Here is a 57,671-nt window from a genome sequence, read left to right as displayed (position 1 = left end):
GTGCCAAAAGGCCAAGCGCGTATTCGTACACAAATTTCTGCTGCGCACAGCATTGAGCAATTAGATACCGCAATTGACGCCTTTACCCGTATTGGTAAAGAAATGGGCATTATCTAATTAATTTATTTTAAACCGTTGCCTTCGCAGCGGTTTTTTTATTGAGTGTGATTCATGAAAGCATTATCTAAATTAAAAGCAGAACCAGGTATTTGGATGACGGATGCGCCAAAACCTGAAGTTGGGCATAACGATTTATTAATCAAAATTCGTAAAACCGCTATTTGTGGTACTGACGTACATATTTATAAGTGGGATGAGTGGGCGCAAAACACCATTCCTACGCCTATGGTAGTAGGTCATGAATATGTCGGTGAAGTGGTTGATATGGGTCAAGAAGTTCGCGGTTTTAGTGTTGGTGACCGAGTATCGGGCGAAGGGCATATTACCTGTGGCCATTGTCGTAACTGTCGCGCTGGGCGTGTTCATTTATGCCGTAACACCACTGGTGTAGGTGTTAACCGCGAGGGGGCTTTTGCCGAGTATTTAGTGATCCCAGCGTTTAATGCATTTAAAATTCCAGACAATATCAGTGATGAGTTAGCTTCTATTTTTGACCCATTCGGTAATGCAGTACACACAGCACTGTCATTCGATTTAGTGGGTGAAGATGTGTTGATCACAGGTGCAGGCCCAATTGGTATTATGGCTGCTGCAGTTGCAAAACATGTTGGCGCACGTCATGTAGTGATCACCGATGTCAATGAATACCGATTAGACCTTGCACGTAAAATGGGCGCAACGCGTGCAGTTAATGTGGCTAATGAAAAGCTTGAAGATATTATTAAAGAGCTTGGTATGACAGAAGGCTTTGATATTGGTCTAGAAATGTCAGGCGTACCGGTTGCATTTAATAGCATGTTAAATAACATGAATCACGGTGGTAAAATTGCCATGCTAGGTATTCCACCATCTGATATGGCGGTTGATTGGAACCAAGTGATTTTTAAAGGCTTAGTGATCAAAGGGATTTATGGCCGTGAAATGTTTGAGACCTGGTACAAAATGGCCAGTCTTATTCAGTCAGGGCTCGATCTAAATCCAATCATCACTCATCAATATTCAATAGATGACTTCCAAGCTGGCTTTGATATGATGATTTCAGGCCAATCGGGGAAAGTAATTCTTAACTGGAATTAATTATCCACTTGTTAAGAGAATTAAAGGCGGCATTTGTCGCCTTTTTTGTAATTATAAGAGAGTACTATGGCATTTAAGCATATTTCAATTACCGAAACTCAAGCACTACTTAATAAAGATGATGTCGTGATTGCTGATATTCGCGATCCTAATTCGTATCAAGCAGGGCATATTCCGGGTTCAGAGCATTTATCAAATGCCAATATTGGCGAATTTATGATGAACAAAGAGTTTGATCAGCCAATTATTATTGTTTGTTATCATGGTATGAGCTCACAAGGCGCAGCCAACTACTTAGCTGAGCAAGGCTTTGAAGATGTATACAGTATGGATGGTGGTTTTACCCAGTGGGAAACCCAATTTCCGGAGCAAGTGGAACGATGATCGAACTGGGTAGTATAAATAATCCACGTGCAGCACAAGGCTTTATTGATTATATAAAAAGCCAAGGCTTACAGGGCGAGCTTCGATCGCAAGATGGAAAAACGGTAATTATTTGTGTTGCCCCAGAGCATTTCCATCAAGCTCAGCCATTATGGCAAGCGTTTGTAGAAAACCCCAATCATGCCCGTTATCAAGAGGCATCTTGGCAAGTAGGAAGTACGCAATCACCGTTGAGCTATCAAGGCCATGACTTAAATTTAAAAGCACGCTTTAAAGCATTGAGCTGGTTAAACCAAACGGTCACTTTATTATGTGTAGGTATTTACATTGCCTTCTTACTCGGTGGCTTTGAGTCAATTTATAGCGTATTACAGTTTAAACCCAATCAACCATTAACTTGGCTTACACCTGCAATTGTGCATTTTACTGCTGTGCACTTAGTGTTTAATATTATGTGGTGGATCATGCTAGGCGATGGTATTGAAAAGCTCAGTGGTAAAAGTACTTTAGTAGGTCTTTTTTTAGTGACCGCGCTATTTAGTAATTGGGCTGAGTTTATTATGGTTGGCCCTAACTTTGGCGGCTTAAGTGGCGTTGTTTATGGTTTACTTGGGTTTTGTTGGATCCATCGGGCATTGAACCCGCAACAACCGGCTTTAGTAACTAATGGTATTATTGGTTTTATGCTGATTTGGCTGGTACTAGGCTTTGCTGACATGTTGTTTGTAAGTATGGCTAACTGGGCGCACTTAGGTGGGCTATTAAGCGGTATGGCTTACGCGTTTACCGCTCAATTGTTTACTAAAAAAACAGCTTAAGATACTCAGTTATATAAGTACTTAGTGATATAAATATTTAGTAAATAATACTTCGCGAATGATCTCTTGCCCTGTTTCTTGTTTTAACAGGGTTTTGAGTTTTTCGGCACAACGCTTTCTGATCTCTTCACGGCCGGTGAGTGATTTAATTTTTTCTTCAGGCTCTTTTGATAAAATTTCTACCAATGCATCTCTAAGTAACGGGGTGTGATGCTCAACAATAGCAATGTTTGACATATCACTGAGCATTAAATCTACAGTAATACGCACATAACCTAACTTTTTATTACTCTGACCAATATAGTTGGTAATGATATCGGGTTCGAAACCAAAGTAGCCCACAGTTGATTCAGCTTTGCTTGCAAAGCTGCTAAACAAGCTAATAAAGAAAGTGCTAATTAATATGCCAGCGTAAAGCGTTTTTTTCATATTCAGTAGAGAGCCCTGTAATTAATTGTTATTAGTCTATACGTAATAATGGCTAAGATACAGGCTGATGCAGCTATTATATTCATTAATCATCACTTTTTCCCCGAGGCGGGCAGTGGTATCATTTAAAGGGTTATTATTAAATAGAGTTATCGTGATCACATTTCCTGTTTCTGTAACTGCGGATTGGCAGTTAGGTACATCAATCAATTATTTGTCTTGTAACGAGCAAGACTGGCTACTTGAGCCCAACTCACTGACGGCGAAATTAAAAACACAGTGTGGTGAATTCTCTGTAAAAGTGCTTAGTGAGAAAGAGTTTGAACTGAGTATTTCACAACAACAATTATTAGATTGTTCAAAGCGTATTGGTATTAATCGTGAAGTTTTGCTGCTTTGTGATGGCATCCCTATGGTATACGCACAAAGCTGGCTACCTGCCACCGATGATATGCAACAACAGCAATTATTGGCACTGGGTAATCGGCCTTTAGGTGATGTTATTTTTCAACATCCGGACTTAAAACGTACCGAAATTGAAATAGCACGTTTTGATTGTCAGCACCCAGTACAGCAGCTTGTTAGCCAATACTCTGCAGCTACAAAACCCTTGTGGGGGCGACGCAGTATTTTTTCGTTGGCGCAAAGCCGTTTTTTAGTAGCTGAAATATTTTTACCAGAGGCTTATCTATATTTATGAAATTTGCTGCCTTACACATTGCTCATATACCGTATTATAAGCAGTTAATGCGCACCGATAAGCCTATCGGTACTTTATTGCTGTTATGGCCTACATATTGGGCATTGTGGCTTGCAAGTGATGGTATGCCAAGCCTACTTAATTTTGTGGTATTTAGCTTTGGTGTATTTGTTATGCGCAGCGCAGGTTGTGTTATTAATGATTACGCAGATCGTAAAATTGATGGCGCGGTAAAACGCACAGCACAAAGACCCTTAGCTTCTGGCTTGGTGAGTAGTGGCGAAGCATTAAGCTTATTTTTGTTGCTTATCATAATTGCTTTCATACTGGTGTTGTTACTCAGTTGGCAAACCATATTATTGTCAGTCGGGGCATTGCTATTGGCATTTAGCTACCCATTTATGAAACGTTACACTAATTTACCGCAAATAGTGCTAGGTGCAGCTTTTGGTTGGGCTATTCCGATGGCTTTTATGGCTGCAACAGGTACTATCCCACTGCTTGGCTGGTTGTTATTTATCGCTAATATTGCGTGGACTACGGCATACGATACTATGTATGCCATGGTAGACAGAGATGATGATTTGAAAATTGGCGTAAAGTCTACAGCGATATTGTTTGGTAGTGCCGATCGAATCATTATTTTTGCGCTAAATGGTGTATTTATAGGTTTGTTGGCTTTAATTGGTTATACGAGTCAATTAGCAATGCCGTATTGGCTTGGTCTATGTGTGGCATGTGGCTTTTTGGTTTACCAACAATTTCTAATTCATAGTCGTAATAGAGAGCATTGTTTTAAAGCTTTTTTAAATAATCATTATGTCGGTATGGTCGTTTTTATTGGCTTAGTGGCGTCCTTGCCATTTAATCTATAGTGTTAGCGAGGTGGATCAATAACGCCACTGATTGAAGTGTTTTTCCTAAACCAACCCGCAACTGAATAGCGATTATCAATTGTCGGCAGTACTTCATGCATAAAGCGTTCGCTTTCAAACATCACGAACGTGCCAGCTTTGGGCTGAATAGTGATTTCAACGTCTTTACTTTTAGGTTTGTAAATCACTAACTCACCACCAGATTGCACTGTATTTAAGTAAAATACAGTAGTAAATACACGGTTCGAACGCCCTTTAAATGCGTCGTAATGCTTTTTATAAAAGTCGCCATGCTGGTATTTCGCATAGTGACACTCATAATCAAATAAACCCAAAAAGAAATAACGATTCAAGTTTACTCTGATATCTTCAAGCGCATTTTGATAATCAATTTGAGCTTGGCTACTACCATCAAACCAAAAGGTCTTGTCGGTGCGTATGCTCTTGTCTATTTGTAAATCCTGCTGACGGCCAATACCTGCTGATTTGAAATTGGGGTTGATACGATAACAATCTTCTATCAACGCGTTAGTCAGTGTTTCAGCAAACATATTTTCGATCACGGCGTAGCCATGAGTTTCTATGTCAGTTAAATAACGTCCAGGGATCAGGTTAAGGCTCATTAATTGTACTATATAGCAGGGAAGGCGCGTAGTTTAGCTTAAAATGATGCAAAGGTACTACTGAAGATTTAGAAACCAAGCCTGAGTTCTGCTTTAGGCTTGGTTTTCATGCTGTTACTTAAGAATTAATTGATAACGCTGTCTTTTCTATTAATGACAGGAGCTGGTTTATTGGGTCGTCAGCAGTAACTTGCTGGCTGGTTTGTACAATCAATTGCTCATGAGCTAAGTTCTTATTGGTTTTTAACTGGAGCAGATTATTATTCTCTGCGACCGAACTTGCATGTTCAATACTGCTAATTGCAACATGGTTTGATTTACACAACCCGTCCATTACTTGCTCAATACTGCCAACTTTTATACTGCTGGTCTTGTTTAAGCTATCGACAGCCTCATTCAACATAGTTTGAATTTGTTTTGATTGTGAAAAACAACTATACATAGGGTAATCATTTAAATCTTGTTTGCAAAGATTGTTCTTATTCGCAAGAGGATGGCTTTTTGCAACGAATAAAATAAGTTGATCAGGTAAGTGTATGTCATTGCCAATACTATTAACTGCTTGCGAACAAACGCTAATATCAATTTCACCTAATTGCAGTTTACGAACCAACTCACTTTGTTCTTGTAGTTGCATTTCGATTTTTACATGAGGGTATTGTGCTAAAAATTGGCCACATGAAATAGGCACTATGGCACTAGCATTATTGGTATAGCCAATCACCAGCTTTTCACTTGCACAGCCATTAACGGATTTAAATAAACGCTTTTTAGTTTCTTCGAGCTTGCTTAGAGTGTCTTGTGCGTACTCTAAAAAAAGCTCACCTTCAGTTGTTAGCTTCACGGAGCGAGTCGAGCGTTTGACTAATTCATAGCCAACTTCATCTTCTAAAGTCTGAATACTGCGCGTCAATGCTGAGGTACTAATTTTTGTTGTTTCGGCCGCTTGGCGAAAATGTCGTAGCTGGCCTAAAGCTACAAATTGCTCTAATTGTTCAAATCTCACTTTTATAGTCCTTTGTATAAGTAAGCCGCACTACTGGCGAACATAATTGATATTATTTTAATAGATAGTAATCCATTGTACCCAATTTGAAAAGCGCATTTCACACAATTGTTACAAGTATCAGTTAGGGTAACGCTCTTTTATCTCCAAAAAAAGTGTTAAATTGTTAATAAATATGTCCACAAGTTTTGGCTCAAACTGTTTGCCACTCTGTTTCTTGAGCAAATCGAGTACTTCTTCAAGTGGCCAAGCTTTTTTATAGCAACGATCACTGCCAAGGGCATCAAAAACATCCGCTAGAGCTGTAATACGACCAACAATGTGAATATCTTTACCTGCAAGTTGATTAGGATAGCCTGAGCCGTCCCATTTCTCATGATGTGTATGTGCAATGATTGAACCACATTTTAATATTTCGTTATTCGAATTCTTTAGAATATCATAACCAACTTCGGCGTGAGTTTGCATAATCGCCCACTCTTGATCATCAAGCTTACCGGGTTTATTGAGAATATGATCTGGAATACTTATTTTTCCAATATCGTGCAAGGGGGAGGCGAGTTTTATTACTTCACACTCAAAGTTATTTAAGCCATATAACTTACCTAACAGTTCACTATAGTGTGCAACTCTTTTGACATGTGAACCGGTTTCTTTTGAGCGTTTTTCAACGGCTTCACCGAGAATATACGATAGCTCTTTTTGCGAATCTTTCATCATGTCGCGTAATTTCAAGTTATCGTAAGCCAGAGCAATATTGTTGGCAAAAAACTCCAAAAGCTGATAATCGGTGGTTCCTAATAACGAGCCTTTGCGCACATACAGCATTGTTTCGAGGCCTGCCTGAGTTGGAAAGTAGCCAATGTAGTCATGCATGGTTTTTTGAGATGATTTGCGATTGTGTGCTTCAACAAATAATTGCTTTACATCTTCGGGGATCATATCGGCATTAGGTTCAGGCTCAACACCTGAAGCTGCCAGTAGCTTAAAATCAGTGGCTGGGGATGTTTGTTGGTTAACAGCTGCGGCACAATAAATTTCAGTGTCATCTAAGCCCATAACATTGGTTACATGGGATAAAATTGTTGATGCAAATTCATGGACACTATCACATTTTAAAAATGAGCTAGAAGCGTTGATTATTTTTTCAAGGCCTTTTCTATGACGCTCAATAATTTGAATATCACGATGTGAACGCAGAGCTGAATACAATAATGTTTTCATTTTTATTGCCGTCAGCTCGGTTTTATTTTTGTAATCGTTAATATCGTATTCACGGATCACCGCTTCTTCAGGGGCTTCGCCAGGTTGACCCGTTCGAAGAATAAGGCGGATGTCGTGGTTATTGATATCATCACGGATAAATTTTATTAAGTCTAAACCTGCATGGCTAGTTTCCATTACCACGTCGATTAAACCAACCGAAAAATCGAGATTTTGTTGCAATAATTCTTTTGCGGCTTTCGCTGAATAGGCATGATGTAAACACAAAGCTTTATCTTCAAAGGTAAAGCCAGATAGTACAAGTTTAGTGACTTGGTGAATATCATCCTCATCATCAACCACAAGGATATTCCAGAACGCTTGTGGTGACTGAGCTTCTGACTCTTCAATGACATTTTCTGAAAATAAAAAGTCGTTCACGTTTACACCTTTAGTTTAATCATCCTGCTAAAGAGTATAGTGCTTGTTTTTTAGTCTGCCTTGTTGCTCAGTGGTTTTTTTTCAATGTTTTTAAGCTCAATTTCAATCGCATCACATGAAATATGTATTTCATATAAAGAGGTTAGCAACGATAGCGCAAGGCTGGCTAAGCTAATACCAAATAAAATTACGCCAGTGGTTTTAAACTCAATAAATAATGCAAACATTGAGAATGTACACATTAAAAAAGAAGCAACGCCATAGACTTGCATAGTTCGAATGAGTCTAATACGTTTCCTTAGGTTAGTAATTTGTGCAACGACTAATGGTCGAATAGTGTCACCTTCACGGGCATTAAGTTCACGAATTAATTGTGCTAGCACTAAAAAACGATTGGTATATGCTAATAACAATAAAGAAATTGCAGGGAACAGCAGTCCAGGTGTCGTGAGGGTCATGATTATTTCCTATATAACAATTACTTCGCTTAGAGTAGCTTAGGGTAATTTAATCGCAAAGTAAAAGAGGTTGTCATTGCAAAATAAAATAAATAACAACAGTACAGAGCAACCCCCATTTCAATGGTTAACAATCTATTGCGCTGCAAATGCGGTAGAGGCAAACATTGTCAAAGGGTTATTACTTAACAGCAATATTGAGTGTCAGTTACTCGGTGAGTCCTTACAAGGAGCCGTTGGCGAAATACCTTTAGATCAAACCCAAGTGAGAGTACAGGTTTTTGTGATTAAAGAGCGCCAGGCGCGGCAAATATTGGTAAACTACACTCAAGTACAACAATCCGCTCCTGATTGGGTATGCCCCAACTGTAACGAGCATAATGGGCCAACATTTGAAATTTGTTGGTCTTGCAGGACACCAAATAATGACTAAAGCGAATAATTTTCAGCGTATAAGAGAGCTTAACTATTTGCAACAAGCGGTACTGGCAGCAGCATTAATTGAACGCATGCTACCTAATTATGGTTTATTTAGTGAAGCAACAGGATTTGGTGACGAAGCTATTTTGCGTAGTGCACTTAATTTGTGTTGGGAAAAAATCTTACTGCCGAAAAGTAAGATAAGTCTTGAAAAGCAAATTGAGAAAATAGAGCCTAATGTTCCAGAACTCGCTGATTTTGATATGTTCGGTACTTATCCAGCGATAGATGCCGCCACTGCCTTATTAGGTTTAATGCATGGTTTAATTGCCAAAGATGAGCAAGAATTTATCAGCATTAGTAAAATCTCTCAGGCGACTGTTGCGCGTTTTATTGAATATCAATTAACGGTTGAAGGTGAACTGGCTGATAATACAGCGGTACGTGAACATCCGTTAATGCAATACGAAATTGAAGTGTTAGGCGAGTTAATTGATTTTGTTGAGCAGATGGGCAGAGTAACAGCTGAAAATGTTAAAGCGTTAAAGCAACACGCTATAGCTGATGGACAAACAAACATTGGTATTACACTTTAAGTAACCAAAACTCTGATTAAGAGATTTATTTTAAGAATTTAAAAGTGCCAAAGGGCATGGGAGAAAACTGCAGTGCGAATTTTAGGCATTGAATCGTCGTGTGATGAAACGGGAATTGCAATCTATGATGATGAACAAGGTCTACTTGCTCATCAACTCTATAGCCAAGTAAAAGTGCATGCAGATTATGGCGGTGTAGTGCCTGAACTTGCATCTCGAGATCATGTTCGTAAAACCTTGCCATTAATCGATGCTGCTTTTGCACAGGCCGGTTGCGGACCTGAAGATATCGATGGTATTGCTTACACTGCAGGCCCAGGACTGGTGGGAGCATTATTAGTGGGTACTTCAATTGGACGCTCACTTGCCTATGGGTGGAATATTCCAGCAGTGGCTGTTCATCATATGGAGGGCCATCTACTGGCGCCAATGCTTGAAGAAAACGTGCCTGAATTTCCGTTTATTGCTTTACTCGTATCAGGTGGACACACCATGATGGTTAAAGTCGCTGGGATTGGTCAGTATGAAGTATTGGGTGAATCGGTAGATGATGCCGCAGGTGAAGCATTTGATAAAACAGCTAAGTTACTTGGTTTAGATTACCCTGGTGGGCCACGGTTAGCTAAACTTGCTGAGCAAGGTGTTCCTAAGCGCTTTATTTTCCCACGACCAATGACAGATAAACCGGGCCTTGACTTTAGTTTTAGCGGCTTGAAAACGGCGGCTGCAATTACTATTCGTAATAATGACGATGATCAGCAAACCAAAGCAGATATCGCTCATGCGTTTCAAACCGCAGTTATTGATACATTAGTTATTAAATGTAAGCGTGCTTTAAAGCAAACGGGTATAAATCGCTTAGTAATTGCCGGTGGTGTAAGCGCCAATATACAGCTACGTGCGCAACTAGAGCGTGTAATGCAAGGCATGAAAGGACAGGTTTATTATCCGCGCACAGAGTTTTGTACTGACAATGGTGCCATGATCGCCTATGCGGGTATGCAGCGCTTAAAGGCTGGGCAGTTTGCCAGCCTTGATATGAAAACGAAACCACGTTGGCCGATAGATAGTTTAGAGGCTATTTAAATTTAAGTATTGTTATCATCTTTAGTTGGTGGCGTTTTTTTGTCACCAATTTTAGGTTCTTTGCCACTAAATAAACGTTTAATATTGGCGTGGTGGCGAAAGATAATCAAAATAGTTAAAAATGTTACTGGTAAGGTATAAAGCGGTTTGATCCACCAAGTGTATAATGGCGCTAAAGAAACGGCAACTAATGCCCCAAGTGACGAATAGCGTGTAATAGCAACAACAGCCACCCAGGTTGAAATTAATAACCCGCCTAACAACAAGCCAATGGGAAGCAATGTTCCAAATGCAGTTGCAACTGCTTTACCGCCTTTAAAGTGAAAGAATACCGGAAACATATGTCCTAAACACGCAGCAACCCCTATCAATCCCAGCATTAGTGGTTCAAGTTGTAAAAAATAAGCGCCCCAGACAGGAATAGTCCCTTTGAGAATATCAAACACTAAGACTAAGCAGGCTGGAACAGCGCCACCAAGACGATAAACATTAGTTGCGCCAGGGTTGTTTGAGCCATTGCTGCGAGGATCGGGTAGTTTAAACAGCCGAGACACTAGAATGGCTGATGAAATCGACCCGAGTAAATAGGCTAAAACTAACATTAAAACGGCTATCACGCGCTTCCTTATTTTTTAATCGCAGTTTTTCGGCTATCATTGGCCGCAAAAATTGCATTCATACTTTTCGTGGTTCAAATAGCAGATACATAATGTATCTATACGCTTATATCATATGGGTAATTTTTACATGATGTACCTATAGGCTATTGTATGGGTAATTTTTACATAATAAAACACAGTTAAAGTGTATAAAGGCTATAAATGCAAATTATAGCCGATGTAGACTCAAGTCAATGAGTTTTAAGTTTTTGCCAGTTGGAGCAGTTATGGATAAGGTTTTTATATCGCAACTACATGTTGACACTATCATAGGCGTGTACGATTTTGAAAAAGAAACTAAACAGAGTTTGTATTTTGATATCGAGATGCTGTGTGATATTAAACCCGCAGCAAAAACCGATGACATTGCCTTAGCACTTGATTACGCAAAGGTAAGTGAGAGAGTAATCGCGCACACGACAGCAAAGCCTGTTGAGTTATTGGAGACCTTAGTAGAGCAACTAGCGGCTATCATTTTAACCGAGTTTGCTACAACACAAGTTACCATTCGAGTTAGTAAACCCGCAGCCGTCGCGCAAGCACGCACTGTAGGTGTTGAAATTACCCGACTCAAGGCACGTTAAGATGGCGCAAATTTATATTAGCCTTGGCTCTAATGTTGATAAAGAACATTATATCCGCCAAGCGTTAATCGCCCTAAAAGCACACCTTGTAGAATTCGAGCATTCCAGTGTCTTTGAAAGCGAAGCAGTTGGCTTTGCAGGTAATAACTTTTACAACTCAGTCATTGGTGCACAAACACAGATACCGCTTCCCCAGTTATGTCAGTTACTCAAACAGATTGAACGAGATAATGGTCGTACAAATAACGATAAAAAATTTAGCCCGCGTACACTCGATCTAGATTTACTGTTTTACGATGATGTAGTGTGTGATTCTCCTGCACAGTTACCCCGTGATGAAATCACCAAAAATGCCTTTGTCCTGCAGCCATTGGCAGAAATAGCTCCCGATTTTTATCATCCTACAGCAAAGCAAACAATCGCTCAGTTGTGGGATACTTACAACAACCCCAAGCAAAAACTATGGAAGGTGGAGTTTACTAACCCATGAGTATTATCGAAATTATTGTTTTAGCCCTGATCCAGGGATTAACTGAGTTTTTACCTATTTCAAGCTCAGCTCACCTCATTCTCCCTTCACAAATTCTTGGCTGGCAAGATCAAGGCCTTGCCTTTGATGTTGCTGTGCATGTAGGCACGCTGATTGCCGTAATAATTTACTTCAGAAAAGAAGTTGTCGAAATACTTGCTGCATGGTTTAAATCATTTGGTGCACAAGGTACAACAGATGATAGTAAACTTGGCTGGTGGATTATTTTAGGCACTATACCAGCCGCTGTACTGGGTTTAATTTTTAAAGACTTAATCGAGCTCTATTTACGCAGTGCGTGGGTAATTGCAATCACCACTATTTTGTTTGGTTTATTACTTTGGTATGCCGACGTAAAAGGTAAGCAAACTAAAACAATTTATCAATTAACTTGGAAATCAGCACTGATGATCGGTATGGCGCAAGCGATGGCGATGATCCCAGGTACATCACGCTCGGGTATTACGATGACCGCCGGTTTAATGCTGGGGATGAATAAACAAAGCGCTGCGCGTTTTTCATTTTTACTCGCAATTCCAGTGATCTCAATGATGGGCTTGTATTACACCATTGAGCTGGCATTAGGGGATCATATAGTTGATTGGACAACATTAATTTTAGGCGCTGGTTTATCGTTTCTCTCTGCGTATGCGTGTATTTTCCTGTTCTTAAAAATAATCGAACGTATGGGGATGATGCCATTTGTTATCTATCGATTATTATTGGGTGTGGGTTTAATTGTTTTTTTGATGATGTAACGCTAGGTTTATAAAAGATCAATAAAAACGCCTTAACTCAATGAGCTAAGGCGTTTTTTTATAAGCCAAATGCACCTTAAATTAGAAAGTGTATTTTGCACCCATCGATAAGCGACCTTTCCAGCGAGGCTCTGCAATTACATCTACATTTGAGCGGTTAAGCATAAGTAAGGGAATTATTTAACTTATATACTTATTCGTTGTTATTTAGCACAAGTGTTGTGTTAGATGGCAATGGTAACTGAGCGCTATTTTTGGCATTATGGCATCTCATTTATTATCTATTTTTTAGCGCTGCGTAAGCTATGTGTGGCGGCAAAGGAATAATATGCATATTCATATTTTAGGCATTTGCGGCACCTTTATGGGTGGTATTGCAGCGATAGCTAAGTCGCTAGGTCATACAGTCACGGGCTCTGATCTAAACGTATATCCGCCAATGAGCACGCAACTCGAAGAGCTTGGTATTAAATTAACCCAAGGCTATGATGTCTCTCAGTTAGAACCTGCACCAGATATGGTGATTATTGGCAATGCAATGAGTCGTGGTAACCCATGTGTTGAATATGTATTGGACAAGGGCTTAGCGTATACTTCTGGCCCTGAATGGTTAAAGCATAATTTATTGCAAAACTCCTGGGTACTGGCGGTTGCTGGAACTCATGGTAAAACTACCACTGCAAGCATGCTGGCATGGATTTTAGAATACGCGGGTTTAAAGCCAGGGTTTTTGATTGGCGGTATTGTGCAAAATTTTGGTTTGTCGGCACGGGTTGGCGAAACGCCATTTTTTGTAATTGAAGCTGATGAATACGACACTGCATTTTTTGATAAACGCAGTAAGTTTGTTCATTACTTACCGCGCACACTGATTTTAAACAATCTTGAGTTTGATCATGCTGATATTTTTGAAGATTTAAACGCTATTAAAAAACAATTTCATCATTTGATGCGTACACTACCAAGTAGCGGCAAAGTTATTTGGCCACAACAAGACGATGCTCTGCAAGATGTAATTAACCAAGGCTGTTGGAGCGAAAGTGAAACACTGGGCGCTGATTGGGGATATGAGCTGATTAATGCCGATGGCAGTGAATTTGCAGTGTTACTCAATGATGAATACCAAGGCTCAGTAAAATGGCAAGCGTTTGGTGGGCACAATGTTAAAAACGCTATTATGGCTATTGCTGCCGCGCGCCATGTCGGGATTGCAATTGAACATAGCATTGCAGGGTTAGGGGAATTTATTAGTCCTAAACGTAGGATGGAGCTAAAAGCCGATATTGCCAATATTAAAGTGTATGACGACTTTGCTCATCACCCAACAGCTATCACTACAACGCTTGCTGGGTTGCGTGCAAAAGTAGGCAATGAAAAAATTATTGCGATATTAGAGCCGCGCTCAAACACTATGAAAATGGGTGTACATCAACATACGTTATTGGCGTCATTAGCTGATGCTGATGATGTGTATTTATTCGAGCCAGATAATTTAACCTGGTCATTAAGTGAGCAGGCCAAACAGGCTGGTATGTTATGCTTGAGTAATACCGATGAGATCGTTGAACAAGTGGTCTCCCAAGCGCAACCGCAACAACATATTTTGATCATGAGTAATGGTGGCTTTAATGGTCTCCACAACACATTGATAACAGCTTTGCAGCATAAATTTATCCAGCAATAAACCGGAGCGACAGTGCAATATAAAGAAACCATAACGCTGGCCTTTAGTGGTGCGTCAGGCGCGCCATATGGCTTACGATTACTTGAAGTATTGCTCGCGCAGCAGTTTCGCGTGTATGTATTGATCTCAAGCGCGGCGCGTGTAGTGCTAGATACTGAATCAAACATTAAATTATCAGCCAATGAAGATAAAGCCACCGAACAATTAAGTAGCTTATTTAAATCACAGCCAGGGCAGTTACAAGTATTTGGTAAAGATAACTGGTTTAGCCCTGTGGCGTCTGGCTCTGCAGCGCCGAAAAAAATGGTCGTGTGCCCGTGTAGTGCAGGCTCGGTCTCTGCAATAGCGATGGGGGCCTCTGATAATTTATTAGAGCGCGCCGCTGATGTCGTGATTAAAGAGCGTGGTCAGTTAATTTTAGTGCCACGAGAAACGCCATTTAGTGAAATCCATCTAGAAAACATGCTAAAGCTCGCAAAGCTCGGGGTAACAATTATGCCAGCTGCACCGGGGTTTTATCATCAACCGCAAACCATTAACGACTTAGTTGATTTTATGGTTGCACGTATTTTAGATCATTTAAATATTGCACACACACTAACTAAACGTTGGGGTTATGGGGAGGGTAAATCATGAGTAAAGCATTGGCTTTGAATATTGAAGGCCTTACCAAAGTATATAAAAATGGTGTTGAAGCCGTTAAAGGCGTTGATCTAAAAGTATATGAAGGTGATTTTTTTGCCTTGTTAGGCCCAAATGGCGCGGGTAAGTCAACTACCATTGGGGTGATCTCATCATTGGTTAATAAAACCAAAGGCTTAGTAGAGGTGTTTGGTCACAACATAGATTCAGATTTAGAAGCCGCTAAATCACAACTAGGCTTAGTGCCACAAGAGTTTAACTTTAGCCAGTTTGAAACGTTGACGCAAATACTGGTAAATCAAGCGGGTTATTACGGAGTTCCCCGTAAGGTGGCGCATCAACGAGCGGATAAATATTTAGCGCAATTAGGCTTACTTGAAAAGAAAGACAAACAAGCACGAACACTATCAGGTGGCATGAAACGTCGTTTAATGATTGCTCGCGCGTTAATGCATGAACCAAAACTGCTAATTTTAGATGAGCCAACCGCCGGTGTAGATATTGAATTACGCCGTTCGATGTGGGATTTTTTAAGACAAATTAATGAGCAGGGGGTGACGATTATTCTCACCACCCATTACTTAGAAGAAGCCGAACTGCTGTGTAAAAATATCGCGATTATTGATTCCGGCATTATCGTTGAAAACACCACCATTAAAGCACTGCTTGCCAAACTAGATAAAGAAACCTTTATTCTTGATTTAAAACAGCCTGTCCAGCCGGTTACCGTTACGCTTGATGGTTATAAGTTTACTATGGCTGATGATCATACTATTGAGGTTGAAGTAGCCAAATCACAGGGCTTGAATGCAGTATTTACAGCATTAACCGAGCAGGGCAATACCGTGCTTAGCATGCGTAATAAAGCTAACCGATTAGAAGAGTTGTTTGTAGGTTTACTAGAGCAAGGGCGGGGCAAGTAGATGTTTAAATATGGCGTAGCCTTAAAGAGTTTATGGTTTAAAGAGTGCATTCGATTTTTGCGTATCTGGGTACAAACACTCGTACCACCGGCAATCACTATGAGTTTGTACTTTGTGATTTTCGGTAATCTTATAGGCTCTCGTATTGGTGATATGGGGGGCTTTAGTTATATGGAGTTTATTGTGCCGGGTCTTATCATGATGTCGGTGATCACTAATTCGTATTCTAATGTGGCATCAAGCTTTTATTCAACCAAGTTTCAAAAAAGTATTGAAGAGCTGTTAGTTGCACCCGTGCCTAATTATATCATTGTGCTTGGCTATATGGGCGGTGGTATGACCCGTGGCATGCTGGTGGGATTAATTGTTACGTGTGTGTCGTTATTATTTGTGGATATTCAAATCCATAATATTTTTGTGATCATCGCGACAGTAATTTTAACTTCTGCGGTATTTGCTTTAGGCGGTTTGATCAATGCTATTTATGCTAATAGCTTTGACGATATCAGTATAATTCCGACCTTTATTTTAACGCCATTGACCTATCTAGGTGGTGTGTTTTACTCAATCACTTTATTGCCAGAGTTTTGGCAAGGCGTATCGCAGGTTAATCCAATTATTTATATGGTTAATGCCTTTAGGTATGGTTTCTTAGGCGTGTCGGATGTTGATTTAACGGTCGCATTTGGCGTGTTGTTATTATTTATTACAGCCTTATTTATATTAGCTTTAACGTTAATTAAAAAAGGTGTGGGGTTAAGACACTAATGAGTGATGCAAATTCACGAAGTATTGTATCGAATCAACAAGGCTTACATGAAAAGCTGGATGATATAGTTAATAAGCATTTAGCTGCCCAGTTTAAAAAACCCATTGCAGCTCATACGCAAACGGCGTTTGATCAAGTAAATGAAAAAGTGCAGGCTTTTAATGGGCCCATTATTTTAGATTCGTGTTGTGGGGTAGGTGAAAGCACCGCTAATTTAGCGAAACGACATCCTGATGCGTTAGTTATAGGTATTGATAAGTCATCGCATCGTTTAGATAAGCATGACATTGAATATAAACAAACCGATTCAGGTCAGTACATTTTAGTGCAAGCCGATTTAAATGACTTTTGGCGACTCGCAGTGGCGGCTAATTGGCAACCCACACATCATTATTTGCTGTATCCAAATCCGTGGCCAAAAGCGAAGCATATTCAACGTCGCTGGCATGGCGCTGCTATTTTTCCATTTATCGTTAAATTAGGTGGGCTGTTAGAAGTTCGCAGCAATTGGGATATTTATGTGAAAGAGTTTGCTCAAGCACTCAAACTCACCGGACATGACTGCACAGTAGAGCTTTATCAAAATGATTTGGCAGTTACGCCATTTGAACGTAAATATTGGGCAAGTGGTCAACAAAGTCACCGTTTAGTAATTAATTTAGATCCTGGCTCGAAATAAAAATTAAGTATTTTATAACTTAATGTTTTCGTAAATCTCTTAACCTGAGTTTAGGTTAAGAGATTGGATACGGTTGGTTTTTATTTGCAGTAATATGTGGCACAGGCTCGGCAAAGTAATAGCCTTGCATTAGTGTCACATTAGCTTTTTTAAGCGCGTTGGCGATAGGCTTACTCTCTACATGCTCAGCAATTAGCTGTAAGTTGAGTTGCTTAGCAAAGCTGGCAATATGCTCAATATATAAATAAATATCTTTATCGTTGATAATTTGCTTGATCAAACTACCATCAAGCTTAATGCCATCTACTTCTAATTTTAGTACATTAGATATATTCGAATAACCTGTACCAAAATCATCAATTATTACCCGTACACCACGATTTTTAACCATGGTTATAAATGCTTTTACCTCAGAAAAATTTGCGATAGCTTCGGTTTCCAATAGTTCTAGGGTGATATTACTCGGTAGTGGATAGCGTTTAAATTCGTTTTCTAAAAATTCAGCAAGGCTTGGGTCAAGCATATCTTGGGCTGTGATATTGATGCTCCAGCACGTACTGGTTTTTCTAAATCGTGCAAAGCATTGTGTGAGCATTGTGCGGGTGAGCATTCCATCCATGCGAGAGCGATTAACGACATCTAAGAATGATTCTGGTTTTAGGACTTCCCCGTGACAGGTGATCATGCGAGCCAAACATTCATACTGAATAATGGCATTCGTTTCATTATCATAAATTGCCTGAAAATAAGGCACAATTCTATTGTTCTCAAATGCTTCACGCACTTCTTTTGCCATTGCTACATTGTACTGATATTGGTTTTTTACATCATGGAGTGCGCTTGAGTAATTAATCACAGTGCGGCGACCTTGTTTGGCTTGTAATGCGGCAATATGAGCATTTTCAAGTAACATTGATTTATTGCCACTGGCGATGCCTGCGCACAAGGTGATGTATATAAAAGGGTCGGTAAGTAATGGGGTACTGCAATTATAAGCTTGGATCACCTCGAGAAAACCTGCATTATCTTTACCAAAAGGAGCGATGAGGACTATTTTGTTGGTCGTTAGACGAAACATCTGGCTACCCGCAGGGCGGCGCTTTTTGAAGTGTTGCAACAAGTTTTTCATAACGCGGTCGCCTACTTCTGTACCATAAAAACTGCTTATATCTTCAACTTCATTTACCCAAATAACAGCAAGTTGCAGATGATGATTAGGGGAGTTTTTAATATAATATTCAAGTGCAATATGATTGGCAAAGCCACTACTGGTATCGGTTGAAATCGCACGTTTCAATAAATACACATAAATACCGGCAACCAACAGAGCAATAAAAAAGAAAAACATAGCCATGCCCGCAGCTTTAGATACACTTTGCGCTAATCGCTGATTGAGATCGTATATGGTGATATCGGCCCCAGTTAAATAGGTGACTCCATTGGCATCGACAAAAGGGACAAAAATTGTTTTAAAATGCCCCCATTGATCTTTTGAAATTTCAAACACTGGCTCTGTTGAATAAAACGCGCCAATATTAGCGGCAGTTGCTTCAGGGTATAGATCGAGTAATTGGGTGATTTTACCGGTATTTTGATCGTTCTGAGTGTAACTCGATGCACTAAAATGTACATTACCGTCTTTTAAAACCATGGCATATACATAAGCGATATTTAACGCATTAGCAAACTCTGAAAGTTGCCGGCTTTTTTGTTGGTATTCGGTTGATGATATATATTGGCCTGCATTGATTTTTTGATGGTATTCATCACCAAGCATATGCTTAACGCTTAATGCCGCATTGAGTAATCGAGTATCAACGCTGTGCATAATATCGTTACGAGTGCTGTTGTAGGTGTAATAGATGTAGCTCAATAAACTGATAAAAAACAGCATGAAACCCGCGATTATCCAATTTGTCCGTAAATTTGTATTTATCATGCTCTTCCTTGATTTATTAGCCCTTCTATTATACAAAAAAAGGCTGTATCGCCTATAAAAATATAGTTAGTTATTTGAATGATAAATATTAATCAAATTATCATTAATTTGTCATGCAATTGGCTACTTTTGTGGCTTTATACGAGACATTTCAACTCTATTACAGTAGAGTTAACGCATTTCGTGGAATCATTGTAGTTTTGGCGTTATTAGTAATGGAGTTCCTAGAGATGGATCTTCAGCTAAACAAAGCTACATTTACTGGGTATAAAGATGGATCAAAAGCGTTGTGCCGTCGCCTCTAAAGAAACTCTGATGCGTATATTTACTGTGCCTGAAGCACCAGACTCAACTTTGAGTAAAATCGAACTTGAGATCTCGAGCAATTTAGCAGGTTTTTTGAATGAGAACATAGCGGCAATTGAAAAGCCATTGCATGAGATTGAAAAAGATTTTCAATCGGCAGCAATCCCAGAAGATCCGACTTTTGTATCTGCTTATGCGCAAGATATTATGGAGCAACTTGTCGCTCATTCAGTGCATACCGCTGCGCCAAGCTTTATTGGGCACATGACGTCAGCATTACCGCATTTTGTATTGCCACTTTCTAAGTTGATGGTTGGTCTTAATCAAAACTTAGTAAAAATAGAAACCTCCAAAGCATTTACTCCACTTGAGCGCCAAGTGCTTGGTATGATGCATCATTTGGCATACGGGCAAGATGACAGTTTTTATAGCAAATGGATGCACAGTGCGAAAACGTCGCTAGGTGCGTTTTGTTCGGGTGGCACAATCGCCAATATTACCGCATTGTGGATTGCTCGTAATCGCTTACTGAAAGCGGACGGCGAATTTAAAGGGATTGGTTCACAAGGTTTGATCAGTGCCATGTTGCATTATGGATATAAAGGCCTTGCAGTACTTATTTCTGAACGTGGCCATTACTCGCTAGGAAAATCAGCTGATTTACTTGGCATTGGTCGTGATAACTTTATTGCCATTAAAACTGCAGATAACAATAAGGTTGATGTTGATGCAATGCGCGCCAAAGCCCATGAGCTAGCAGCGCAAGGTATAAAAGTGATGGCGATTGTTGGGGTAGCCGGCACGACTGAAACTGGCAATATTGATCCTCTTGATGCTATGGCTGATTTAAGCGCTGAACTCAACTGCCATTTTCATGTCGATGCAGCATGGGGAGGAGCTACGCTGCTTTCTAATACATATCGCTCGTTACTGAAAGGCATTGAGCGAGCAGATTCAATTACCATCGATGCTCATAAACAAATGTATGTGCCAATGGGCGCTGGGTTAGTGCTTTTTAAAGATCCTACAGCTACGGATGCTATAGAACATCATGCAGAATACATCTTACGTAAAGGATCAAAAGATTTAGGTAGTCATACGCTTGAAGGTAGTCGTCCTGGTATGGCGATGTTAGTGCATGCTTGCTTACGCGTTATTGGCCGTAAAGGCTACGAAATCTTAATAGATAAAGGGATTGAAAAAGCTCGCTACTTTGCTGATTTAGTGAAAGCAGATGACGACTTTGAGCTGATCTCAGAACCTGAGTTATGTTTACTGACATACCGTTATGTGCCAAAACAGATAAAACAAAAAATAGCTCAAGCAGATGAACAAACGCGTTTGGATATCTTTGCCTCGTTAAATCGTTTTACTGCCAGTATGCAAAAACGCCAACGTGAAGCCGGTCGTTCATTTGTATCCCGTACCCGTTTAACTCCCGCGCAGTATGATCATCAACCTACAGTGGTATTTCGAGTCGTACTTGCAAATCCGCTGACATCAGAGAGTATTTTAAAAGATATACTTGCTGAGCAAAAAGAGCTGGCTAAAACAGATCCTGTATTTAAGAAATACCTTAGTAAATACATGGACTGAGCAGTAACAGTTGCGTTATTCCCAGGTTGCGTGGGGATAACGCAAGCAGCACTTTCTTTGTTAGCTAAAACACGATGTTCTGATCATTTCAGTGATAATATGTTGAGATGGTTTAATTTTTTCCATCGCCAAAAATTCATCGGGTTGGTGAGCCTGATTAATTGAACCCGGTCCCATCACAATCGTTTCACAACCCAATTGTTGAATAAATGGTGCTTCAGTACAGTAGTTCACTGCAACTGCTTGCTCTCCTGATATTTTTTCTGCCAGTTTAACTAATGCCGAATCAGTACTGCCGGTAAACGCGGGGATGGGCTCGTGCATATCCATCACACTGACTGAATCGGGATATTGGTTGTTGATCTCTGTAGCTATTTTTAACAGCATCATTTGCAGTTCTTGCACACTTAGACCCGGTAATGGGCGCATATCAATATGCATTTCACAGCAGCCACATATGCGATTCGCATTATCGCCACCATGAATGTGTCCTAGATTTAAAGTAGGGTAAGGAATAACAAAATGCTCAACTGCATATTTATTCTTTAATTGCTCTTTTAAAGTTAACAGTTTTGCAATAACTTTATGCATCACTTCAATGGCATTTAAACCACGTTCAGGATCAGAGCTATGTCCGGAACGACCGACTACGCGAATCGCGCTGCTCATATGTCCTTTATGTGTGAAAACAGGCGTCATATCAGTAGGTTCACCAATAATACACCGAGCTGGCTTTAAGTTTTTATGCTGACAAACTTGCTGTGCACCGGCCATGGTGGTTTCTTCGTCGGCAGTAGCTAGAATCAAAATTGGCTGTGTTTGAATATTCTTATCTAGTTCACTGATTGCCTGTAATACAAAAGCGAAAAAACCTTTCATATCAATACTGCCTAGACCATATAATTTATTGTTATCTTCACTTAATTTAAACGGATTATAGTTCCAACGACTATCATCAAATGGGACTGTATCGGTATGACCGGCAAGCATTAAACCACCATCTCCCTGGCCACGTTTTGCGAGTAAGTTAAAACGACCTTTAGGGCCCGACAACTCAGTAATTTCACATTCAAATCCAAGACTTGTACACCAAGTAGCTAATAAATCGATCACCCCTTTATTGCTCATAGACAATGACTCATCCATGGCACTAATTGAAGGTGCAGCAATCAATTGCTGATACATAGATAAAAAAGACGGTAATGACATAAAAAAATCCAAAATAAGTATTCAATCTAATTGCATAACAATATAAAAGTATTTATGATGAATATCAATTCACTTTTTAAGCATAAATATATTAAAGCGACGCAATGAATATAAAACGACGATAACCAGATTTCATTCATAAAATAGTGTTTTATGCACTGTTAAACCCGATTTGAATATATATGTAGTAACAAAAAACCAAAAAGAGTAACGAATGAAAGTAGTGATTATTGGCGCAAGTGGCTATAGCGGCGCAGAATTAGCAAGTTTGGTAGTAAAACACCCGCAATTAACCTTAGCTGGTTGCTATGTATCTGAGCAAAGCTTAGATAAGGGTAAATTATTAAGTGACTTGTATCCTGAGCATTTAGGTTTGCTTGATTCTCCTTTATTGCCTCTTAGTGATAGCGCTTATAACGATATTGAAAAGTCGGCCGATTTTGTATGTTTGTGTACTGATCATAAAGTGAGTGTTGACTTAGCGCCACGTTTTTTAAGCATGGGCAAAAAAGTATTTGATTTATCGGGTGGCTACCGTTTAAGCAGTAATGAAGATTATCAAACCTATTATGGTTTTGCGCATCAACATACGGAATTACTAAGTGAAGCGGCTTACGGATTGGCTGAATGGAATAGTGAAGCAATCGCCAAGGCGCAGTTAGTCGCTGTGGCTGGTTGCTATCCAACAGCAGCGCTGAATGCGTTAAAACCATTGCAACAAGCCGGCTTATTAGCCGAGCAAACCATTATTATTAATGCTGTATCGGGTGTAACCGGTGCGGGGCGTAAAGCTAGTGTAGCCACGCATTTTTGTGAAGTGTCGTTAGCACCTTATGGATTGTTTAATCATAGACACAGTCCTGAGATTGAGCAGCATTTAGGTCACAAGGTGCTATTTACGCCGCATTTAGGTAATTTTCCACGCGGTATTTTAGAAACTATTTATGTGCAATTGAAACCTGGAGTTACACCAGAGCAAGTTACACAAGCTTATCAAGTGCTTGCTGATGAGCCACTGATCAGATTGCTTGGTAATAAAATGCCATCAATTAAAGGAGTTGCAAAGCAGCCTTACGTTGATATTGCATGGCAGCAGCAAGGTACGCAGCTAATTGTGATGGCAGCTATTGATAACTTATTAAAAGGTGCTGCAGGGCAAGCATTGCAGTGCATTAATTTAGCCATGGGTATTGCCCATAGTACAGGTTTAAAAGGGTAGTTAGTAATGCAAACATGGGTCATTAAACTCGGTGGTGCAGTACTCAATACAGAAGACGCGGCTAAAGCGTTATTTGAGGCGCTTGCATCGCAAACTCAAGCACAATTTGTCATCGTTCATGGTGGCGGTTCACTAGTTGATAATTGGTTGACTGAGGCTGGTTTTGCTAGTGCGAAACATCAAGGTTTACGCATCAGTCCAAAAGAGCAAATGCCTTATATTGTTGGCGCGCTTGCGGGGTGTGCTAATAAACAATTAATGAGCCAAGCAATTATCGCAGGTCATAAACCGGTCGGGCTTAGTTTATACGAAGCGGGCATTATTTCGTCACAAAAACTCAAAGCGCTTGGTCAAGTTGGTAATTGTGACGGCGGTGTGCAAAGTGTGATACCGGAGTTATTAAAACTTGGTCGTTTACCTCTGGTCAGCTCTATCGGTTTTGGTGAAGATGGCCTTTGGTATAACGTAAACGCTGATGAAGCGGCGGCGGCAATAGCTAAAGAGCTTAATGCGGAAATTATTTTTATGACTGATGTAGAAGCTGTACTTGATGCAAATAAACGGCCGTTACATCAACTTGACACAAACCAGATCAATACTTTAATTGCAGAAGGAGTAATTTTGGGTGGGATGGAGGTCAAAGTTAAGACCAGCCTTCTTGCTGCCCAGCACTTACGACGTGGCGTTTACATTTCGAGCTGGCAAAAGCCAGAAAACTTAATTGCTCTACTCGCGGGTGAGCACGTCGGAACAAAAATTACACCATAGGTTTTATATGTTTAATCATTTTTTATCGGGTCTAGAGTTAGACCAACAAGGCGCACTTAAATTACTTAACTTAGCGCAAAAAATTAAAGCTAACCCAGCTGATTTTAGTCAAGCACTGGCTGGCAAATCGGTGGTTACTTTATTTGAAAAACCAAGCTTACGTACGCGTTTATCATTTGATATAGGTATTAATAAGTTAGGTGGACATGCGGTGTATCTTGATTCACAAAATGGCGCCATGGGCGCACGTGAATCAGTAAAAGACTTTGCATTGAACATTGCCAGTTGGGCTGACGGTATTGTGGCGCGGGTATATCAGCATAAAACATTAACCACACTTGCTGAATTTTCAAGCGTACCTGTGGTCAACAGTTTGTGCGATTTATATCATCCATGCCAAGCACTTGCTGACTTTCTAACACTGCAAGAAGTATATGGCGATGTAAGCCAGCTAAAATTAGCTTATTTAGGTGAAGGCAACAACGTAACGCATTCACTGATGTTACTTGCGGCTACTTTAGGCACCGATTTTGTTGCCGTATGCCCTAAAGGCAGTTCACCAGACTCGCAAATTTTAAAGCAGGCTGAGCAAATTGCCGCAATGAATGGTGCATCAGTGATGGTGAGTGATCGTGTTGAAGCGGCTGTAGGCGCTAACGCAGTGTATGCCGATACATGGGTATCAATGGGCGATGATACGCCACTTGAACAAGTAAAAGAAAAGTACATGCCGTATCAATTAAATGCGGCGTTGCTTAAACAGACTGGGGCTGACACTGTACTGCATTGCCAGCCAGCACACCGTGAATTTGAAATTACTTCTGAGGTAATGGATGGTCCGGCGTCAAAAATTATACAACAAGCAGAAAACCGTATGCATGCGCAAAACGCATTGCTTGTTTCATTATTAAATCCAAATTTTGTGTAAGGTATCACCAATGAGTTCTATTAAAAAAGTTGTATTAGCCTATTCTGGTGGTTTAGATACGTCAGCCATCGTGCCATGGTTAAAAGAAAACTACGGTTGTGAAGTTATCGCGTTTGTGGCCGATGTAGGTCAAGGTGCTGAAGAACTTGAAGGCGTTGAAGCAAAAGCGATCGCATCTGGTGCTTCTGAATGTTATGTAGTTGACTTAAAAGACGAAATGGTAAGTGATTATATTTACCCAACGTTAAAAACCGGTTCAATTTACGAAGGTACTTATTTATTAGGTACGTCAATGGCACGTCCTATTATTGCTAAAGCGCAAGTTGAGATTGCTCGTAAAGTAGGCGCTGATGCACTTTCTCATGGTTGTACAGGTAAAGGTAATGACCAAGTGCGCTTTGAATCTTGTTTTGCGGCCCTTGCGCCTGATCTTCAAGTTATTGCGCCATGGCGTGAGTGGGACTTATCAAGCCGTGAGTCATTACTTGATTACTTGGCAGAGCGTAATATTCCATGTTCTGCATCGGCAACTAAAATCTACAGCCGTGATGCAAACGCATGGCATATTTCTCACGAAGGTGGCGAGCTTGAAGATCCGTGGTGTCAACCAAGTGAGCAAGTGTGGACTTGGACTAGCTCACCAGAGCAAGCACCCAATGAGCCTGAATTTGTTACCTTAAACGTGGTTGAAGGTGAAGTTGTTGCTGTCAATGGCGAGCAGCTTAAACCGTATGACTGTCTAGTTAAACTTAATGATATTGCATCCCCGCATGGTGTTGGTCGTGTTGATATCGTTGAAAACCGTTTAGTGGGCATGAAATCCCGTGGCTGTTATGAAACCCCTGGTGGCACAGTGATCATGGCGGCATTACAAGCGATTGATGAGTTAGTACTTGATAAAGCAAGCCGCAAATGGAAAGAAGTACTGGGCGGCGAGTTTTCACATTTAGTCTATGACGGTCGTTGGTTTACACCACTTAAAGATTCAATCTTAGCGGGCGCAGAAGCGTTATCAACAGTTGCTACTGGCGAAGTTATTCTTAAGCTTTATAAAGGCCAGGTAACAGCGGTTCAGAAAAAATCACCTAATAGCTTATACAGCGAAGATTTTGCAACGTTTGGTGCAGATGATGTTTACGACCAATCGCATGCTGAAGGCTTTATTCGTTTATTCTCGCTTTCAAGCAGAATTTCAGCACTAGCGAAGAAGTAATTTTACTACAGCCTCGTAACAATAAGGCGGGGCAATTTCAGGGTTTGGAGAGATTTCATGGTATTATGGGGCGGACGTTTTTCTACGGGTCCAGATGAGGCGTTTAAACAATTTAACGACTCACTTCCCTTCGATTATCAACTCGCAGAGCAAGATATAGTTGGCTCTGTAGCGTGGGCAGGTGCCCTTAAGCAGGTTGACGTATTAAGTAGTGACGAACACAAAAAGTTAGTCGCTGCATTATATGAATTACTCGACGAAGTAAAAGCTGATCCACAAGCTGTGGCAACGTCAGGAGCTGAAGATATTCACTCACATGTTGAAGCTGCATTGATCGAAAAAGTGGGTGACTTAGCTAAAAAATTACATACCGGACGTAGTCGTAACGATCAGGTCGCTACTGACTTTCGTTTATGGTGTCGTGATACCGCCGCTCACATACTTACGGCGCTTGGTCAGTTAAAAGGTGAGTTTATCGCTTTAGCTGAACGTGAGCTGGGCACTATCTTACCTGGTTATACCCATTTACAACGTGCTCAGCCATTGTTGTTTAGTCATTGGTGTATGGCTTACGTGGAAATGATCGAACGTGATGAAAGCCGTTTAGCAGATGCTAAAGCGCGAATGAATTTTTGCCCTTTGGGCAGTGGGGCACTTGCCGGTACTGCGTACCCAATTGATCGGCAAGCACTTGCCGTGGGGTTAGGTTTTACCGCTGCGACTAAAAATAGTTTAGATGCCGTATCAGATCGTGACTTTGTGGTTGAGCTATTAAGCTGTGCATCAATCTCTATGATCCATTTATCGCGTATGTCAGAAGATTTGATCTTTTATAATTCGGGTGAAGCAGGTTTCATTGAGTTAGCAGATAATGTTACTTCAGGCTCATCATTGATGCCACAAAAGAAGAACCCCGATGCGCTAGAGCTTATTCGCGGCAAAACAGGGCGTGTATTTGGTGCCTTTAGTGCCATGATGATGACGTTAAAAGCACTGCCACTTGCCTATAATAAAGATATGCAAGAAGATAAAGAAGGCTTATTTGATGCCATGCCAACGTGGCTTGCTTGTATTCATATGGCGCAAGCGTGTATCAAAGGTATAAAAGTAAATGGCGATCGTACTTTAGCCGCTGCTAAGGGCGGGCATTCAAATGCGACAGAGCTTGCTGACTATTTAGTCGCCAAAGGGATCCCTTTTAGGGAAGGTCATCATATTGTTGGTGTGTTGGTACAAATGGCTATCGCACAAGGGAATAACTTAGAAGATTTAAGTTTAGAACAATTCCAATCGGTGCATAGTATTTTTGCACAGGACGTATATGCTGTACTAGAGATAGACGCATGTATAAAAGCGCGCCAAGCACTTGGTGGTACATCTTTAGAGCAAGTTACAGTTGCAGTTAAAGATGCCAAAAAAAAACAGCAAATAACAGTTCGTGACGCTAATCTTGACGATGTAGAGTCAATTGCTAAATTGATCCAGCACTGGGCTACGGTAGGTGAAAATTTACCGCGTGCTAAAAGCGACATGGTACATTCAATCAATGAGTTTGCAGTTACCGAAGTTGCTGGAGAAGTCGCGGGCTGCGCATCACTGTATATTTATGATACTGGTCTTGCTGAAATTCGTTCTTTAGGGATAGATCCTGAAACCGGTATTACTGGGCAAGGTCGTCAGTTAGTTGAACATTTATTAGTTAAAGCCAAAAAATTGGCACTCAATCGCATCATTGTTTTGACGCGAGTACCTGATTTCTTTGAAAAACAAGGTTTCACATTCTGTACCAAAGACAGCTTACCGGAAAAGGTAATGAAAGATTGTGAACTGTGTTTACGCAGAGACAATTGTGACGAAGTCGCGATGGAATTTATTTTGAAGCAAAGTCGGAACGCGGAGATCCCGTGTAAAAATGTAGCTTAAAATCCCTGGATATAAAAAACGTACGGTTATCCCTGTGCGTTTTTTTATGCCTTATCATATCTGGTATGACCTGTTGTGTGGGATGCGCTGTAGCAAATAAAAGATCAAAAAAGATCGTTTTTTAAAATGTTGGATCAGTAATTGCTTATTACTAGATGTAAGATGGCTCAGCGTGAGTTCATCTTTAAAAGCGCCAAGCAGTTATCAGAGCGTTAAAAACAGTGGCTTATTTAATAAGTCATTTATTCAACATTTATTGAAAGGATTAATCTTATGCAAGTTACAGCTAACAGCCAATTACAAATGCAAGCATACAATAATATGCAACAATCAAAGCCAGCACTTGAACAAAGCGCTAGTAATAAAACCCTACAATCTGATACAGTGTCTATATCTAATGAAGCCTTACTAGCGGCTAAAGGTGAAGCTGAAATCCAGCGCGGTGGTGGTGGTCTATCAACTGATCCTGATCGTCGTCGTCCTACTTAATTTGCTAGTTAGGTCAAGAACAAACGAGATGGTGTATGTATTTTGATTTAACGTCCTTAGGAATTCACTTTGATAGTATTATCATTTGGGGATTGTTAATGGCTTGTTTATACAATTTGTTACTCAAGTTTACCATTGAGGACAGAAGCAGCTCACCTCTCGTTATCTCTCTTATAATGCTGGTATCGTATGGATTGAGTTATGAATTTGTAGATCTCAATGCTGGCATGTATGTTTATCTGATATGGGTTAAATATGATTTTCTAACCATTATAGCCCTTCTAGTTTCACACAAACTGTTAAAACTACCTTACACTTCCACTCTGAAATATATACTTGCTGGGTTAACTATCAATACATTGATTTTCTTAGGAATACATATTGATATTGTGGTGTTTGACAATAAAAATTATTGGTGGTTTTGGAGTTTTTATTCAATAGGGATAACTGTTATAGATTTCTTTATGGTTGTTACGCTTATTTTTGGAAAGGATTGGCTACACATAGGTAAATTACTTTCTAAAAGGAAGCAGAAAAAACAAATCACTAATTTTAAAAACTGTTAATTTAACCACTGTAATTATTCGTGGATTTTTTTCAACAATACATTAGTTTTTATATGGCCACATTTATTATGTGGGGATTTCTAATGACTTTTTTGTATTGTCTTGTGCAAAAATCATCTAAACCTGGTGGCGAACGCACTCGTATGTGGGTCGCACTTACTATATTTCTATCCTATTTACTGCTCGATCCACTTCTAAATCTTAATTTTGGTTTTGATATTTTAAATTATGCGGACGCATATTTAATTTGGGCTATTTGTGACGTATTTACTCTGATTATTATCCTTTTCATAGCAAAAAATAAAAAAATAACAAAGTTACCAGCTAAGCTCTACATCGTAGTCGGCTTTAGTGTCAATATAGCTTTATTTATAGGTATGTTTGCAGATACTCATTATGGTGAATATATTGGACCTTGGTGGTTTTGGAATGTATATGCTGTGGTGGTAAATGTATCTGATGTGATGATGATAATTGCTTTATTATGTAATAAAGACTTTTTAGGTTTAGTTCGTGGTTATAACCGATTGCGAGGCCTAAAAAACTAGAGGCCTCGCCTAAAACTTAAAACCGGTATTCCCAGCTGGTTTTTAATGCGCTGTTGGTATCAGACTCGTTAGCAAGTTCGTCTTTATACACTGAGCCGCTGATCTTCCATAAACCACTAAAAATAGCCTGCTGATAACCAAGCTCTAATTGTAAGCGTTCAAACGTTTCGGCGACTTGGGTCAAGTCGGTGATGTCAGTTTTAAACCAACGTAACTTCGCATAGCCGCCATAACCGTTCATAGTATGATAATGCGCACCTAATACTGCTGATTTACTTTGCTGTGGTGTTGCAGAGCCAATTAACCGATCTTTATGATTATAGGCTTGGGCATAATTAATAAATGCTTCATTAGCATCGTCACAACTAAGTTGGGCTGTACAATCTTGTTGTGTATTTGAATATTCAAAATAGGTTTTTAGTAATTGCTCTTGGCCGCCAAAAAAGCTCTCAACGCCAATTGTATAAAAAGCATCACTTGGCGCTAAGCCACTGTCATTTTTTCCCATTATCTCGGTGTAAAATGCAATCGGTTGCTCTGCTATAGTGGTTGAGTATTTGGCATCTAAGCTTGTTAAGCGTTGCTTAGTTGTTATTACTTCCAGCGTATTAGGATTTACTTCTGTATTGGTTAAATAATCAGAGCTTGCGGTACTAAATGCAACCTCAAGTCCTGGTAGTGGTGTGCTGGCAAAGCGCATAGCCCAGTAGTCACCTTTTTCACCATTACTTAAATGTGGTTTTTGTTTTGCGTAAATACCAGTCAACTGCCAGTTACCTATGAATGATAACCAACTTGGGCCGACATATTGGGTGTTAGCACGGTTAATTCTTAGCCCTTTCATTGGTGCGGCATTATTCGACAGTAGTAATGCATTGTCGTTACCTGGTCCCCACCAATGGCTTACTTGTTCGGCGCTAACAGACCAATTGCCCATTAATACTGCTAAGTAGCTGCCATGATAGTTTATGTGTTCATCATCAAGTGCCTGATCAGCGTAATTAACACTGACTTTGGCGCTAACACGGTCGCCAGTGATAGAGCCATAGCTATTAATGCCACTTTTTTGTTGATCGCGTTTGCCAAAGCTTTGTTGCAAAGTCGGCTCACTATTGTAGTTAAGCCTCACACCAGAGCTACTGCCTTGTTTAGCGTTCTCTAAGGCATGTTTTACGTGTTGATAAGCAAATCGACTTTGTGTTGATAAACTGCTGCTTTCAATTGTATTTAAATCTCTGGCAATGCCTTGCCACATCAAGGGATAACTATTGATCGGTTGTTTAATCACGCCTTGGTTAAAGAGCATCTCAATTGAGGCTCGTAATAAAGGGTCGTCACTTTCAATCCAAGGTGATGCAAACGCGGGTGTGGCAATCACAACAAGGGTGCTTAAATAGATATTTAACTTCATCCGTGTAACTTTTCCTGTAATGCTTTTACTACAATAGGGTGTACAAACTCACTGACATCGCCTTTATGACGCGCGACTTCTTTAACTAGGGTTGAAGAGATAAATGAGTTCTTTTCAGCTGGGGTTAAAAAAACACTCTCTAAATCAGGATTTAAACGACGATTCATATTGGCAAGCTGAAACTCATAATCAAAGTCAGACACCGCACGAATACCGCGGATCAGTACATTCGCACTATGATCGCGTGCTAAATCAGCTAATAATCCAGAAAAACCGATCACGCTAACGTTATCTAAATGAGTGAGTAAACTATTGGCAATTGCTACCCGCTCATCTAGGCTAAAGCAGGGTTTTTTACTAGGATTGTGAGCAACTGCAACAATTACAGTATCAAACATTTTAGCTGCCCGCTGAATCAGATCTGTGTGTCCATTGGTTAATGGATCAAAGGTGCCAGGATAAATTGCGGTGACTTTCATAAATATCATCTTAGTGTTATTTTGAGGGTTATATTAACAGTCTTTGTTGTCCAGATCAGCCTGCAAATTGCGACTGCATATTTTCATTTGTAAATGAGTTTATTTCAATAAGAAACAATAACTACGAATTATGGATTAGAAATTTTCAAGGTGGTATTTTATTGGATTATATTTGTATATACTGCGCGGCTAATAATACTGAGTGAATTATGGGCATTTACTCTAATAAAAATAATCAGAGTAGCAGGATATGAGTACCAAGGATAAAATAATTACAACCAGCATAATGCTATTTAACCAACATGGCGAGCGTGCGGTCACAACCAACCATATCGCTTCACATATGGGCATCAGTCCCGGTAATCTTTATTATCACTTTAAAAATAAAGAAGACATTATTCGCCATATATTTGCATTATATAGTAAGCATTTACACACTCAATTTGTGCCAATGGAAAAGCAGGATGAAGCACTAACACACTTAACTGGGTATCTTGATGCTTTGTTTGAGTTGATGTGGCGTTTTCATTTTTTCTATGACAATTTGGGTGACATTTTATCTCGCGACGAAGTACTGAAAAAAGATTATATTGAGTTTCAAGAGGCTTTGTTAAGTCAAGTGCGCGAAATTGTGATTGGCCTGCGTGAAGGTGGGATGATCGCAATTGATGATGAAGATACCGTTGAACTTGCTCATATGCTAAAAATCACCGTCAGTTTTTGGACTCCTTACATTAAAGCCAGACGGTTAAGCGGTGAGTTAATGCAGCAAGATATTTATAATGGTATTTTAAAAGTGTTAGCGCTTTTTAAAGCATTTGGTACCGAGCAAAGTATCCCAAAAATTAACTTGTTACGCGAAAAATACAGTAAATTAGCGGCACAAGCAGAGCCTGTTTAATTAAACGCAGCGGTTGTTTATTTCCTAGACGTTAGATTTTTTGTTATAATCGCGCGCCCAACACGTGGGTGCGTGAATCCTAAATATTGTCTAACGAGTAAACTATGCTTAAATTTATCGTCAAACTCCATCCTGAAATAGCCATTAAAAGCCGCTCTGTGCGTAAACGCTTTACTAAGTTGTTAGAAAACAACATTAAAATTGTGTTACGCAAGCTTGACGAAAAAGTACAAGTACAAAATAACTGGGACAATATATCCGTCGTAACTAAATCAGATGACGCACAAATGCGCCTTGATTTTATCGATGGCTTACAACGGATCCCTGGTATTGTGCAGTTTATTGAAGTGACCGAAACTAACTACGAAAACCTGCACGATATTTACGAAAAAGCGTTAGATATGGTTGGCCACACCGTCGTGGGCAAAACATTCTGTGTACGTTGTAAGCGCCAAGGTAAGCATGATTTCACCTCTACCGATGTAGAGCGTTATGTGGGTGGTGGTTTAAATCAGCACGTCGATGGTGCCAGCGTAAGACTGAAAAATCCTGAAGTAACTATTCGTCTTGAAATTAAAGATGATAAAGCTTACGTCGTAACGCACACCCATCATGGTATGGCCGGTTTCCCATTACCAACGCAAGAAGATGTCTTGTCGTTAATGTCAGGTGGATTTGACTCGGGCGTTGCTAGTTATCAAATGATCCGCAAAGGCGCTCGTACGCACTTTTTGTTCTTCAATTTAGGCGGTGCGGCGCACGAGATTGGTGTTAAACAAGCCAGCTATTATATTTGGAAGCAGTTTAGCTCAACCCATAAAGTTAAATTTATCAGTGTTGACTTTGACCCCGTTGTTGCCGAAATTTTAGAAAATGTTGAAAACAGTCAAATGGGTGTAGTCCTCAAACGTATGATGATGCGTGCAGGCAGCCAAATAGCTGAAAAAATGGGGATTCAAGCGCTCGTTACCGGTGAGAGTCTAGGCCAAGTTTCAAGTCAAACATTAGCCAACTTAAGTGTGATTGACCGTGTTACCGAAACGCTTATATTACGCCCGCTGATCCAACACGACAAACAAGAAATTATAAACATCGCTCGTAAAATTGGCACCGCAGAAATGGCCGAAACTATGCCGGAATACTGTGGTGTGATTTCTAAAAAGCCTACAGTTAAAGCTAAAATTGCCGTAGTAGAAGCTGAAGAGCAAAAGTTTGATTTTGATGTGCTCAATACTGTTATTGAAAACGCACGTATTATGGATATTCGTGACATTGACGTTGAAGCTAAACAAGAGCTAAAAGAGGCCGAGTCAGTTTCTGATTTACCAGCTGATGCAGTTGTTGTTGATATTCGCTCGCCGGAAGAAGAAGATGCAGCACCGCTTGAAATTAATGGGATAGAAGTTGTGCATTTGCCATTTTTCCGCTTAGCGACCAAATTTGCAGACCTACCGCAAGACAAAGACTACTACTTATATTGCACTAAAGGTGTAATGAGTCAGCTACAGGCGCTTATTTTACATGAAAATGGCTTTGCCAATGTTAAAGTTTATCGCCCGTAAGGTTGATAGTTATTAATAACAAGCGCGAGTTAAATCGCGCTTTTTTTATGTCTGATAGCATCGAGTAAAGATTGATTGTGAGGGGTATTAATACCGAGTTGATTACCTTTTTGGCAAATATAACCGCACATCGCGTCAATTTCTGTGATGCGATTATGGGCGACATCTTGATGCATTGATGAGTAATTGTTTTTGGTATCACTCATCACTTGATAGGCGTTCGCTAACGCTTCAGCAAGTCGCACATTAATACCTAGTTTATTTGCTACGGTACACGCTTCGTTTAAGATATTTAAAATTATGCCACTAAACTGTGGTGCAGTCAGTGCGCCATTTTTCACATTGTGCAGCGCACTGAGTGGATTAATAGCAATATTAACGAGTAATTTTTCAAAGCGTAATTGTTGTATATTATTTGTGGTTGTTAATTCAGGAATAGCGTTTAGTAGATTTTTAACTTCAGCGAGTTGTGTTTTTGCTTGCTGGTTACAATCACCTAAAATGCTGCTCCCGATACCAGTATGCAACACACTAAAAGGTGCATCTTTGTAGCCCGCTAAACGTGTTGTTAAAAAATATAGTCCTTGTTGTTTTGTAAGTTCGCTATTTATTTCATCTACATTACCCATGCCATTGTGAGATAAAATTAATTGGCATTGAGCGCTTAAAAAAGGCTTTAGTTGCCTAAATGCGGTGGCAACTTGATATGCTTTAACAGTAAAAATAATAACATCGACTTGGCCGTGCTCGGATAATTGAGTCAGGTTTGTCAGTTGGCAATTAATTGTTTGTTTTGGCGCGTTTGCTTGTTGATAAAAACGAGGTTCGTCAATAGCATGCTTGGTAAGTAGGGTGACCCTGTGCTGTTGACTCAAATAATGGCTATAGAGCAGCCCAATGGCACCATCGCCAACGACGAATATATTAGCCATTTTGATTCTTTTTAAAACGAGAATAAATACCGAACAACAAAAAGAAACTAGCAGCCCCAGAAAAGTCAGCAACAACATCAGCAACAGAGGCGCTACGATAAGGGATTGTGCTTTGCATTAGCTCAATAGCAATGCCATAAAATGCTAATAACACGAGGTGAACGAATACAGGTAGCTTGAATGCTCTGACCATGACGGCTGCCAGAACAAAGAAAATAGTAAAATGTACTAACTTATCTAGGTGAGGCAGTGACGATACCCCAACGCCCCTAAAATCGCGGGCAAACAAAAAGGTAAATACCAGAATACTGATTAAAAATAGGGTTTGATAAACACGCCGAGTCACGAAAAATCCTAAATCGTTTAAAAATAGACCCGTAGTATATCAAACAAATTTCGTATCGCAGCTGAACAAAGCATAGAAAAGTGTAAAGATTTATAAAATTTATATAGTATAATTATCGACAATATAAACTTGAATTAAAAATATCTTGCTAGGAGAGACTTATGCCTTCATTTGACATTGTTTCGGAAGTCGAAATGAACGAAGCAAAAAATGCTGTTGATAACGCTAACCGTGAACTTGAAACTCGCTTTGATTTTAGAGGCGTTGATGCGTCAATAGAGCTTAATGATAAAACCATTAAACTAAAAGCAGAAGCTGATTCACAGGTTATGCAGTTGTTTGATATTTTAGCGAGCAAAATATCAAAGCGCGGTATGGACGTATCAAGTTTAGAGCTGCAAGATATTTCACGTGCGGGAAAAAATGTTTTCCGTAATGTTGCGCTAAAGCAAGGTATCGAAAAAGATATGGCTAAAAAAGTAGTTAAAGCCATTAAAGACTCTAAAGTGAAAGTACAAGCTGCGATCCAAGGCGAAGAAGTACGTGTAACGGGCAAAAAACGTGATGACCTACAAGAAGCCATGCAAGTAGTACGCAGTGCTGATTTAGGGCAACCATTTCAGTTTAAAAACTTTAGAGATTAGAAAGCTAGGAGCTAGGTTTCTAGGTGCTAGAAAAAGCCAAATTGCAGCAATGTAGTTTGGCTTTTTTAGTTTAGAACTTATGGTTATTCCTAGAACCTAGAGTATTTAGATGTATAGCCGTCCATTGACTTTTGTGCTTAAAATAATCACAATAGCGACCTATTTTCAAGGTGCTTGTGGTTACTTTTCAAGGTTGTTGATTAAGTACGGCAAGATAATCGGGAAGTTGGTGGCGTTTATAGGATATAAACGAAGTCCAACACTGCCCCCGCAACGGTGATACATACTTTTAGCTAAATTTATTAGCGAGTTATGTTAAGTCCGGAGACCGGCCTTGAAGTCAATTTACTATCACTTGTGCGGTGGGCGCGGGTCAGGGGATATCATGTTAAACAAATCTACTCTAGGCGTAGCAATTGCCGCTGCGTTGTCTTTTTCTGTGTCTGCAGAGCAATCAATAGAACGCCTGACGGTAACAGCTAATAAATTTGAGCAATCAATTACTGATGTACTTGCCAGTGTAACTGTTATTGAGCGCAGTGATATTGAAACAAGTAATGTCCGTGATTTACCGAGTTTACTAGCAACCCAAGTTGGTTTTCAAATAAATTCCAATGGTGGCTTTGGACAAAGTTCTGGCGTGTCACTTCGCGGTTCAAGCTCGCGACATACACTTATTTTGATTGATGGCGTACGTACGGGCTCTGCAACCCTTGGTTATAAATCAATTAGTAATATTCCTCTTAATTCAATAGAGCGCATTGAAATTGTTAAAGGCTCTCGTGCTGCAGTTTATGGGTCTGACGCGCTCGCTGGTGTGATCAATATTATTACTCGTACAAAGGAATCCGTCAGCCTAGATGCAACATTTGGTACTGATGCTTATCAAAATTATCAAGTTGCAGGTACAACGGTAGTTGATGCTGTTAAAGCGTCGTTTAATGCTGGGTTTGAAAAAACGGATGGCTTTGACGTATTGCAAGGCGTAGCGCCGGATGAAGATGGTTATGAGAACAAAAATTTAGGATTTAATATTCGCTATGCAGATGAGCTGTTAGGTGAGCTTAAAGCGCTGGGTCAATACAGTGAAGGTAATGCACAATACGACAATGCTTTCTCGCCTATTGATAGTATCGTAGAAAATAATGAATTTGAAAATTATCAGCTAGGGCTGGGTTGGGATAAATCCTTTACCGATCATAAGCACTCAATTAATGTTGCTATTGCAACCGATGATTCTGACAACAAAGGCTATGATTACACAGGTGCGATTGTTACTAATAGTTATAAAACAAAACGTAAACAATTTGATTACCACGGCAGTTATAATGCAAGCCAATTTTTAACCGTTAATGGCGGGCTTAATTGGTATAAAGATGAAATATATACCAATGGTAAGGCTTATCTAGCGGATAGCAAAGTAGCTAAAGCTGCATTTCTTGGGGGCTATTTTGATGACAATAAAGTCATTGCAAATTTAGCATTGCGTTTAGATGATGATGAGCAGTTTGGTAATGAAACAACTTACGCCGCAGCTGTTGGTTATCACTTAAATAAGCGTGCAACACTTAGATTGAGTCAAAGCACGGGCTTTAAAGCGCCAACATTTAATGATCTTTATTTTCCTGACCCTTTATCTCCAGGTAATCCAAATTTAGCACCAGAGACATCAACTAACCAAGAGTTAGGTTTGAGTTTAGACTTTTCTCAGGCAAAGCTTGATATATCAATATTCAGAAATAATATTGAAAACCTAATTGCATGGGCACCTAATGCAGCTGGTAAATGGCAGCCAGAAAATATAAATGAAGCACGCCATGAGGGTGTTGAGTTTAGCTTTGCCAATAAAGTACTTGGTTTTGATAATCAGTTTAATTTTACTTATTTAAATGCTGAAAATACCGAAACGGGTGTAGCACAAACTTATGTTTCACCACGTACTGTGAACTGGTCTGTTGCGAAGCAGTGGGGCGATTTTGATGCCGGTTTTGATATGCAGTACCGTAGTGATCGTCAAGGTAAAGTAACAGAGCTTAGTTCTTATACGTTATGGAACTTAACTGCAAATTATCAATTTAACAGTGCGCTTTCATTTTCTGCTCGTGTTGAAAACTTATTTGATAAGCAATACAACGCGGTTGACTCAAGTATGGATTATGCAACTGGCGAAGTGTTTTACTACAATACAGTTGACCGTCGCTTCTTTGTTGGCGCCAGCTACCAGTTCTGATCTCGTTCTAGCTTAAATAAAAAAGCCCGACACCTTTGTTTGTCGGGCTTTTTTATATTTAGATGAAAATGCTTATTTAGCACTTTGCTTAGTTTACTAAAAACTGTTTATAGTCTTTTTCAAACTTTTTCAGCTTTGGTGCTATCAATAAACTGCAATAGCGTTGCTCAGGGTTTTCGTTGTAGTAGTCTTGGTGATACTGCTCTGCAGGGTAGTAAGTGGTTGCAGGGCTAACTTCAGTGACGATATCTTCGCGTATTTGGCTTTGTAATTTTGCAATATATTGATTAGTTTGCGCTTGCTGCTCGCTATCATGATAATAAATCACACTTCGATATTGGGTACCTATATCATTACCTTGGCGGTTTAGCTGAGTGGCATCATGCAGGGTAAAAAACATCGCCAGTAAGGTTTCGTAGCTTATCAGGCTACTGTCAAACTTAATCTGTACAACCTCTGCGTGGCCGGTGAGGCCAGTGCAAATTTGTTTATACGTAGGCTTAGTTGTTTTGCCGCCAGTATAGCCAGAGCTTACTTGTAAAACGCCTTTCACGCGCCTAAACGCGGCATCAATACACCAAAAGCAGCCACCACCAAATGTTGCTGTTTCATTTGTTATACTCATTAGTTGTTCCTTAAAGCTGTTAAATTACACGGATGATCTAGCGTATCAGAAGAACGAGCAAGGTGGTTTATTATTTCATTTAATTACAGTAGGGAAGTGTGTGGAAGTGAAAAGTAGCGTTGCTATGGGTTTGCAACGCTACGATGAGATTAAAGCTCTTTTAGCGGCCTTTCAGCTTCTTGTTGGTTGAGCTTTTGTTGTAAAAACTCAGGAGACTGAGTATTGCGAGCCAGCGCATAGTACGCCGCAGGAACAACAAATAGCGTAAGTATGGTTGCGACAATAACGCCAGTAAACACCACTACACCAATTACCATACGGCTCTCTGCACCAGGGCCTGAGGCTAGCACTAGTGGCACCGCACTCATTACCGTAGTCAAAGAGGTCATAATAATTGGTCGCAATCTTTGGGTTGCTGCTTGTAAAATAGCTTCACTAAACTCTACGCCTTTATCGCGCAATTGATTGGTAAATTCGACAATCAATATACCGTTCTTAGCACTAAGACCAATCAGCATTACAATGCCTATTTGGCTGTAAATGTTTATGGTTAGTCCTGCAACCCATAAACCAAACATTGCGCCCATCAAACCCAGTGGCACAGTGAGCATGATCACAAAGGGGTGCATAAAGCTTTCAAACTGAGCGGCTAAAACTAAGAAGGTAACAGTAAGCGCTAGAATGAAAACATACGTCATCGCTGAGGCACCTTCATAATATAATTGCGATTCACCTTTATAATCAATGGCGCCATCAATTTCGTTTTCTTCCATTGCCACTTTATTTAAAAAGTTAAGCGCTTCTTCAAGGGTATAACCATCGGCGAGGTTAGCGCTCAAAGTAATAGCACGCATTCGGTTGTAACGATTTAGCCTTGATGCAGTGGCTTCTTCTTTCAAGCTAATTAAGCTATCTAGAGGAACCAGTTCATCACTGCGTGATTTTAAGTAAATATTTGATATATCAGTAGGATCAGCAAAGTCAGCTTTGGTGCCTTTTAAGATCACATCGTATTCTTCACCACGGTCAATAAAGGTGGTAACACGGCGTTGGCCTAACATGGTTTCAAGGGTGCGGCCAACATCCGAAACTGAAATCCCTAAATCCGCCGCTTTGTTTTTATCGATACTGATCAAAAACTGCGGGAAGGTTTCTTTGTAGTCATGGTCAATACGCACCAGTCCTGGGTTTTTCTCTGCACGTTCAATGATCCGGTCTCGCCAATCAGCTAATTGTGCATAATCATTACCTTGCAGGACAAACTCAATGGGCCGTGATGAGCCACCGCCACCAATACCACGGCGCATAATAGCAAAAGCGCGCACATCGGTGACTTCAGTCATTTTTGCACTGATCTCATCCATTACTTCCCAAGTTGAACGTTTACGTTCATCCCAGTCAGCCATACCAACAATTGCTACACCACCGCTGCCACCCCAGCCAGGTACGCGCACCAGCACTCGGCTTAGTTCGCCCGCTTCGGAATAAGGCATTAAACGTTCTTCAATTTTTGCCATGTTGGCGGCGTTATTTTCATAACTTGCCCCTTCAGGGCCACTCATCATGATAAAGAAAGTACCACGGTCTTCTTTTGGCGTAAGTTCTGAAGGAATTTGTTGGAACAGTAAATAACTAACAAAACCAGCCAGCAGTAGGGTGATTGTTAAACCACCTGAACGCGTCATATTTGAGCGTAAAGAGTTTTTATAACTTTGCTCAATCTTACTAAAGATACGGTCCATCCATTGGCTGAATTTACTCTCTTTTGAGGATGGTTTGAGTACTAATGAACACAACGCTGGCGAGAGTGTTAATGCGGTAATGCTTGAGAAGAATACCGCAGCGCTGACGGCCATCGCAAACTCGGTAAATAATGCGCCGATACGGCCATCCATAAATACCAAAGGCACAAACACCGAGATCAGCACTAAGGTGGTGGCTATAATTGCAAAACCAACCTCACGGGCGCCACGATAGGCAGCTAGTAGAGCCGGTTCGCCCAGTTCGATACGCCGGTGAATGTTTTCTAGCATTACAATCGCGTCATCAACAACCAAGCCAATTGCTAGCACCAGCGCCAGTAGTGTCAATAAGTTAATTGAATAACCCATCGCCAGTAAGAACATAAAGCTACCAACCAACGCAACAGGGACTGTTACCGCTGGGATCAAGGTAGCGCGAATGTTCCCTAAAAATAAGAAGATAATTAATACCACCAAAGCCATTGAAATAGCCAAGGTACTGTAAACCTCGTTAATCGATTCTTTAATAAATATTGACGAGTCATAGCTGTCTTGAATAGTTGTGCCTTCTGGCAGATTACGTTTGATTTTTTCAAGTTCAGCACGAGCATTATCGACCACGGTAAGTGTATTGGCCTTAGCTTGTTTAACAATACCAAGGCCAACCATGTTGCGGCCATTACCACGGAATAAGCTTTCATCGTCAGCGGCTTCTAAGTTTACATCAGCAACTTCACCAAGACGAACTAAGTAACCATCGTCACCACGTTTAATTACCAAGTTTTTAAAGTCTCGCTGCTCTTTATAACTACGCGCTGTTCGTACGGTAAAATCACGGTCGATAGATTCAATTTCACCAGCTGGTAGCTCAACATTTTCAGTTCGTAGGGTGTTTTCTATGTCACTACTGGTTATGCCACGAGCAGCCATTGCTTGGCGATTGAGCCAAATTTTCATGGCATATTTACGTTCACCACCAACACGCACATTGGAAACACCATCTACCACAGCTAAACGGTCGACAATAAAGCGCTGTGCATAATCAGACAGTTGCAATGAATCCATCGTGTCGCTATTGAGTAAAAACCAAGCAATAGGGCTTTCATCACTGTTAGATTTAGATACTTCTGGCGGGCGTACTTGCTCAGGGAGGCTATCTAGTGCGCGCGCTACACGTTCGCGGACATCGTTTGATGCGGCATCAATATCACGGCTGATATTAAATTCAATGGTAATATTTGAGCGACCATTTCTACTTGATGAATTAATGCTTTTAATACCTTCGATACCGGAAATACGGTTTTCCAGTACTTGGGTTATTTTTGTTTCTATGATCTCGGCTGAGGCACCCGTATATTCAGTGCTTACACTGACTATTGGTGATTCAATATCAGGATATTCGCGCAGCGGTAACATCGAAAAAGCCACTAAACCAAAGGTTAGTAACAGTAGGTTAATTACAATTGCAAAAACGGGGCGTTTGACACTGGTATCAGTAATTTTCACAGTTTACCCCTTCACAGTAACTTTGCTGCCTGAGCGAATTTTAATAATTCCTTCAGTAACAATTTGCTGCCCATTACTAATACCTTCATCAATGGCAACCCAGCCATTGTGACGACCTGCAACGTGAACCTCTACTTTGGTTGCTATTCCGTCTTCAATTTGAAAAACATAATGTTTATCTTGTTGTGGGATCACCGCTTTTTCTGGCACCATCATCGCTTGATTTGAGCTCAGTTGTAATGCTGTATTGAGCAACATGCCCGGGCGTAATAAACCACTTTTATTCGCGAAGCTGGCTGTGACTTCAACACTGCGGGTTATTGAATCAATTCGTGCACTAACGTGTGTTACTTTACCGGTAAAGGTTTTTTCAGGGTAAGCATCATTTTGGGTCATTACTTTCATGCCAACGTTTAATTGCGCAAGGTATTTTTCTGGGACTTTGAAATCGACTTTAATTATGCTTATGTCATCTAAACTTGTAATAATTGTGCTGTTATTTACATAAGCACCTACGGAGATTTGACGCTTACCTAAAATGCCTGAAAAAGGCGCGAAAATAGTCATTTCAGCCAATTTAGTTTTAGCATTTTCAAACTGCGCTTCGGTTGCATCAACGCGAGAAAGTTGCTCTTCGAGCAATGACTTTGCGGTTGCTTGAGAGCGAGAAAGCTCAGTTAAGCGTTCAAGTTGACGTTTTTCTTCACGTAAGTTAATTGCCAGTTCTTTAACGGTGAGTTCTTCTTGCTGCGATTGCAATTGTACGAGCTTTTGACCTTTACTGACTAAATCACCGTCTTTAAAATAAATGTCAGTTACGTAATCATTTTGTGCGCTTTTTATATAAATTGCTTGATTAGCGCGGGCACTGCCGATAGCCTCAATGAGGACTGCATTTTCTTCACTTGCTACAGTGTGAGCGGTTACTTGGGTAGCACTTGCTGTGAAGTCGGATTGCTCACCTTGGCTACTTGGTAAATAAAGATAAACACATAGCCCCAGAAGTAGAGTAATAATAAATGGAAATAGCGCTTTGCCAGATTGCTTTGCATACATTGTTAAAAATACCGGAAATTTAATTGCCTCTAGTGTACAAAATTACAGCGTGAATTGGCGGCCGCGTATCTCATAAATCTGTCGGTTAGGCGTAAAAGTTAAGTTATTTTTTTGTTTGTTCCTGTTTTGTGTTTGTATATGAGAGAGTTATGAAGTTAACGAGCAAATGTCCGCGTTGTATGAAAATACGAAAATTGATTATTTGGACTATAATTATGTACGTTTTTTATATTATTTTTTATCGTTATGGTTAAACGCAAAAATACTGTTTTAAAATTGCGTGCGCAAGGTGCGCGCAATGGTATCGAAATTCTCACTGTCGGTGCGGTGGGGCTGATATTTATAATGCTGTTTAATTTACTGCGGCCCGACGAAATTAGCATTTTCGAAACTTTTTTAGTGAGTTTATGTTTGGCTGCTATTTTTGTTGGTTTTTTAAAAACTCAAGAGCCATATTACAGTTTAGTTATTACAGAACAAGAACTTACTTATCAACATAAATATGGCTATTGGAGTCTGAAGCAAGAAAATCTAAATCGCAGTGGTATTCCTAAAGTAGAACAAGAACTTGAACCGCTTGAGTTAAATGCTGTAGGTATTAAACTTAATGACACTGATGAATTTTTATTACAATTAGCACCAAGAATTGCTGGTAAATTATTGATCGAACAACGGCATTTATTTATGCAAGTAATTCAAAAACATTGCAAAAATGGCAATTGCCCATCAGAATGGTTAGTTGAAGATAATCATTACACTTCTGTGAATGGTCGCAGTTTTAATGGCTTGATAGCCATGTTTGCTAATAGGATGCGACATCTACGGCAATTAACAGGATATGATTTACTGTTACCCGCAAGTGTATTAGATAGAAGTATTTGGGATTTTAGCCATAGCTTAAATGCATGGCGGAATAACCCAGTCGTATTTATAGAATCTCAATTAGAGAGACAGACGCCTGAAAATAGGCGTTAGTTAGTAGGATGAAGCGATGAGTCAAGATAGATCTTTTATTAAAAGTGGCAGAAATACCATAATCCATAAAGATAAAAAACTCGATTTAGTGATCGTGAATTCTGAAATACACCCAAAAATCAAGGTAACTCAACATGGTTTAGAGCCATTTAAGGAAGAGTTGCCAAAAAATCGTCGTGAAGCTAAAGAGCGCTATTTAGAAATGGTTTACATAGGTAGTGCTGACGTATTTGGAGAAGAGAAGCGCTTACTGTTCATTCAGGCGTTAGATGGTCGTGAGTATAAGGTCGATTATAGTAAAATAGGCACAAAGTTATTTGTCCGTATTCACCAAGATAGCTATTTATAACATCCTCTTTTTGTATCTGGCATTGTTGTTGCTTAATTTATTGATTGGCGTGGCTATTAATATAAAAGCTACGTAATTTCAGTTTTAAATGAGGAATCAGTGCATGAAATCCCCTTTAATGGTTTTACCGTTGTTTGCTGTATTGACAGCATGCGGTGGTGGCGGAGGCGGCAACGATAATCCCGTAGTCGCAGCATCCGTATTTGCTGGCGATGATCAGCGCATTATTGAAAAAAGTGAATTTACTATTGAGGCCAAAGGGTCGCCTGCTGATGGTACCTTTACCTGGCAGCGAGTAAGTGGACCAATTATTGCCGGCTTTCCCCTCACTGGTGCACTACAAACCATTACTGCCCCTGATATTAAAGCAAACAGTGAGCTATTACTGCGTGTTAGTTATCAAACCACCGATGGCCAATTAGTTAGTGATGACTTACTGATCGAAATTGAGTCAAATAATCAGCTTCCTCAAGTCATTGTCACTCAAACTGCACCCGAAACATTGCCTTCAGATTATAAAGATATAATTACCTTAAGTGGCGCCAGTTCAGTTGATCCGGATGAAAATGGCCAAATTAATAGCTATAACTGGCAACAAATTACAGGGCCAACGCTCGCTGTAGATAGTAATAGCAATGCAACAATTAGTTTCACTCATCCGTTACTTGATACCAACACGCAGATCACTTGGCTGTTAACGGTTGTTGATGATGAGGGGGGCGAGTCGAGCTCGCAGTATTCTCATACCTTAAACAAAACCAGTGAAGTCATTATTGCTAATGCTGGTATTGATCAAAGTGTTATTGAGCTGGAAAAAGTGACCTTAGATGCTACAGATTCCGAAACAGTAACAGACACCTTTAAATGCTACTGGCAGCAAACAGCTGGCACAGCGGTGCTTGATAACCAGCAGCAATGTATTACTTCTTTCACAGCACCGGCAACCGAAGCGGTCAACACCCATACTTTTGAAGTAACCGTGACTGATAGTAAAGGTCGCACTGATAAAGATAGTGTTGATATTGTGGTTAATTCTAAACCGCTTGGTCTTATCAATGATACTGGGATGAGCAAATGCTACAACAACACCCAAGAAATAGCCTGTACAAGTCCTGATTTTCCGCGTCAAGATGCTTCTGTTGGCCGCGATAGTGGGGTTGGCTCGCATATCGAGAAAGTGGGTAAAGGTGAGCAGGCTTTTGATTTTACAAAACTTAACCAGTTTGCCGATGAATTATTAGATAGCGCCGCTAATTTTAGTTGTATTCGCGATAACGTTACGGGTTTGATTTGGGAAGTAAAAAGCCCTAATACAGGCACTTTACCAAATACGGCGTTGCGTGAAGGACAAAATCATTATACTTGGTATTTAACTAGTGAAGATGGTGTGCAAACGGGGAGTAGCCTTGGCACGCCAAACAGCACTTGCCCAAGTAATAATAATTGTAACTTACAAGTGTATGTTAATGAAGTAAATGCTCTTGATTACTGTGGCGGTACTAACTGGCGAGTACCTAGCTACACAGAGCTATTAACGCTACTTAATTATGGCAAGCATGGACAATCAATATTGCTCGATGAGAATTACTTTCCTAATACGCCTAATAGTAACTTATTAGCGGATGGACTAATTTATTGGACCTCACAAACTGCGGTAGATGGGACTAGCTTATCACAAGCGTATATTTTTGATATGAGCGACGGCAATGATTTGGCATATCCTAAAAGTGATACCGCGTTTGTGCGCTTAGTCAGAACCGCAGGAGCAACACAATGAAATCATTATTAATTGGCTTATTGTTAGCAAGCCCTGCAGCAATGGCTGTGCAGACCTGTTATGAAGGTGTAACACAAACAACGGCTACAGCGCGTTTTACAATGCACACCGATGGTACGGTGAGTGATAATATCACCGGACTTATGTGGCAAACCTGTAGTTATGGACAAAGCTATGACCTAACAACCAATAGCTGTTTAAACAGCATTGTGAAAGTTAATTGGCAAGAAGCATTAAGAGCTGCGGTAAACGACCGCACAGGTGCTTATAAAGATTGGCAAGTACCTAATAATAAAGAGCTTGCCAGTATTTTAGAACATAGCTGTGTAACCCCTAGTATTAATGAGACCGTGTTTTTGGGCAATTTAAGTGAGAACTATTGGACTAGTACATCAGGTATTGGCGATAAAACTTCAGCTTGGGTATACACCTTTGACAGAGGTCTTAACAGTTTGCACGATAAAGAGTCGTTCGTTTATTTACGCTTAGTGCGCTATGAAAAGTAACATCGCCGTTTAAAAATACTGCTGAAATACCTCTAACCGCGCTTGTTCTAGCGCGGTTTTTATTGCTGCGCCCTTAATGCCTTGCGTAATAAATTGCTGCGGGTTAATTGCTTTAGCTGCTTTGGTTGCTGTTAATAATAATTTTTGATTAGCCAGTGATGCTGCTTGGTTAATCTCAACGGCTTTTAGAACTGCCTCGAACCGTTCAGGGCGGCGCCATAAATCGAGTTGATTGCAGCAACTGAGTAGTTGCTCTGCGGTGATTGTTTGGCTAGTTAAGGTTGCTTGGTGGGTATTAAGTTGTAATGCTAAGTCGCGTACGTCATTTGGTAAACGAATAGTTTGACTGAGAATTTTAATCTCTTCTTGCGTCAATGATGCAGTGGCTTGTACAAACAATAATGCCTGATCGGTTATATTTTGGCTTTGTGCGTAAGCGTAACGGTTTTTTAGTTGTTGATATAACTCATCGCTCCAGTTACCTGCTAAGGCAGGGCTGATTGCACTAAGCGCGCCTAACTGCGCTAAAATATTCAAGAACTCAGCAAATGCGCCATCCGTTAATGATTTTTCACATTCTAGCCAAATGCGTTCTGCGGTGAGTGTTTGTAACTCTCCTTGGTTGATCATCTGTGTTAGCAATTGCTGGGTTTCTTCGGCAATCGTAAAACCAAGATAATGATAACGAGCTGCAAAACGGGCAACGCGTAATATGCGTAGTGGATCCTCGCTAAATGCGTCAGATACATGGCGCAAAATGCGGTTGTCTAAATCTTGCTTGCCGCCATAAGGGTCAATTAAGTTGCCATCTTGTGCTTTTGCAATAGCGTTAACGGTTAAATCGCGGCGGCGTAAGTCGTCTTCTAAGGTAACATCTGCTGAAAACTCGCAGACAAAGCCCGTGTAACCTTGGCCTTGTTTTCGCTCGGTACGAGCTAGTGCGTATTCTTCTTTAGTTTTTGGGTGTAAAAAAACGGGAAAGTCTTTACCAACTTGTTGATAGCCTTGTTTGATCAGTTGCTCAGGAGTTGCACCGACCACCACATAATCGCGTTCTTTGATGATTCGCCCTAATAGCTCATCACGAACTGCTCCACCGACCAAATAAACTTGCATAATTTCCCCTGAATATTAACTGTGCAAACTATTTTACGTTATTTAACTAATAAAACGCTAACAAGGTTTTCACTTACGCTGTTTTTTTGCCATTATAGGCCGTGATTTAATCAGTAAGGAAATTTAGGGTGTATTTAAGCTATTTTGGCTTGTCAGAGAAACCGTTTTCAATCGCGCCAAATCCACAGTACTTATTTTTAAGCGAACGCCATAAAGAAGCGTTGGCGCATTTAACTTATGGCTTAGGTGAAGCCGGTGGGTTTGTATTGTTAACCGGTGAGGTGGGAACAGGGAAAACGACCTTAACCCGCAGTTTGCAAGAGCAGTTACCTGAAAACACACAAGTGGCGTTGATCCATAATCCAGCACTGTCACAATTGGAACTGTTAGCGAGTATTTGCGATGAATTTCATATTGTTTATGACGAGCAAAATGCGACGTTAAAAACCTTAACAGATGCAATTAAAAAGCATCTTGAAGCGAATCATCAAGCAGGTGGCCACACTATTTTGATTATTGATGAAGCTCAGCTTTTAGCCCCTGACGTGCTAGAACAGCTTCGTTTATTAACTAACATAGAAACAAACCATAAAAAATTACTACAAATAGTATTGGTTGGTCAGCCAGAATTACAGGCTTTATTAAAGCGTAATGAGTTGCGTCAGTTAGCACAGCGGATCACTGCTCGTTATCATTTACTACCGTTAACTGAAGGACAAACTTTTGCTTACGTTAAGCATCGTTTGTATGTTGCAGGTTGTGATCGGGGACTATTCTCAAATGATGCGTTAAAAACGATTCACTTAGTTACTGCAGGTATTCCGCGTTTAGTAAACTTATTATGTGAACGCTGTTTAATGGGCGCTTTTTCTAAGCAGCTAACGATGATTGATAGTGATATAGTAATGCGCTCAGCACAAGAAGCGTTACCGCCGAGTGCATTAAGTTCCGTTAGTATAGAGCAGCAGTCGTCGTTTAATTGGCTCTATCCGTTGGCATTTTTAACTGTGCTCAGTCTGGGTATTGGTTTGTCGTTTATTCTTTAATTAATGGTCATATATGTCGTATTTATTAGATGCCTTAAAACAATCAGAACAACATGATGAAGCGTCAGCACATGACAGAAACGCTGAGCAATTAAAACAGCAGCAAGAACTGCAGCGTTATCGTTTTATTGCGATTTCGCTTGGCTTGTTGGTTGCTTTTTTACTGACCTTAATGGCAGGGTTTTCAATTGGTAAATGGTTACAAAAAAATCATTTTAATACCCCTGAACAAGTGGTAACGACTGTTCAGGATCAATCAGTGGAGCCTGCTGATGACAAAACACCTGTACCTGCCACAGTGAAGCCTGAGCAATCGATACCGGTGCAAACAAATCCAGTACAAACTAGCCCAGCCCAAGTTGCCAGCACGCAGCCGATGTCTCAGCCGCAATTTGTTCAACCTCAGCAATACCAACAAGCAGCAGGGCAATATCAGTGGGTGCAAGTGCCAGTAAATACTGCACCAGCTTATCCGCAAGGTCAGCCAATGCTGGTGCAAACACCTAATGGTTATCAGCAAGTATATGCAGCGCCTCAGCAGCAATATAATCCTAATGCAGTGCAAATGCAGCCAATGATTAACAATAGCGCTAGCAATATCGATATGAGTAAATACAAAGTATTGGGGAAGCCTATTGGCGAACCGACTAGTGAGAAATCAAAGCCTGTGGCAACTGTCAGCGATGAAGAACTTGAAACTGTGCCAACGGCGCTTAAAAACGCCTTTGCTCGCGCTATCGAAGATACTCAAAGCACCCAATCTCATCAAGTAACGCAAGGCACTAAAAATTCATCTTATGCTGAGCCGATTGAGTTACTACCTGATGCTTTGTTGGCATTGATGCCAGAAATTAAATACCAAGCGCATATTTACTCATCATCACCTGATAAACGTTGGGTAAAGCTCAATAATCGGGAGTTATATGAGGGAGATAGCATTGGGGACTTAAGAGTATTAGAGATCACTCCAGAGCAAACGGTGCTGAGTTTTGATGATTATGAATTTAGCTTAAAAGCGCTGCAAGATTGGCCCGAGTGACGATTATATAGCTACTTCGCGCAGGCCTATTTTGTTTTCGGTGATCATTACGGCAAAATTGAATTTTTGAAAAATCTAATTAAATCAATGTTGAAATCCGCTGGTTTAATGGCGGATTCTAACGAATCTTGATTTCGGTTATGCGCCAGATCTATATCTTGAACTTGCGTATAGTGAGCGTGTTTTGCATTGTAAAAAGTTTTCACTTGAGGTTTAAGAGGGCTGCTAGGGTTGCTTTTGGTCACTAGGCCGACTTTTTGACTCGACAGTTTAACTAACGTGCCAACTGGATGAACGCCAATACACTGAATAAATTTAGTCAGTAACTCGCCATCAAAGCTATCTGGACAACCATCTTTGAGTATTTTAAAGGCCTTGATTGGCTCCATGCCGGCCTTATAAACACGCTCAGCGGTAAGTGCATCATAGACATCAACAATCGATGCCATACGCACGTACTGGCTTATTTCATCAGCTCGCTTGCCAAACGGGTAACCCGTGCCATCTAGTCGCTCATGATGAAAGCCTGCAATATCGACGGCAATGCCTTTAAGGCCCGCTTTTTCTAAAATTTCTTTACTAAAACGCGCATGATCCTGAATCACTTTATATTCTTGATCGGTTAACTTACCCGGCTTATTAAGAATATCATCCGGTATCTGAATTTTACCAATATCATGTAATAGCGCACCGGTGGCAAGCTCTTCAATAAGCGCTCGTTCAAAACCTAAGTGTTTGGCAAAAATACTGATTAAGATCGAGACATTGATCGAGTGTTCTAGTAGGTAGGCGTCTTTTTCACGCATACGGGTGATGCATGCTAGCGCATCTTGATTACGAAATACCGAATCAATAAAGCCGCTAGCTAATTCTTTAAAGGGGGTAATATCTATAGTGTTACCGGCTTTTATATCGGTAAATGCTTTGCTTTGCAGTTGTTTTGCTTCGCTGTAGAGCTTAAATGCTTTGTCCATCTCTTGCTCAACACTGTGTGTTGTAGACCAAGGATCACGTTGTTTAGGCGGTTCAACCTTTATACCGCTTGTTGTGGCAGTAGGAGTGAGTTCAACGATGGTTTTATCAGGATCAATTTCAACTTCTAAGATACCGGCTTTTATAAGTTGCTGTACGCCAGCTTGCGTTTTTACCCAACCTTGGTTTTTGATTTTAATTTTACCCGTTTGTTTAGTTACGCTATGTACAAACATACCTGGTATAAGCTGATCGATTGGGATAATTTTCAATGTGTTTACTTCATAATAAATAACATACTACAAAGTTAGCAAAATTCTTACTGGATAAGTAGTAAAAAGGGCGCTAATTAGCGCCCTTTGTTAATATCTACTTAAACTCTACTCGTCATCTTCAACTAAAGTCATTAGTGATGTATTACCGCCTGAAGCAGTTGTATCAATACTAATGGTCTTTTCTGTTAATAAGCGCTTGATTAGCGTGTCGTAGTACTCAGCACTGATCACTGGCAAGATAGCTCCTTTACGTTGCGCTAGCTGTTGACTGAAGTAGCCTAAGCGTGATGAGCGCGATGCAACAACAGCACCTGCTAAATGAGGGTGCGCCAAAATAGCTTGTAACTGATTCGGTTTAGCTACTTGGAATACCCCTTCAGCAATACCTGTTGAGATAAACTTATCTTTAAAGGCCACCGCTTCGTCATAGAATAACTCCGACGCTACGGTGATCACGGTATTACCTGCAGCAAGTGCGGTGATGATCGAAATAGCCCAGAAGTTAAACGAGGTACTCTTATCGGCATAACATACAACACAGCCACGCGCTTCAAGGTGAAGGGTGTTTGATTCACCTGTTGGCCCCGGCAAAGTAGTAAACTTACGCATGTGCTTTTCAAGGCGATTAAGTTGGGCACGAGCATCGGCAAGTGTTAATGCTAAATCGTCGGCTAACTCGTCAATAATATCGACTGTGGCAACTTTAGCTAATAACTGACGTACCGCTGAAACACGATCGTTCAGTGGGGTTGCGCGCCAAATTTTTTCATCGCGCATGGAGTTTGCCATTAACTTCTCGACTTGCTCAGCAGCACCTGAATAGTGGTGAGTGTCAAGCTCGTCTGGTGTTAAGTTAGTCATTTGCACGTTTTCAGGTGATGCTTTTTCTTTAACTAAACGAGTTAAGTAGTTAGGGCCACCTGCTTTAGGTCCGGTGCCAGATAAACCACGACCACCAAACGGTTGTACGCCAACAATCGCGCCAATCATATTACGGTTAACGTAGACGTTCCCTGCACGCGACATTTTTGCTAAGTATTCACAACGCTCTTCGATGCGTGAATGGATACCCATGGTTAAACCAAACCCAGTGTTATTTATTTGGTCAATCACGTTATCAAGTTCTGTGCCTTTAAAGCGAATGATATGTACACATGGGCCAAATACTTCACGTTTCAGTACAGATAGATCTTTGATTTCATATAAACGTGGCGCAAAGAAATACGCTCCGTTTTCGCTATTATCTGGAATATCACACTCATAATGCAGTGTTGCGTTGCCTTTTAAGTACTCAACATGTTCGTTTAAGTTCTTCAAGGCTTTTTCATCAATTACAGGGCCGATATCGGTTGATAGTAATGATGGATCTCCAATGTGTAGCTCTTTTAACGCGCCTTTGATCATTTCAATTACGCTATCTGCGATATCTTCTTGAATGAACAATACACGCAGTGCAGAACAACGTTGACCAGCACTTTGGAAACCAGAGCTAATCACATCGTCAACGACTTGCTCAGGCAATGCTGTTGAATCTACGATCATACAGTTCTGACCGCCGGTTTCGGCAATCAACGGTACTTGAATATCATTACGTGCAGCAAGTGTTTGTGAAATGATGGTACCGGTCTCAGTTGAGCCTGTGAACATAACCGCTTGAATGCGCTCATCAGGAACAATAGTTTTACCTACTTCACTACCGCGCGCAATAACAGGCTGTACCACATGCTCTGGTAAACCAACAGATAACATAAGCTCAATAGTGCGCAGCGCAATATAGCTAGTTTGTTCAGCTGGTTTTGCAATAACAGTGTTACCAGTTACGATTGCAGCAGCAACTTGACCTAAGAAGATTGCTAATGGGAAGTTCCATGGACTGATACATAAAATCACACCACGGGCTTCAAAGCGCTCATCTTCACTTAGCTCTTCGGCGCGAGCTGCGTAGTAACGACAAAAATCAACCGCTTCACGTACTTCGTCAATACCATCTTGTGCTACTTTGCCGGCTTCTTTGATACAGATAGCCACAAGCTCGTCGTGATGACGTTCTAGAATATCAGCAATACGGCGTAATAGGTTTGCGCGCTCTTTAACTGGCGTTTGTGACCACGATTCAAAGGCGGTTTCTGCATTGCTTAGTAGAGTGAGCATATCATCGCTATTTTGTAGCTTGATATGACCGATGATCTCTTGATGATTGGCTGGGTTTTTAACTGCAATTGAACCTTCAGGAATATCGCTTTCACTAATACGGTGCTCTGCAAACCAGTTATCAAGATTTTCCTTGAATGGCGTGATCACATTGATATCGGTTAAATCCATACCTTTTGAGTTAGCACGTTCAGCGCCGTATAAATCAATCGGCATCTTAATTTGCGTGTTGTACTTGTTACGCAAACCTTGCAGTGTTTCTACCGGATCCGGTAATAACGATTCAACAGGTTTCGTGGTATCTACAATGGCGTTAACAAACGATGAGTTAGCACCGTTTTCAAGTAAACGACGCACTAGATAAGCCAATAAATCTTCGTGCTGACCTACAGGGGCATAAACACGACACTGAATTTTTTCTTCAGTTACGATTTGGTCGAATAATGATTCACCCATACCGTGCAGGCGTTGGAATTCAAAACCTTGGTTATCACCTTTAGCAACTTCTAAAATTGTTGCCGCAGTGTAGGCATTGTGGGTTGCAAACTGTGGATAAAGTACATCACGTGCTTCTAGCATTTTGATAGCACATGCTTTGTAAGATACGTCGGTGGTTGCCTTACGAGTAAATACTGGGAAGTGCTCTAAACCATCTTGTTGTGTGGTTTTGATTTCGGTATCCCAGTAGGCACCTTTAACTAAACGCACCATCATTTTACGACCAACACGGCTGGCAAGCTCAGTTAACCATTCAATCACAAAAATTGCGCGTTTTTGATACGCTTGCACAGCTAAACCAAAACCATGCCAACCAGCTAGGTCATCATCACTAAATACTGCTTCGATTACATCAAGTGAAATATCAAGACGATCCGCTTCTTCAGCATCAACAGTAAAGCCAATATCGTAGCTTTTAGCTGCCATGGCCAGCTCTTTAAGCTTAGGCACAATTTCGTTCATGACACGTTCTTTATGAGTAAACTCATAGCGAGGATGAATCGCAGACAGCTTCACTGAAATACCAGGGCTCTTAATTGGGCCACGGCCATTTGCCGCTTTACCGATAGCATGAATCGCATTCATATAGCTATTGAAATAACGCTGTGCATCTTTCATGGTGCGAGCGCCTTCGCCAAGCATATCGTATGAATATACATAGCCTTTTTGCTCTTTTTCTGCAGCGCGTTCGATGGCTTCGTTAATTGTACGACCCATAACAAACTGCTTACCCATGATCTTCATGGCAAAGTTTACTGACTTACGAATAACCGGCTCGCCTAAACGACCAATGGTTTTTTTCAGTACACCAAACTGCTGTTCTTTGGTTTTATCAGTGTAGTTAACCATTTTACCGGTCACTAATAGACCCCAAGATGACGCATTAACGAATAGTGAGTCGCTGCTGCCTAAGTGAGAGCTCCAGTCGCCTTTGGCTAACTTATCGCGAATTAGCGTGTCTTGAGTGGCTTTATCTGGCACGCGAAGTAATGCTTCAGCTAAGCACATCAATACCACGCCTTCTTCACTAGAGAGAGAGAACTCATTAAGTAGCGCATCAACACCGCTTTGACCATCTTGATCGCGACGAATAGTGTGAACTATCTGGCGAGCACGTTCCCAAGCACGGCTGCGGGCTTTTACGCCAACTTCAGCAAGCGGTAAAATATGATCAATTACAGCATTTTCGTCAATGCGATAAAAGTCACGGATTTTTTGTCTGATTGGACACGTTGTTGTCAAATCGCCGTCAAATAACATAAGCAACCCTCTGGTGTATGGAGTCTTGCAGCTAAAAAATTTCGCTGCCCGATTTTTATGTACGTAATGCGTGCATTCTAATTAAAATCCAGCAGAATATGCTGGTTAAATTTAGCGTTTTACGATAATTTACAGGGCATACCTTAAACTTATCCGCATAAAATTCTGTTATGACAAGTCCGAATAGATTACGCATGCTCGATCGTATCGATTTAGCAATTTTAGACGTTCTGCAAAAAAACGGCAGAATATCTAATGTTAACCTCGCAAAGCAGGTTAACTTAAGTCCCAGCCCGTGTCTTGATCGAGTAAAACGGCTTGAACAAGAAGGTTACATCGAAGGTTACTTTGCCAAGTTGAGCGAAGCCAAACTTAATCAAAGCTTAGTCGCGCATGTGCAAGTGTCGTTAGTGACGTCAAATACTGCGGTATTTAAAGTGTTCCGTGAACATATTTTAAAAATAAAGCAAGTGGTTGAGTGCGACATGGTTGCTGGTGGCTATGATTACCTATTAAAGATTCGGGTTTCGGATATGGATGAATACCGTCAAGTGCTTGGTGATTTAGTCGATATACCGGGTGTTGGTACGCACCACACTTATATGGTGATCGAAAAAATTAAACAAGACACAGGGCTCAGACTCGATACTTAAATTTAAAAGTTATTTATATATCCGATTATCTTAAAATGGGAGTGGTGTTGAAATTAAAATCGATTCAGAAAAGGCATTGTTGCAAAGTAATGCCTGATATTAAGCACCTATGATGCTTATAATCTTTTTATAAAGCTTGTCTCGCATCACTTTGTGGGCCAAAGCTACGGGCCGCCTCTACTCATAATTTAGAGAATGTTAGGGCTGTGGCTCTGCTACTTATTCTCACGCCACTGGGCTTGCCCTGAGCCAAGCTCGTGTAATACGCGACCTGTAAACCCAGCGGATGGTGTATTTGAAACCCAAACCTTTATCTCACCTGATTCACCCATACCGACTATTAAATATGGGTAAATATCAGTTTCTACTTCGCCTGTATGGTAACTAAATCGAGGTAGTTTATTTGCAAACTTATAACCATTTTTATCTATTACCACTTCACCAAAGTAAATTCTATTTTCTGACTTATCTAACCATTCAACGGCTACTTTTTCTGGGAATTTTTGATCGTAAACACTTACCGTCGCTCTAGTTTCACCATAGCAGCACCCAATTGCCCCTGACGGTATTCCCCATTCATCATCAAATACCACAGAGCGCCCCCAAATTGCATTGCCATTTTCGGTGCCGACACCTGCAAGCATGTAATCAATTTTACCTGTTGACGAACATCCTACAGCGAATAATATTAAAGCGAGTGTGATAAGTAATTTTATGAGTTTGTCCATAGTCTATATCCATTTATTAATTGTGATTGCCATTGTGTGCTGAGCTCTGCTTGCGCAGGCTGATTATAACAAAGCGCGAGCTGTGGTTTTTAGTGGTGAATTCAGCGTCTTCTTCTGGGTCATGAGCTACGGGCTGCCTCTGCGAATACTTTATAGAACATAAGCTTAGGGTAGTGGCTTTACTACTTATTCTCACGCCATTGGGCTTGTCCTGAACCAAGCTCGTGTAATACGCGACCTGTAAACCCCGCTGATGGTGTATTTGAAATCCAAACCTTTATCTCACCTGATTCACCCATACCGACTATTAAATATGGTTTTACATCTTTAAAAACCTTACCTGTATGCGCTGTGTATGAAGGTAAATTTTTAGCTAACCTATAACCATTTTTATCTATTGCCACTTCACCAAAGTAAATTCTATTTTCTGACTTATCTAACCATTCAACGGCTACTTTTTCTGGGAATTTTTTATCGTAAACACTTACCGTACCACCAGCTTGTGCGTAACAGCATTCTATTGCACCGGAAGGGATCCCCCACTCATCATCAAATACTATTGAGCGGCCCCAAATTGCATTGCCATTTTTGGTGCCGACACCTGCAACCATGTAATCAATTGTTCCTGTTGACGAGCAACCTATTACAAATAATGTTAAAGCAAGTGTGATGAGTGATTTTATGAGCTTGTCCATAATCTATATCCATTTATTAATTGTGATTGC

The 57,671-nt window shown here is 40.4% G+C and carries 57 protein-coding genes and 1 riboswitch (1 of these 58 running past the window's edge); of the genes, 37 read left to right on the top strand and 20 right to left on the bottom strand.

Annotated features, from left to right (window positions below; genetic code table 11):
- The 4 genes from H5187_RS12980 to glpG all read left to right on the top strand — a co-directional run.
- Nucleotides 1–117 carry the 3' portion of a glycine C-acetyltransferase gene (locus H5187_RS12980; RefSeq protein ID WP_182797932.1) on the top strand. It extends 1,080 nt beyond the left edge of the window, so the window shows 117 of its 1,197 coding nt (coding positions 1,081–1,197); its start codon lies off the left edge, out of view; it ends in the stop codon at nt 115–117.
- A 54-nt stretch (nt 118–171) separates the two neighbouring features.
- Nucleotides 172–1,197, top strand: coding sequence for an L-threonine 3-dehydrogenase (gene tdh / locus H5187_RS12975; protein ID WP_145235065.1), 1,026 nt, complete (start codon nt 172–174; stop codon nt 1,195–1,197).
- Between the two features lie 66 nt (nt 1,198–1,263).
- Nucleotides 1,264–1,581, top strand: a complete 318-nt coding sequence (gene glpE / locus H5187_RS12970) for a thiosulfate sulfurtransferase GlpE (protein ID WP_182739872.1) — start codon at nt 1,264–1,266, stop codon at nt 1,579–1,581.
- Nucleotides 1,578–2,399 (top strand): rhomboid family intramembrane serine protease GlpG, encoded by an 822-nt coding sequence (gene glpG / locus H5187_RS12965; RefSeq protein ID WP_182739873.1) that lies wholly within the window; start codon nt 1,578–1,580, stop codon nt 2,397–2,399. The genes glpE and glpG overlap by 4 nt, the downstream gene beginning before the upstream one ends.
- A gap of 21 nt (nt 2,400–2,420) precedes the next feature.
- Here glpG and H5187_RS12960 read toward each other — a convergent pair whose 3' ends face one another.
- Nucleotides 2,421–2,828: a flagellar basal body-associated protein FliL gene (locus H5187_RS12960; protein WP_145235070.1), complete on the bottom strand. Its 408-nt coding sequence runs from the start codon at nt 2,826–2,828 to the stop codon at nt 2,421–2,423.
- A gap of 154 nt (nt 2,829–2,982) precedes the next feature.
- Here H5187_RS12960 and H5187_RS12955 point away from each other — a divergent pair, with 154 nt between their 5' ends.
- Together H5187_RS12955 and ubiA are read left to right on the top strand one after the other, a co-directional pair.
- A complete protein-coding gene (locus tag H5187_RS12955; protein WP_182794716.1) occupies nt 2,983–3,528 on the top strand; it encodes a chorismate lyase in 546 nt (181 codons plus the stop codon).
- Entirely contained in the window at nt 3,525–4,403 is an 879-nt protein-coding gene (gene ubiA / locus H5187_RS12950; protein ID WP_145235074.1) for a 4-hydroxybenzoate octaprenyltransferase, read from the top strand. The genes H5187_RS12955 and ubiA overlap by 4 nt, the downstream gene beginning before the upstream one ends.
- 2 nt (nt 4,404–4,405) lie before the next feature.
- On the opposite strand, the gene H5187_RS12945 is transcribed toward ubiA, so the two are convergent.
- The 4 genes from H5187_RS12945 to H5187_RS12930 form a co-directional block, all read right to left on the bottom strand.
- Nucleotides 4,406–5,026, bottom strand: a complete 621-nt coding sequence (locus H5187_RS12945) for a 2OG-Fe(II) oxygenase (protein ID WP_149981397.1) — start codon at nt 5,024–5,026, stop codon at nt 4,406–4,408.
- 118 nt (nt 5,027–5,144) lie between these two features.
- Complete coding sequence (locus tag H5187_RS12940; protein WP_149981396.1) at nt 5,145–6,032, bottom strand: LysR family transcriptional regulator; 888 nt, start codon at nt 6,030–6,032, stop codon at nt 5,145–5,147.
- A gap of 120 nt (nt 6,033–6,152) precedes the next feature.
- Complete coding sequence (locus H5187_RS12935) at nt 6,153–7,676, bottom strand: DUF3369 domain-containing protein (protein ID WP_182794715.1); 1,524 nt, start codon at nt 7,674–7,676, stop codon at nt 6,153–6,155.
- 50 nt (nt 7,677–7,726) lie between these two features.
- Entirely contained in the window at nt 7,727–8,134 is a 408-nt protein-coding gene (locus H5187_RS12930) for a DUF2721 domain-containing protein (RefSeq protein WP_149981394.1), read from the bottom strand.
- A 76-nt stretch (nt 8,135–8,210) separates the two neighbouring features.
- On the opposite strand from H5187_RS12930, the gene H5187_RS12925 reads away from it, so the two are divergent.
- The 3 genes from H5187_RS12925 (at nt 8,211) to tsaD (ending at nt 10,236) form a co-directional block, all read left to right on the top strand.
- A complete protein-coding gene (locus H5187_RS12925) occupies nt 8,211–8,567 on the top strand; it encodes a DUF2007 domain-containing protein (RefSeq protein WP_182739875.1) in 357 nt (118 codons plus the stop codon).
- Entirely contained in the window at nt 8,560–9,150 is a 591-nt protein-coding gene (locus tag H5187_RS12920; RefSeq protein WP_145235087.1) for a YjaG family protein, read from the top strand. Before H5187_RS12925 ends, H5187_RS12920 begins: the two co-directional genes overlap by 8 nt.
- A gap of 72 nt (nt 9,151–9,222) precedes the next feature.
- Complete coding sequence (gene tsaD, locus H5187_RS12915) at nt 9,223–10,236, top strand: tRNA (adenosine(37)-N6)-threonylcarbamoyltransferase complex transferase subunit TsaD (RefSeq protein ID WP_145235089.1); 1,014 nt, start codon at nt 9,223–9,225, stop codon at nt 10,234–10,236.
- 2 nt (nt 10,237–10,238) lie between these two features.
- On the opposite strand, the gene plsY is transcribed toward tsaD, so the two are convergent.
- Nucleotides 10,239–10,853 (bottom strand): glycerol-3-phosphate 1-O-acyltransferase PlsY, encoded by a 615-nt coding sequence (plsY, locus tag H5187_RS12910; protein ID WP_145235091.1) that lies wholly within the window; start codon nt 10,851–10,853, stop codon nt 10,239–10,241.
- 269 nt (nt 10,854–11,122) lie between these two features.
- On the opposite strand from plsY, the gene folB reads away from it, so the two are divergent.
- The 8 genes from folB to H5187_RS12870 all read left to right on the top strand — a co-directional run bounded on the left by folB (nt 11,123) and on the right by H5187_RS12870 (nt 17,463).
- The gene (gene folB / locus H5187_RS12905) at nt 11,123–11,479 is read left to right on the top strand and encodes a dihydroneopterin aldolase (RefSeq protein ID WP_145235093.1); all 357 of its coding nucleotides are present in this window, start codon (nt 11,123–11,125) and stop codon (nt 11,477–11,479) included.
- Nucleotide 11,480: 1 nt separating this feature from the next.
- Nucleotides 11,481–11,969 carry a 2-amino-4-hydroxy-6-hydroxymethyldihydropteridine diphosphokinase gene (gene folK / locus H5187_RS12900; RefSeq protein ID WP_182797931.1) on the top strand — a complete coding sequence of 163 codons (489 nt, stop codon included), beginning with the start codon at nt 11,481–11,483 and terminating at the stop codon, nt 11,967–11,969.
- Nucleotides 11,966–12,766, top strand: a complete 801-nt coding sequence (locus H5187_RS12895) for an undecaprenyl-diphosphate phosphatase (RefSeq protein ID WP_182739876.1) — start codon at nt 11,966–11,968, stop codon at nt 12,764–12,766. The genes folK and H5187_RS12895 overlap by 4 nt, the downstream gene beginning before the upstream one ends.
- A gap of 328 nt (nt 12,767–13,094) precedes the next feature.
- On the top strand, nt 13,095–14,450 hold the full coding sequence (mpl, locus tag H5187_RS12890; RefSeq protein WP_182739877.1) for a UDP-N-acetylmuramate:L-alanyl-gamma-D-glutamyl-meso-diaminopimelate ligase: 1,356 nt from the start codon (nt 13,095–13,097) through the stop codon (nt 14,448–14,450).
- A gap of 12 nt (nt 14,451–14,462) precedes the next feature.
- Nucleotides 14,463–15,086: a flavin prenyltransferase UbiX gene (locus H5187_RS12885; RefSeq protein ID WP_182718381.1), complete on the top strand. Its 624-nt coding sequence runs from the start codon at nt 14,463–14,465 to the stop codon at nt 15,084–15,086.
- Nucleotides 15,083–16,015, top strand: coding sequence for an ABC transporter ATP-binding protein (locus H5187_RS12880; RefSeq protein ID WP_145235104.1), 933 nt, complete (start codon nt 15,083–15,085; stop codon nt 16,013–16,015). Before H5187_RS12885 ends, H5187_RS12880 begins: the two co-directional genes overlap by 4 nt.
- The gene (locus H5187_RS12875) at nt 16,016–16,783 is read left to right on the top strand and encodes an ABC transporter permease (protein WP_145235106.1); all 768 of its coding nucleotides are present in this window, start codon (nt 16,016–16,018) and stop codon (nt 16,781–16,783) included. It abuts the gene before it with no gap.
- On the top strand, nt 16,783–17,463 hold the full coding sequence (locus H5187_RS12870; RefSeq protein ID WP_182718380.1) for a tRNA (guanosine(46)-N(7))-methyltransferase TrmB: 681 nt from the start codon (nt 16,783–16,785) through the stop codon (nt 17,461–17,463). The genes H5187_RS12875 and H5187_RS12870 overlap by 1 nt, the downstream gene beginning before the upstream one ends.
- A gap of 55 nt (nt 17,464–17,518) precedes the next feature.
- Here the strand turns inward: H5187_RS12870 and H5187_RS12865 are convergent, their stop codons facing one another.
- Nucleotides 17,519–19,402: a bifunctional diguanylate cyclase/phosphodiesterase gene (locus H5187_RS12865; RefSeq protein ID WP_182718379.1), complete on the bottom strand. Its 1,884-nt coding sequence runs from the start codon at nt 19,400–19,402 to the stop codon at nt 17,519–17,521.
- A gap of 273 nt (nt 19,403–19,675) precedes the next feature.
- Here H5187_RS12865 and panP point away from each other — a divergent pair, with 273 nt between their 5' ends.
- Nucleotides 19,676–21,304: a pyridoxal-dependent aspartate 1-decarboxylase PanP gene (gene panP / locus H5187_RS12860; RefSeq protein ID WP_182797930.1), complete on the top strand. Its 1,629-nt coding sequence runs from the start codon at nt 19,676–19,678 to the stop codon at nt 21,302–21,304.
- Between the two features lie 60 nt (nt 21,305–21,364).
- Here panP and argE read toward each other — a convergent pair whose 3' ends face one another.
- On the bottom strand, nt 21,365–22,513 hold the full coding sequence (gene argE / locus H5187_RS12855) for an acetylornithine deacetylase (protein ID WP_182718378.1): 1,149 nt from the start codon (nt 22,511–22,513) through the stop codon (nt 21,365–21,367).
- 214 nt (nt 22,514–22,727) lie between these two features.
- Here argE and argC point away from each other — a divergent pair, with 214 nt between their 5' ends.
- The 8 genes from argC (at nt 22,728) to H5187_RS12815 (ending at nt 30,167) form a co-directional block, all read left to right on the top strand.
- A complete protein-coding gene (gene argC / locus H5187_RS12850; RefSeq protein WP_145235116.1) occupies nt 22,728–23,732 on the top strand; it encodes an N-acetyl-gamma-glutamyl-phosphate reductase in 1,005 nt (334 codons plus the stop codon).
- A 6-nt stretch (nt 23,733–23,738) separates the two neighbouring features.
- Nucleotides 23,739–24,500, top strand: a complete 762-nt coding sequence (gene argB, locus H5187_RS12845; protein ID WP_182739879.1) for an acetylglutamate kinase — start codon at nt 23,739–23,741, stop codon at nt 24,498–24,500.
- Between the two features lie 7 nt (nt 24,501–24,507).
- Complete coding sequence (locus H5187_RS12840; RefSeq protein WP_145235120.1) at nt 24,508–25,428, top strand: ornithine carbamoyltransferase; 921 nt, start codon at nt 24,508–24,510, stop codon at nt 25,426–25,428.
- 10 nt (nt 25,429–25,438) lie between these two features.
- Nucleotides 25,439–26,641 (top strand): argininosuccinate synthase, encoded by a 1,203-nt coding sequence (locus tag H5187_RS12835; RefSeq protein WP_145235122.1) that lies wholly within the window; start codon nt 25,439–25,441, stop codon nt 26,639–26,641.
- 57 nt (nt 26,642–26,698) lie between these two features.
- Complete coding sequence (gene argH, locus H5187_RS12830; protein ID WP_182797929.1) at nt 26,699–28,564, top strand: argininosuccinate lyase; 1,866 nt, start codon at nt 26,699–26,701, stop codon at nt 28,562–28,564.
- A 273-nt stretch (nt 28,565–28,837) separates the two neighbouring features.
- Nucleotides 28,838–29,053, top strand: a complete 216-nt coding sequence (locus H5187_RS12825; RefSeq protein WP_182797928.1) for a hypothetical protein — start codon at nt 28,838–28,840, stop codon at nt 29,051–29,053.
- Nucleotides 29,054–29,088: 35 nt separating this feature from the next.
- Nucleotides 29,089–29,619 (top strand): hypothetical protein, encoded by a 531-nt coding sequence (locus tag H5187_RS12820; protein ID WP_182797927.1) that lies wholly within the window; start codon nt 29,089–29,091, stop codon nt 29,617–29,619.
- A gap of 83 nt (nt 29,620–29,702) precedes the next feature.
- The gene (locus H5187_RS12815) at nt 29,703–30,167 is read left to right on the top strand and encodes a hypothetical protein (RefSeq protein ID WP_182797926.1); all 465 of its coding nucleotides are present in this window, start codon (nt 29,703–29,705) and stop codon (nt 30,165–30,167) included.
- A 16-nt stretch (nt 30,168–30,183) separates the two neighbouring features.
- Here H5187_RS12815 and H5187_RS12810 read toward each other — a convergent pair whose 3' ends face one another.
- Both H5187_RS12810 and coaD read right to left on the bottom strand, forming a co-directional pair.
- Entirely contained in the window at nt 30,184–31,578 is a 1,395-nt protein-coding gene (locus H5187_RS12810; protein WP_182797925.1) for a capsule assembly Wzi family protein, read from the bottom strand.
- The gene (coaD, locus tag H5187_RS12805) at nt 31,575–32,057 is read right to left on the bottom strand and encodes a pantetheine-phosphate adenylyltransferase (RefSeq protein ID WP_145235133.1); all 483 of its coding nucleotides are present in this window, start codon (nt 32,055–32,057) and stop codon (nt 31,575–31,577) included. Before coaD ends, H5187_RS12810 begins: the two co-directional genes overlap by 4 nt.
- Nucleotides 32,058–32,307: 250 nt before the next feature.
- Between coaD and H5187_RS12800 the strand changes: the two genes are divergently transcribed.
- Together H5187_RS12800 and thiI are read left to right on the top strand one after the other, a co-directional pair.
- Complete coding sequence (locus tag H5187_RS12800; protein ID WP_149981376.1) at nt 32,308–32,958, top strand: TetR/AcrR family transcriptional regulator; 651 nt, start codon at nt 32,308–32,310, stop codon at nt 32,956–32,958.
- A 104-nt stretch (nt 32,959–33,062) separates the two neighbouring features.
- Entirely contained in the window at nt 33,063–34,520 is a 1,458-nt protein-coding gene (gene thiI, locus H5187_RS12795) for a tRNA uracil 4-sulfurtransferase ThiI (RefSeq protein WP_149981375.1), read from the top strand.
- A gap of 29 nt (nt 34,521–34,549) precedes the next feature.
- Here thiI and H5187_RS12790 read toward each other — a convergent pair whose 3' ends face one another.
- Entirely contained in the window at nt 34,550–35,452 is a 903-nt protein-coding gene (locus H5187_RS12790; RefSeq protein ID WP_182797924.1) for a ketopantoate reductase family protein, read from the bottom strand.
- On the bottom strand, nt 35,445–35,798 hold the full coding sequence (locus H5187_RS12785; RefSeq protein WP_149981373.1) for a VanZ family protein: 354 nt from the start codon (nt 35,796–35,798) through the stop codon (nt 35,445–35,447). The genes H5187_RS12790 and H5187_RS12785 overlap by 8 nt, the downstream gene beginning before the upstream one ends.
- Nucleotides 35,799–35,959: 161 nt before the next feature.
- Between H5187_RS12785 and H5187_RS12780 the strand changes: the two genes are divergently transcribed.
- The gene (locus tag H5187_RS12780) at nt 35,960–36,442 is read left to right on the top strand and encodes a YajQ family cyclic di-GMP-binding protein (protein ID WP_149981372.1); all 483 of its coding nucleotides are present in this window, start codon (nt 35,960–35,962) and stop codon (nt 36,440–36,442) included.
- 173 nt (nt 36,443–36,615) lie between these two features.
- Nucleotides 36,616–36,794: riboswitch (cobalamin riboswitch) on the top strand.
- A gap of 33 nt (nt 36,795–36,827) precedes the next feature.
- Nucleotides 36,828–38,672, top strand: a complete 1,845-nt coding sequence (locus H5187_RS12775; RefSeq protein WP_182797923.1) for a TonB-dependent receptor domain-containing protein — start codon at nt 36,828–36,830, stop codon at nt 38,670–38,672.
- 88 nt (nt 38,673–38,760) lie between these two features.
- Here the strand turns inward: H5187_RS12775 and msrA are convergent, their stop codons facing one another.
- The 3 genes from msrA to H5187_RS12760 form a co-directional block, all read right to left on the bottom strand.
- Nucleotides 38,761–39,297: a peptide-methionine (S)-S-oxide reductase MsrA gene (msrA, locus tag H5187_RS12770; RefSeq protein ID WP_182761524.1), complete on the bottom strand. Its 537-nt coding sequence runs from the start codon at nt 39,295–39,297 to the stop codon at nt 38,761–38,763.
- 149 nt (nt 39,298–39,446) lie between these two features.
- A complete protein-coding gene (locus H5187_RS12765) occupies nt 39,447–42,545 on the bottom strand; it encodes an efflux RND transporter permease subunit (RefSeq protein ID WP_149981367.1) in 3,099 nt (1,032 codons plus the stop codon).
- A 3-nt stretch (nt 42,546–42,548) separates the two neighbouring features.
- Entirely contained in the window at nt 42,549–43,601 is a 1,053-nt protein-coding gene (locus H5187_RS12760) for an efflux RND transporter periplasmic adaptor subunit (protein WP_149981366.1), read from the bottom strand.
- A 246-nt stretch (nt 43,602–43,847) separates the two neighbouring features.
- Between H5187_RS12760 and H5187_RS12755 the strand changes: the two genes are divergently transcribed.
- The 4 genes from H5187_RS12755 (at nt 43,848) to H5187_RS12740 (ending at nt 47,208) form a co-directional block, all read left to right on the top strand.
- Entirely contained in the window at nt 43,848–44,576 is a 729-nt protein-coding gene (locus tag H5187_RS12755) for a DUF2982 domain-containing protein (RefSeq protein WP_149981365.1), read from the top strand.
- A 16-nt stretch (nt 44,577–44,592) separates the two neighbouring features.
- Nucleotides 44,593–44,925, top strand: coding sequence for a hypothetical protein (locus H5187_RS12750; protein ID WP_149981364.1), 333 nt, complete (start codon nt 44,593–44,595; stop codon nt 44,923–44,925).
- 103 nt (nt 44,926–45,028) lie between these two features.
- On the top strand, nt 45,029–46,702 hold the full coding sequence (locus H5187_RS12745; protein ID WP_149981363.1) for a DUF1566 domain-containing protein: 1,674 nt from the start codon (nt 45,029–45,031) through the stop codon (nt 46,700–46,702).
- The gene (locus tag H5187_RS12740) at nt 46,699–47,208 is read left to right on the top strand and encodes a DUF1566 domain-containing protein (protein ID WP_182718369.1); all 510 of its coding nucleotides are present in this window, start codon (nt 46,699–46,701) and stop codon (nt 47,206–47,208) included. The genes H5187_RS12745 and H5187_RS12740 overlap by 4 nt, the downstream gene beginning before the upstream one ends.
- A gap of 9 nt (nt 47,209–47,217) precedes the next feature.
- Here H5187_RS12740 and H5187_RS12735 read toward each other — a convergent pair whose 3' ends face one another.
- Nucleotides 47,218–48,324 carry a tRNA nucleotidyltransferase gene (locus H5187_RS12735; RefSeq protein WP_182739884.1) on the bottom strand — a complete coding sequence of 369 codons (1,107 nt, stop codon included), beginning with the start codon at nt 48,322–48,324 and terminating at the stop codon, nt 47,218–47,220.
- A gap of 128 nt (nt 48,325–48,452) precedes the next feature.
- Between H5187_RS12735 and H5187_RS12730 the strand changes: the two genes are divergently transcribed.
- Entirely contained in the window at nt 48,453–49,370 is a 918-nt protein-coding gene (locus H5187_RS12730) for an ExeA family protein (RefSeq protein WP_145235164.1), read from the top strand.
- Between the two features lie 13 nt (nt 49,371–49,383).
- Nucleotides 49,384–50,409, top strand: coding sequence for a general secretion pathway protein GspB (locus H5187_RS12725; protein WP_182761525.1), 1,026 nt, complete (start codon nt 49,384–49,386; stop codon nt 50,407–50,409).
- 47 nt (nt 50,410–50,456) lie between these two features.
- Here the strand turns inward: H5187_RS12725 and H5187_RS12720 are convergent, their stop codons facing one another.
- A complete protein-coding gene (locus H5187_RS12720) occupies nt 50,457–51,653 on the bottom strand; it encodes an HD-GYP domain-containing protein (protein WP_182761526.1) in 1,197 nt (398 codons plus the stop codon).
- Nucleotides 51,654–51,761: 108 nt separating this feature from the next.
- A complete protein-coding gene (gene putA, locus H5187_RS12715; RefSeq protein ID WP_182718365.1) occupies nt 51,762–55,565 on the bottom strand; it encodes a bifunctional proline dehydrogenase/L-glutamate gamma-semialdehyde dehydrogenase PutA in 3,804 nt (1,267 codons plus the stop codon).
- Nucleotides 55,566–55,735: 170 nt separating this feature from the next.
- Here putA and H5187_RS12710 point away from each other — a divergent pair, with 170 nt between their 5' ends.
- Complete coding sequence (locus H5187_RS12710) at nt 55,736–56,218, top strand: winged helix-turn-helix transcriptional regulator (RefSeq protein WP_145235173.1); 483 nt, start codon at nt 55,736–55,738, stop codon at nt 56,216–56,218.
- A 215-nt stretch (nt 56,219–56,433) separates the two neighbouring features.
- Here the strand turns inward: H5187_RS12710 and H5187_RS12705 are convergent, their stop codons facing one another.
- Together H5187_RS12705 and H5187_RS12700 are read right to left on the bottom strand one after the other, a co-directional pair.
- On the bottom strand, nt 56,434–56,946 hold the full coding sequence (locus H5187_RS12705; protein ID WP_182761528.1) for a DUF2931 family protein: 513 nt from the start codon (nt 56,944–56,946) through the stop codon (nt 56,434–56,436).
- 182 nt (nt 56,947–57,128) lie between these two features.
- Nucleotides 57,129–57,641 (bottom strand): DUF2931 family protein, encoded by a 513-nt coding sequence (locus tag H5187_RS12700; protein WP_182739887.1) that lies wholly within the window; start codon nt 57,639–57,641, stop codon nt 57,129–57,131.
- Nucleotides 57,642–57,671: the final 30 nt, after the last annotated feature.

The sequence above is a fragment of the Pseudoalteromonas sp. SG44-1 genome (assembly GCF_014164315.1).
GTDB lineage: Bacteria > Pseudomonadota > Gammaproteobacteria > Enterobacterales > Alteromonadaceae > Pseudoalteromonas > Pseudoalteromonas rhizosphaerae.
The sequence above is the reverse complement of the archived record's forward strand: the minus strand, read 5'-3'. Positions and strand labels throughout refer to the sequence as shown.

Coding starts and splice junctions, on each gene's coding strand:
- tdh (WP_145235065.1), top strand. CDS start 172: ATGAAAGCATTATCTAAATTAAAAGCAGAACCAGGTATTTGGATGACG.
- glpE (WP_182739872.1), top strand. CDS start 1,264: ATGGCATTTAAGCATATTTCAATTACCGAAACTCAAGCACTACTTAAT.
- glpG (WP_182739873.1), top strand. CDS start 1,578: ATGATCGAACTGGGTAGTATAAATAATCCACGTGCAGCACAAGGCTTT.
- H5187_RS12960 (WP_145235070.1), bottom strand. CDS start 2,828: ATGAAAAAAACGCTTTACGCTGGCATATTAATTAGCACTTTCTTTATT.
- ubiA (WP_145235074.1), top strand. CDS start 3,525: ATGAAATTTGCTGCCTTACACATTGCTCATATACCGTATTATAAGCAG.
- H5187_RS12945 (WP_149981397.1), bottom strand. CDS start 5,026: ATGAGCCTTAACCTGATCCCTGGACGTTATTTAACTGACATAGAAACT.
- H5187_RS12930 (WP_149981394.1), bottom strand. CDS start 8,134: ATGACCCTCACGACACCTGGACTGCTGTTCCCTGCAATTTCTTTATTG.
- H5187_RS12920 (WP_145235087.1), top strand. CDS start 8,560: ATGACTAAAGCGAATAATTTTCAGCGTATAAGAGAGCTTAACTATTTG.
- folB (WP_145235093.1), top strand. CDS start 11,123: ATGGATAAGGTTTTTATATCGCAACTACATGTTGACACTATCATAGGC.
- folK (WP_182797931.1), top strand. CDS start 11,481: ATGGCGCAAATTTATATTAGCCTTGGCTCTAATGTTGATAAAGAACAT.
- H5187_RS12895 (WP_182739876.1), top strand. CDS start 11,966: ATGAGTATTATCGAAATTATTGTTTTAGCCCTGATCCAGGGATTAACT.
- mpl (WP_182739877.1), top strand. CDS start 13,095: ATGCATATTCATATTTTAGGCATTTGCGGCACCTTTATGGGTGGTATT.
- H5187_RS12880 (WP_145235104.1), top strand. CDS start 15,083: ATGAGTAAAGCATTGGCTTTGAATATTGAAGGCCTTACCAAAGTATAT.
- H5187_RS12875 (WP_145235106.1), top strand. CDS start 16,016: ATGTTTAAATATGGCGTAGCCTTAAAGAGTTTATGGTTTAAAGAGTGC.
- H5187_RS12870 (WP_182718380.1), top strand. CDS start 16,783: ATGAGTGATGCAAATTCACGAAGTATTGTATCGAATCAACAAGGCTTA.
- H5187_RS12865 (WP_182718379.1), bottom strand. CDS start 19,402: ATGATAAATACAAATTTACGGACAAATTGGATAATCGCGGGTTTCATG.
- panP (WP_182797930.1), top strand. CDS start 19,676: ATGGATCAAAAGCGTTGTGCCGTCGCCTCTAAAGAAACTCTGATGCGT.
- argE (WP_182718378.1), bottom strand. CDS start 22,513: ATGTCATTACCGTCTTTTTTATCTATGTATCAGCAATTGATTGCTGCA.
- argC (WP_145235116.1), top strand. CDS start 22,728: ATGAAAGTAGTGATTATTGGCGCAAGTGGCTATAGCGGCGCAGAATTA.
- argB (WP_182739879.1), top strand. CDS start 23,739: ATGCAAACATGGGTCATTAAACTCGGTGGTGCAGTACTCAATACAGAA.
- H5187_RS12840 (WP_145235120.1), top strand. CDS start 24,508: ATGTTTAATCATTTTTTATCGGGTCTAGAGTTAGACCAACAAGGCGCA.
- H5187_RS12835 (WP_145235122.1), top strand. CDS start 25,439: ATGAGTTCTATTAAAAAAGTTGTATTAGCCTATTCTGGTGGTTTAGAT.
- argH (WP_182797929.1), top strand. CDS start 26,699: ATGGTATTATGGGGCGGACGTTTTTCTACGGGTCCAGATGAGGCGTTT.
- H5187_RS12825 (WP_182797928.1), top strand. CDS start 28,838: ATGCAAGTTACAGCTAACAGCCAATTACAAATGCAAGCATACAATAAT.
- H5187_RS12820 (WP_182797927.1), top strand. CDS start 29,089: ATGTATTTTGATTTAACGTCCTTAGGAATTCACTTTGATAGTATTATC.
- H5187_RS12815 (WP_182797926.1), top strand. CDS start 29,703: ATGACTTTTTTGTATTGTCTTGTGCAAAAATCATCTAAACCTGGTGGC.
- H5187_RS12810 (WP_182797925.1), bottom strand. CDS start 31,578: ATGAAGTTAAATATCTATTTAAGCACCCTTGTTGTGATTGCCACACCC.
- coaD (WP_145235133.1), bottom strand. CDS start 32,057: ATGAAAGTCACCGCAATTTATCCTGGCACCTTTGATCCATTAACCAAT.
- H5187_RS12800 (WP_149981376.1), top strand. CDS start 32,308: ATGAGTACCAAGGATAAAATAATTACAACCAGCATAATGCTATTTAAC.
- thiI (WP_149981375.1), top strand. CDS start 33,063: ATGCTTAAATTTATCGTCAAACTCCATCCTGAAATAGCCATTAAAAGC.
- H5187_RS12790 (WP_182797924.1), bottom strand. CDS start 35,452: ATGGCTAATATATTCGTCGTTGGCGATGGTGCCATTGGGCTGCTCTAT.
- H5187_RS12780 (WP_149981372.1), top strand. CDS start 35,960: ATGCCTTCATTTGACATTGTTTCGGAAGTCGAAATGAACGAAGCAAAA.
- H5187_RS12775 (WP_182797923.1), top strand. CDS start 36,828: ATGTTAAACAAATCTACTCTAGGCGTAGCAATTGCCGCTGCGTTGTCT.
- msrA (WP_182761524.1), bottom strand. CDS start 39,297: ATGAGTATAACAAATGAAACAGCAACATTTGGTGGTGGCTGCTTTTGG.
- H5187_RS12760 (WP_149981366.1), bottom strand. CDS start 43,601: ATGTATGCAAAGCAATCTGGCAAAGCGCTATTTCCATTTATTATTACT.
- H5187_RS12755 (WP_149981365.1), top strand. CDS start 43,848: ATGGTTAAACGCAAAAATACTGTTTTAAAATTGCGTGCGCAAGGTGCG.
- H5187_RS12750 (WP_149981364.1), top strand. CDS start 44,593: ATGAGTCAAGATAGATCTTTTATTAAAAGTGGCAGAAATACCATAATC.
- H5187_RS12745 (WP_149981363.1), top strand. CDS start 45,029: ATGAAATCCCCTTTAATGGTTTTACCGTTGTTTGCTGTATTGACAGCA.
- H5187_RS12740 (WP_182718369.1), top strand. CDS start 46,699: ATGAAATCATTATTAATTGGCTTATTGTTAGCAAGCCCTGCAGCAATG.
- H5187_RS12735 (WP_182739884.1), bottom strand. CDS start 48,324: ATGCAAGTTTATTTGGTCGGTGGAGCAGTTCGTGATGAGCTATTAGGG.
- H5187_RS12725 (WP_182761525.1), top strand. CDS start 49,384: ATGTCGTATTTATTAGATGCCTTAAAACAATCAGAACAACATGATGAA.
- putA (WP_182718365.1), bottom strand. CDS start 55,565: ATGTTATTTGACGGCGATTTGACAACAACGTGTCCAATCAGACAAAAA.
- H5187_RS12710 (WP_145235173.1), top strand. CDS start 55,736: ATGACAAGTCCGAATAGATTACGCATGCTCGATCGTATCGATTTAGCA.
- H5187_RS12705 (WP_182761528.1), bottom strand. CDS start 56,946: ATGGACAAACTCATAAAATTACTTATCACACTCGCTTTAATATTATTC.
- H5187_RS12700 (WP_182739887.1), bottom strand. CDS start 57,641: ATGGACAAGCTCATAAAATCACTCATCACACTTGCTTTAACATTATTT.